Source organism: Pseudomonas sp. S1(2024) (genome assembly GCF_046557535.1).
The window spans coordinates 1-45,452 of record NZ_JBKGFP010000045.1 but is presented as its reverse complement, the minus strand read 5'-3'; the positions used below and the strand labels follow the sequence as shown (position 1 = coordinate 45,452).

The 45,452-nt window shown below is 64.1% G+C and carries 35 protein-coding genes; 17 read left to right on the top strand and 18 right to left on the bottom strand.

The genetic code is table 11. The annotated features are described in order from the left end of the window. The first annotated feature begins 174 nt into the window (after positions 1 to 174). On the top strand, positions 175 to 1,503 hold the full coding sequence (gene creD / locus ACLCGK_RS12700; RefSeq protein ID WP_410952117.1) for a cell envelope integrity protein CreD: 1,329 nt from the start codon (positions 175 to 177) through the stop codon (positions 1,501 to 1,503). A 164-nt stretch (positions 1,504 to 1,667) separates the two neighbouring features. On the opposite strand, the gene ACLCGK_RS12695 is transcribed toward creD, so the two are convergent. From ACLCGK_RS12695 to aceE, 5 genes are all read right to left on the bottom strand, one after another. After that, entirely contained in the window at positions 1,668 to 2,291 is a 624-nt protein-coding gene (locus tag ACLCGK_RS12695) for a glutathione S-transferase (RefSeq protein ID WP_013970531.1), read from the bottom strand. 3 nt (positions 2,292 to 2,294) lie between these two features. Then, the gene (msrA, locus tag ACLCGK_RS12690) at positions 2,295 to 2,963 is read right to left on the bottom strand and encodes a peptide-methionine (S)-S-oxide reductase MsrA (RefSeq protein ID WP_169774664.1); all 669 of its coding nucleotides are present in this window, start codon (positions 2,961 to 2,963) and stop codon (positions 2,295 to 2,297) included. A gap of 213 nt (positions 2,964 to 3,176) precedes the next feature. Beyond that, positions 3,177 to 5,867, bottom strand: a complete 2,691-nt coding sequence (locus tag ACLCGK_RS12685) for a putative bifunctional diguanylate cyclase/phosphodiesterase (RefSeq protein ID WP_410952116.1) — start codon at positions 5,865 to 5,867, stop codon at positions 3,177 to 3,179. 360 nt (positions 5,868 to 6,227) lie between these two features. After that, positions 6,228 to 7,868: a dihydrolipoyllysine-residue acetyltransferase gene (gene aceF / locus ACLCGK_RS12680; RefSeq protein WP_015268676.1), complete on the bottom strand. Its 1,641-nt coding sequence runs from the start codon at positions 7,866 to 7,868 to the stop codon at positions 6,228 to 6,230. Between the two features lie 13 nt (positions 7,869 to 7,881). Beyond that, positions 7,882 to 10,527: a pyruvate dehydrogenase (acetyl-transferring), homodimeric type gene (gene aceE / locus ACLCGK_RS12675; protein ID WP_003258640.1), complete on the bottom strand. Its 2,646-nt coding sequence runs from the start codon at positions 10,525 to 10,527 to the stop codon at positions 7,882 to 7,884. 383 nt (positions 10,528 to 10,910) lie between these two features. Between aceE and glnE the strand changes: the two genes are divergently transcribed. From glnE to ACLCGK_RS12635, 8 genes are all read left to right on the top strand, one after another. Next, positions 10,911 to 13,844, top strand: a complete 2,934-nt coding sequence (gene glnE, locus ACLCGK_RS12670; RefSeq protein WP_410952115.1) for a bifunctional [glutamate--ammonia ligase]-adenylyl-L-tyrosine phosphorylase/[glutamate--ammonia-ligase] adenylyltransferase — start codon at positions 10,911 to 10,913, stop codon at positions 13,842 to 13,844. 203 nt (positions 13,845 to 14,047) lie between these two features. Then, the gene (waaF, locus tag ACLCGK_RS12665; protein ID WP_013970536.1) at positions 14,048 to 15,097 is read left to right on the top strand and encodes a lipopolysaccharide heptosyltransferase II; all 1,050 of its coding nucleotides are present in this window, start codon (positions 14,048 to 14,050) and stop codon (positions 15,095 to 15,097) included. Next, positions 15,098 to 16,156, top strand: a complete 1,059-nt coding sequence (waaC, locus tag ACLCGK_RS12660) for a lipopolysaccharide heptosyltransferase I (protein ID WP_015268679.1) — start codon at positions 15,098 to 15,100, stop codon at positions 16,154 to 16,156. Continuing rightward, positions 16,156 to 17,280, top strand: a complete 1,125-nt coding sequence (locus tag ACLCGK_RS12655; protein ID WP_289805326.1) for a glycosyltransferase family 4 protein — start codon at positions 16,156 to 16,158, stop codon at positions 17,278 to 17,280. The genes waaC and ACLCGK_RS12655 overlap by 1 nt, the downstream gene beginning before the upstream one ends. Further along, on the top strand, positions 17,277 to 18,083 hold the full coding sequence (rfaP, locus tag ACLCGK_RS12650; RefSeq protein ID WP_013970539.1) for a lipopolysaccharide core heptose(I) kinase RfaP: 807 nt from the start codon (positions 17,277 to 17,279) through the stop codon (positions 18,081 to 18,083). Before ACLCGK_RS12655 ends, rfaP begins: the two co-directional genes overlap by 4 nt. Continuing rightward, positions 18,083 to 18,817, top strand: a complete 735-nt coding sequence (locus ACLCGK_RS12645) for a lipopolysaccharide kinase InaA family protein (protein ID WP_169774663.1) — start codon at positions 18,083 to 18,085, stop codon at positions 18,815 to 18,817. The genes rfaP and ACLCGK_RS12645 overlap by 1 nt, the downstream gene beginning before the upstream one ends. After that, on the top strand, positions 18,814 to 19,566 hold the full coding sequence (locus ACLCGK_RS12640) for a lipopolysaccharide kinase InaA family protein (RefSeq protein WP_367244975.1): 753 nt from the start codon (positions 18,814 to 18,816) through the stop codon (positions 19,564 to 19,566). The genes ACLCGK_RS12645 and ACLCGK_RS12640 overlap by 4 nt, the downstream gene beginning before the upstream one ends. Then, a complete protein-coding gene (locus ACLCGK_RS12635) occupies positions 19,566 to 21,008 on the top strand; it encodes a lipopolysaccharide kinase InaA family protein (RefSeq protein WP_013970541.1) in 1,443 nt (480 codons plus the stop codon). The genes ACLCGK_RS12640 and ACLCGK_RS12635 overlap by 1 nt, the downstream gene beginning before the upstream one ends. Here ACLCGK_RS12635 and ACLCGK_RS12630 read toward each other — a convergent pair. From ACLCGK_RS12630 to ACLCGK_RS12595, 8 genes are all read right to left on the bottom strand, one after another. Next, positions 20,969 to 23,788 (bottom strand): dermonecrotic toxin domain-containing protein, encoded by a 2,820-nt coding sequence (locus tag ACLCGK_RS12630; protein ID WP_208209588.1) that lies wholly within the window; start codon positions 23,786 to 23,788, stop codon positions 20,969 to 20,971. The genes ACLCGK_RS12635 and ACLCGK_RS12630 overlap by 40 nt on opposite strands. A 66-nt stretch (positions 23,789 to 23,854) precedes the next feature. After that, positions 23,855 to 24,040 carry a hypothetical protein gene (locus tag ACLCGK_RS12625; RefSeq protein ID WP_410952114.1) on the bottom strand — a complete coding sequence of 62 codons (186 nt, stop codon included), beginning with the start codon at positions 24,038 to 24,040 and terminating at the stop codon, positions 23,855 to 23,857. Then, positions 24,037 to 25,149: a PepSY-associated TM helix domain-containing protein gene (locus ACLCGK_RS12620; protein ID WP_410952113.1), complete on the bottom strand. Its 1,113-nt coding sequence runs from the start codon at positions 25,147 to 25,149 to the stop codon at positions 24,037 to 24,039. The genes ACLCGK_RS12625 and ACLCGK_RS12620 overlap by 4 nt, the downstream gene beginning before the upstream one ends. A 141-nt stretch (positions 25,150 to 25,290) precedes the next feature. Beyond that, positions 25,291 to 27,726: a TonB-dependent siderophore receptor gene (locus ACLCGK_RS12615; protein ID WP_410952112.1), complete on the bottom strand. Its 2,436-nt coding sequence runs from the start codon at positions 27,724 to 27,726 to the stop codon at positions 25,291 to 25,293. A gap of 220 nt (positions 27,727 to 27,946) precedes the next feature. Beyond that, positions 27,947 to 28,903: a FecR domain-containing protein gene (locus tag ACLCGK_RS12610; protein WP_410952111.1), complete on the bottom strand. Its 957-nt coding sequence runs from the start codon at positions 28,901 to 28,903 to the stop codon at positions 27,947 to 27,949. Next, positions 28,900 to 29,418 carry an RNA polymerase sigma factor gene (locus tag ACLCGK_RS12605; protein ID WP_015268687.1) on the bottom strand — a complete coding sequence of 173 codons (519 nt, stop codon included), beginning with the start codon at positions 29,416 to 29,418 and terminating at the stop codon, positions 28,900 to 28,902. The genes ACLCGK_RS12610 and ACLCGK_RS12605 overlap by 4 nt, the downstream gene beginning before the upstream one ends. A 227-nt stretch (positions 29,419 to 29,645) precedes the next feature. Further along, positions 29,646 to 30,356: a PolC-type DNA polymerase III gene (locus ACLCGK_RS12600; RefSeq protein ID WP_039613220.1), complete on the bottom strand. Its 711-nt coding sequence runs from the start codon at positions 30,354 to 30,356 to the stop codon at positions 29,646 to 29,648. Beyond that, a complete protein-coding gene (locus ACLCGK_RS12595; RefSeq protein ID WP_410952110.1) occupies positions 30,353 to 32,290 on the bottom strand; it encodes a DUF294 nucleotidyltransferase-like domain-containing protein in 1,938 nt (645 codons plus the stop codon). The genes ACLCGK_RS12600 and ACLCGK_RS12595 overlap by 4 nt, the downstream gene beginning before the upstream one ends. A 116-nt stretch (positions 32,291 to 32,406) precedes the next feature. Here ACLCGK_RS12595 and ACLCGK_RS12590 point away from each other — a divergent pair, with 116 nt between their 5' ends. Further along, the gene (locus ACLCGK_RS12590; protein WP_309672049.1) at positions 32,407 to 32,946 is read left to right on the top strand and encodes a response regulator; all 540 of its coding nucleotides are present in this window, start codon (positions 32,407 to 32,409) and stop codon (positions 32,944 to 32,946) included. 139 nt (positions 32,947 to 33,085) lie between these two features. On the opposite strand, the gene ACLCGK_RS12585 is transcribed toward ACLCGK_RS12590, so the two are convergent. Next, on the bottom strand, positions 33,086 to 35,263 hold the full coding sequence (locus ACLCGK_RS12585) for a malate synthase G (RefSeq protein ID WP_015268691.1): 2,178 nt from the start codon (positions 35,261 to 35,263) through the stop codon (positions 33,086 to 33,088). 451 nt (positions 35,264 to 35,714) lie between these two features. Here ACLCGK_RS12585 and ACLCGK_RS12580 point away from each other — a divergent pair, with 451 nt between their 5' ends. Further along, positions 35,715 to 36,233: a glycine cleavage system protein R gene (locus ACLCGK_RS12580; RefSeq protein WP_410952109.1), complete on the top strand. Its 519-nt coding sequence runs from the start codon at positions 35,715 to 35,717 to the stop codon at positions 36,231 to 36,233. Positions 36,234 to 36,565: 332 nt separating this feature from the next. On the opposite strand, the gene rarD is transcribed toward ACLCGK_RS12580, so the two are convergent. The 4 genes from rarD to ACLCGK_RS12560 form a co-directional block, all read right to left on the bottom strand. Then, positions 36,566 to 37,453, bottom strand: a complete 888-nt coding sequence (gene rarD / locus ACLCGK_RS12575) for an EamA family transporter RarD (protein WP_410952108.1) — start codon at positions 37,451 to 37,453, stop codon at positions 36,566 to 36,568. 64 nt (positions 37,454 to 37,517) lie between these two features. Next, on the bottom strand, positions 37,518 to 38,492 hold the full coding sequence (locus ACLCGK_RS12570) for a serine/threonine protein kinase (protein ID WP_410952107.1): 975 nt from the start codon (positions 38,490 to 38,492) through the stop codon (positions 37,518 to 37,520). 101 nt (positions 38,493 to 38,593) lie between these two features. Next, on the bottom strand, positions 38,594 to 39,358 hold the full coding sequence (locus ACLCGK_RS12565) for a TOBE domain-containing protein (RefSeq protein ID WP_410952106.1): 765 nt from the start codon (positions 39,356 to 39,358) through the stop codon (positions 38,594 to 38,596). A gap of 173 nt (positions 39,359 to 39,531) precedes the next feature. After that, the gene (locus ACLCGK_RS12560) at positions 39,532 to 40,263 is read right to left on the bottom strand and encodes a ComF family protein (RefSeq protein WP_410952105.1); all 732 of its coding nucleotides are present in this window, start codon (positions 40,261 to 40,263) and stop codon (positions 39,532 to 39,534) included. 89 nt (positions 40,264 to 40,352) lie between these two features. Here ACLCGK_RS12560 and bioB point away from each other — a divergent pair, with 89 nt between their 5' ends. The 6 genes from bioB to ACLCGK_RS12530 all read left to right on the top strand — a co-directional run bounded on the left by bioB (position 40,353) and on the right by ACLCGK_RS12530 (position 45,338). Further along, entirely contained in the window at positions 40,353 to 41,411 is a 1,059-nt protein-coding gene (gene bioB, locus ACLCGK_RS12555) for a biotin synthase BioB (protein WP_013970556.1), read from the top strand. Between the two features lies 1 nt (position 41,412). Further along, positions 41,413 to 42,585, top strand: coding sequence for an 8-amino-7-oxononanoate synthase (gene bioF / locus ACLCGK_RS12550; RefSeq protein ID WP_410952104.1), 1,173 nt, complete (start codon positions 41,413 to 41,415; stop codon positions 42,583 to 42,585). Next, positions 42,578 to 43,309: an alpha/beta fold hydrolase gene (locus tag ACLCGK_RS12545; protein WP_015268698.1), complete on the top strand. Its 732-nt coding sequence runs from the start codon at positions 42,578 to 42,580 to the stop codon at positions 43,307 to 43,309. Before bioF ends, ACLCGK_RS12545 begins: the two co-directional genes overlap by 8 nt. Continuing rightward, positions 43,302 to 44,120, top strand: coding sequence for a malonyl-ACP O-methyltransferase BioC (bioC, locus tag ACLCGK_RS12540; RefSeq protein ID WP_410952103.1), 819 nt, complete (start codon positions 43,302 to 43,304; stop codon positions 44,118 to 44,120). The genes ACLCGK_RS12545 and bioC overlap by 8 nt, the downstream gene beginning before the upstream one ends. A 10-nt stretch (positions 44,121 to 44,130) precedes the next feature. Next, positions 44,131 to 44,811: a dethiobiotin synthase gene (gene bioD, locus ACLCGK_RS12535; RefSeq protein WP_024086137.1), complete on the top strand. Its 681-nt coding sequence runs from the start codon at positions 44,131 to 44,133 to the stop codon at positions 44,809 to 44,811. Positions 44,812 to 45,041: 230 nt separating this feature from the next. After that, the gene (locus tag ACLCGK_RS12530) at positions 45,042 to 45,338 is read left to right on the top strand and encodes a hypothetical protein (RefSeq protein WP_003258614.1); all 297 of its coding nucleotides are present in this window, start codon (positions 45,042 to 45,044) and stop codon (positions 45,336 to 45,338) included. The last annotated feature ends 114 nt before the right edge of the window (positions 45,339 to 45,452 follow it).

Below are 45,452 nucleotides of genomic sequence, written 5' to 3'. Positions count from 1 at the left end.
GCGAAGCCAGGCGAAACAAGAGTCCTTCCGGAAAGGCGTGGGTTTCTTTTTGGGGGGGCGGCCTTGTGTCGCGATGGGCCGCAAAGCGGCCCCAAAAACACACAATCTCCACACCATCTCCCCGAGGCCTCCACGCAAGGCGCAGACACTGCGCCCACTGCCACAGGAGGCCCCATGAACAAGACCCTCGGTTTCAAACTCGGCATGATCGCCGTATTGATCTTGCTGCTGCTCGTCCCGCTACTGCTGATCAGCGGCCTGATCGGTGAACGCCAGGCCCTGCGCGACAGTGTGCTGCGCGATATCGCCCAGAGCGCCAGCTTCGATCAGCAACTCAGTGGCCCGCTGCTGGTGGTGCCCTACCGCAAGTACCAGCGCCGCTGGATCGAAAAGGACGGCGAGCGCACCCAGGAAACCAGCACCATTGCCGGCCACCTGTACTTCCTGCCGGAAACCTTCGCCGCCGACCTGGGCGTGGACACCGAACTGCGCGCCCGTGGCATCTACCAGGCCCGGCTGTTCCACGCCAAGGGCCGTATCAGTGGCCGCTTCAAGCTCCCGGAACGCTGGGGCATCGACAAGGATTTCGACGACTACCGCTTCGACAAGCCGTTCCTGGTGGTGGGTATCAGCGATATCCGCGGCATCGAGAACGGCCTTGAGCTGAGCATCGGCGAGCAGAAAGTACCGTTCGAAGCCGGTACCCGGCTCGACTGGATGCGCGGCGGCGTGCACGCCAGCCTGCCGGGGCTGGACGGCCTGCAGGCGCGTGAATTCAGCTATGGTTTCGATCTCGCACTGCAAGGCACCGGCCAGCTGCACATAGTGCCGGTGGGCCGCACCAGTGCCGTGGACCTGCGTGCCAACTGGCCGCACCCGAGCTTCGTCGGCAACTACCTGCCCAGTCGCCGCGATATCGACGCCCAAGGCTTCAGTGCCCACTGGCAGACCTCGTTCTTTGCCACCAACCTCGAAGACGCCCTGCGCCAGTGCGCTACCGCCGGGCAGTGTGCGGACTTCAGCGAGCGCAGCTTCGGCGTCAGCTTCGTCGACCCGGTGGACCAGTACCTGAAGAGCGAGCGGGCGATCAAGTACGCCTTGCTGTTCATCGCCCTGACCTTCGCCGGCTTCTTCCTGTTCGAAGTGCTTAAGAACCTCAGCGTACACCCGGTGCAGTACATCCTGGTGGGGGTGGCGCTGGCTTTCTTCTACCTGCTGTTGCTGTCGTTGTCCGAGCACATCGGCTTTGGTTTGGCGTATGGGTTGTCAGCTTCGGCGTGTGTGCTGCTGATCGGCTTCTACCTGGGCCATGTGCTGCGCAGCCTGGGGCGTGGGGTGGGCTTTGCGGTGGGGTTGGCGACGTTGTATGCGCTGCTCTACGGGCTGCTGAGTGCCGAGGACTATTCGCTGTTGATGGGCTCGTTGCTGTGCTTTGGCCTGCTGGGGGTATTCATGGTGCTGACCCGGCGGCTGGATTGGGCCCGGGTGGGGAGGGTGGCATGAGGGAGGACAGAGAGATCGGGCGGTGGTTGGCTCTCAGAATCGGGCAGCTGTTTCCTTTGATACCGAGGTGAGGCCTTCGCGGGCACGCCCGCTCCCACAGGTACTGCACAGCTCGAAATACTGTGAGGATCCTGTGGGAGCGGGCGTGCCCGCGAAGAGGCCCTTCAGGCCACCGGAGAGGTTGCGACCATCGACGGCCGCTTGACCACCTCGGCATACCACGCAGCCAAGCCAGGCTGGTGCTCACGCCAGCCAAACTCGGGCTGGCGCAAATCCAGATACCCCAGCGCACAGGCCACGCCAATCGCTGCCAGGTCGAACCCGGACATCAACTCGGGCAAATGCTCCTGCTCCAGATTGGCCAGGCTACGGCGGATCTTGTCGCCCTGTGCCTGCAGCCAACCATCCCAGCGCTTGTCTACAGGGCGCAGGAAACTCTCGTAGCGGCTCGACACCGCCGCATCCATGATGGCATCGGCCTGCGACACCAGCGTCATGCGCCGCCAGCGTGCCGAGCCTTCGCGCGGCAGCAGCGGCAGGCCGACGTGCTGCAGGTCGAGGTACTCGCAGATCACCCGGCTGTCATGCAGCACGGTGCCGTCTTCCAGGCGCAGGGCCGGGATCTTGCCGATCGGGTTGTCCTGGTTGAGCTGTGGGTCGCCGCTGACCGGGCTGATGTTCACCGGCTGCAGCTGCACGCGCTCAAGTTGGCCGGTCTCGTGCAACACCACCATGACCTTGCGCACGAAAGGCGACAACGGCGAGTGGAACAGAGTCATCGTGCTCATGCTTCAGTTACCCTGCAGGCTCGGTGGCAGGCACACGCCGGTACCGCCGATACCGCAGTAGCCGTCCGGGTTCTTGGCCAGGTACTGCTGGTGGTATGCCTCGGCGAAGTACACGGTCGGTGCCTGGTCGATTTCGGTGGTGATCTCACCGAAGCCGGCCTTGTTCAGTTCGGCCTGGAAGGCGTCGCGGCTGGCCTTGGCCTGTTCCAGCTGCTCAGGGCTGGTGCAGTAGATGGCCGAGCGGTACTGGGTGCCGATGTCGTTGCCCTGGCGCATGCCCTGGGTCGGGTTGTGCAGTTCCCAGAACATCGCCAGCAACTCGCGGTAGCTGACTCTGTCCTTGTCGAACACCACCAGCACCACTTCGGTGTGGCCGGTCAGGCCCGAGCACACTTCCTCGTAGGTGGGGTGGGGGGTGAAGCCGCCTGCGTAGCCGACCACTGTGCTGACCACGCCTTCACGCTGCCAGAAGCGGCGCTCGGCGCCCCAGAAGCAACCCAGGCCGAAGATGGCGAAGTCGATGGCGCCTTCGAAGAATGGGCCGAGCAGCGGCGTGTCTTTGAACACGTAGTGGAACTCGGGCAGGCTCATTGGCGTTTCGCGGCCAGGCAGGGCCTGTTCCGCGGTTGGCATGACGTTTTTGTTCACCAGGATTTCCGAACGCAGGACCATGGCCGTTCCTCTGTATGTCAGGTAGATAGGTGCTTGGGCATTCGCGGGCATGCCCGCTCCCACAGGTACAACACAGGTTTCAAAGTTTGTGGTGACCACTGTGGGAGCCACAGGTACAACACCAGTTTCGAACGTTGTGGTGTCCCTGTGGGAGCTGGCTTGCCGGCGATAGGGCCCGAATGGGTTCTATAGTGCCCGAGGTTTGCGCGGCTGTCAGGCCGCTGGGCCACGCGGATAGCGCTTCAGCCGTTCAGCCAGCTCGCGCCCCGGAATCGGCCGGTCGAACAGGTAGCCCTGGCCCACGTCGCAGCGGTGCCGACGCAGGAACGCCAGCTGCTCCGGTGTCTCGATACCCTCGGCCACCACCTTCAGCTTGAGGTTGTGAGCCATGGCTACCACCGCCGAGGTGATTTCCATGTCGTCCTGGTTGTCCGGGATCTCGTTGATGAAGCTGCGGTCGATCTTGAGGATGTCGATCGGAAACTTCTTCAGGTAGCTCAGCGACGAATAACCGGTGCCGAAATCGTCCATGGCCAGGGTCAGGCCCAGGGCCTTCAGTTCATCCAGCTGGCGGTGGGTATCTTCTGTGGCTTCCAGCAGCAGGCCTTCGGTCAGCTCCAGCTCCAGCAGGTGCGGGGGCAGGGCTTCTTCCTCGAGGATCGTGCTGATCGATGCCACCAGGTCCGGGTCGGAGAACTGCTTGGGGGACAGGTTGATGGCCACATGCAGGTTGCCCATGCCGGCTTCGCGCAGTTGCTGGCTCATGCGGCACGACTGGCGCACCACCCATTTGCCGATGGGGATGATCAGGCCGGTTTCTTCCGCCACGCTGATGAACTGGTCCGGGCGGATCATCCCGCGCTCAGGGTGGTTCCAGCGCAGCAGCGCTTCCAGCCCCAACAGGCGGCCGCTGCGCAGGCACAGCTTGGGCTGGTAGAACACCTCCAGCTCGTTCTGGGTCAGGGCACGACGCAGGTTGTTCTCGACGAACAGCTTGTAGCTGGCTTCGGCATTGAGCACTTCGGTAAACACCTGCACCTGATGCTTGCCGTTGGCCTTGGCCTTGTGCAGCGCCAGGCCGGCGTTCTTCATCAGGCTGGCCGGGTCGGCGCCATGCAGTGGCGCGCAGGCCAGGCCCACCGAGGCGGTGACGTTGATCAGCTGGTTGTCGACGAACATCGGTTTGTCGAGTGTGCGCAGCAATTGCTGGGCGACACCCTGGCCATCTTCCAGGCTTGTATCGTCGAGCAGTACGGCGAACTCGTTACTGGCAAAGCGCGCCAGGATACCGCCCGAGTGCAGGCTGTTGCGCAGGCGCCGGGCCAGGCTGATCAGCAGCTTGTCGCCGGTCTGGTGGCCGAGGCTGTCGTTGATGCGCTTGAAGTTGTCGATGTCCACCAGCAGCAGGCACATCGAGTATTCGCCATCACGGGCAAAGCGCTCGTCCAGGCTGCGAATGAACGCCGGGCGGTTGCCCAGGTTGGTCAGGTTGTCGGTATAGGCCAGGCGCTCGATGCGCTGCTGGGCCAGCTTGGTCTGGGTGACGTCTTCGTAGATGCCGATGTAGTGGGTCAGCTCACGGTTGTCGCCATATACCTTGGAAATCGAAAGCTGGCCCCAGTAGGGTTCGAGGTTCTTGCGCCGGCTCTTGAACTCGCCCTGCCAGCTGTTACCCATGGCCAGGCTCGACGGAGAGTCGAACAGCAGCTCGCTCAGGTTCTCCAGCGCTGGCAGCTCGGCCAGGTGGCGGCCTTGCACTTCTTCGGTGCTGTACTGGGTGATGGCAGTAAAGCTGGGGTTGACGTATTCCACCACACCGTCGCGGTTGACCAGCAGGAAGGCGCTGGCGCTTTGCTCGACTGCGCGCTGGAACAGGTGCAGGGCGCTGGCGGCGGTGCGCCGGTTGTGGTTGGTGATGACCTGGGCGAACTGGTCGGCCAGTTCGCCGGCAAAAGCGATTTCGTCCGACTGCCAGGCCCGTGTCTGGCCGGTCTGCTCCAGGCACAGCACGCCGACAACCTGGCCATCGACACGGATACTGGCATCGAGCATGGCCTTGTTATCCGGGCACAGGCTTTGCGTCAGGGCGCGGGTCCGCGGGTCGTGGCTGGCATTGTGGGCGTCGATGGCGCGGCTGGCGTGCAACGCGTCAAGGTAGTCGGGGAAGCGGCTGGCATCGATGGCTTCGGGCTGGCGGTGTTCTTGCGCGTCCCGGTACCAGGCGATGATCGGCTCCAGGCGCTGGTCTTCAAGGTGCCAGATACTCGCAATATCGACCTTGTAGATTTCGCAGGCGCTCTGGGTAATCAGCTGGGCGGCTTCCCGCAGAGAGTTGCCTGCGCTGTAGCGCTGGCGGGCCAGGCGCAGGATCAGGTCTTGCTGGCCACGTACCCGCTCCAGGTGCTCGAGTTGTTCCTGCTGCGCGCGCTGGTTCAGTTGCAGTGCCAGTTGCAGGCGGTTGTTGCGCGATTCCAGGTCGCTGGCACCGGCCTCGCTGGTATCTTCGGCGAGGTCGTCGAGCACGCTCAGGTAGCCGCGCAACAGATGGCGGTTGTGCTGCTTGTAGGCTTCCCCAGCCTCCAGCAGGCGTAGCGAAGCAGTTGGCGTGTGCAAGGTGTAGCGCACGCGGTAGTAGCCGCGCTGGGCCAGTTGCAGCTGGATCTCGTCGTGCAGCCGGTAGCGGGCCTCGGGTTCCATCAGGCTGGCGTAGGGTGCGTCTACCAGGGCGCAGAGCTCGCCAGCGTGCAGGCCGAACTGGCGCTCGCAGGCCGGGTCGAGGTAAAGCATGGCCCAAGTGGCTTCGTTGAGCCTTTCGAAGCGCAGCATGCCGAGCCGCGAGGGCACGGGTAACTGCGTGACGACCTCGGCCGCCACACGGCTGGCGGCATCGGGTTGGCTTTTCATCGAAGACTCGCTTGAAGAGGAAACGCGGCCTTTGGGGGCGGCAGGTCTGGCAAGGTTGCATCATGTCCCGGGGGCTGGCAAGCAGCCATGCGTGATGCTGTGGACGGGTTATCGGCTGGTGGGTGGGAATCTGTAGTCTGGCTGATATATCCGGGGCCGCTTTGCGGCCCATCGCAGGCAAGCCAGCTCCCACAGGCGATCGCGGTACCTTGTGGGAGCGGCCTTGTGTCGCGATAGGAGGGCAAAGCCCTCCCGGCTTTCTCAAGGCAAAAAAAAGCCCCGCCAATCGACGGGGTTGAGGTACGAGCGTGGCAGCTCGAAAAGCATACTGCCCCTCGCAGGGAGGGGCAGCGGGCTGCCTTACAGCAGCATGGTGCGGATATCGCCCAGCACGTCGCCCAGGCGCTTGGTGAAGCGCGCGGCGGCAGCGCCGTTGATCACACGGTGATCGTAGGACAGCGACAGCGGCAGCATCAGCTTCGGCTGGAAGGCCTTGCCATCCCAGACTGGCTGCATGGTCGCCTTGGAGACGCCCAGGATCGCCACTTCCGGCGCGTTGACGATCGGCGTGAAGCCGGTGCCGCCAATGTGGCCGAGGCTGGAGATGGTGAAGCAGGCGCCTTGCATCTCGTCGGCCGACAGCTTCTTGGTGCGGGCTTTTTCGGCCAGCGCAGCCGCTTCGGCAGCCAGTTGCAGCAGGCTCTTCTGGTCGACGTTCTTGATCACAGGGACCAGCAGGCCGTCCGGGGTGTCCACGGCAAAGCCGATGTGCACGTACTTCTTGCGGATGATGGCCTTGCCGCTTGGCGCCAGCGAGCTGTTGAAGTCTGGCAGTTCCTTGAGCAGGAAGGCGCAGGCCTTGAGCAGCAGGGGCAGCACGGTCAGCTTAACGCCAGCCTTCTCGGCCACGGCCTTCTGCGCAACGCGGAAGGCTTCCAGCTCGGTGATGTCGGCGGAGTCGAACTGGGTCACGTGCGGCACGTTCAGCCAGCTGCGGTGCAGGTTGGCAGCACCGACCTGCATCAGGCGGGTCAGGGCCACTTCTTCCACTTCACCGAACTTGCTGAAGTCCACGGCAGGGATCGGCGGGATGCCGGCGCCACCGGTTGCGCCGGCGGCTGCCGGTGCCTCCTTGGCCTTCTGCATCATCGCCTTGACGTAGACCTGCACGTCTTCTTTCAGGATGCGGCCGTGCGGACCGGTCGCGGCAACCGCGCCCAGGTCGACGCCGAATTCACGGGCCAGCTGACGAACCGCCGGGCCTGCGTGAACCTTGGCGTTGCTACCGGCAGCCGGTGCGGTAGCAACCGGTGCAGGGGCAGCAGCCGGGGCAGCAGCGGCAGGTGCGGCGGCCGGAGCCGCTTCAGCCTTGGCCGGGGCAGCAGCGGCAGGTGCCGGAGCAGCAGCCGGGGCAGCACCCGCGACTTTCAGCTTGAAGATCAGGTCGCCAGTGCCGACTTCGTCTTCCAGCTTGCACAGGACTTCTTCGACCACGCCGGCAGCCGGCGACGGGATTTCCATGGAGGCCTTGTCGGACTCCAGGGTAATCAGCGACTGGTCGGCTTCGACGGTGTCGCCGACCTTGACCAGCACTTCGATGATCTTGGCCTTGCCCGACGAACCGATGTCCGGCACGTGGATGTCCTGCACGCTGGCGGCAGCCGGGGCTGCTGCCGGAGCTGGGGCAGGGGCGGCTTCGGCGGCCGGAGCCGGCGCAGCAGCCTGGGCCGGAGCGGCGGCCGGAGCCTCAGGGGCCGCTGCAGCGGCGCCCTCGGCTTCCAGGACCAGCAGCTCGTCGCCTTCTTTCAGGCGGTCGCCCAGCTTGACCTTCAGTTCCTTGATGACGCCGGCTTTCGGAGCCGGGATCTCCATGGAGGCCTTGTCGGACTCCAGGGTCAGCAGGCTCTGGTCAGCCTCGATACGATCACCGACCTTGACGAACAGCTCGATGATTTCACCTTCACCGCTGCCGATGTCAGGTACGCGAATGAGTTCGCTCACTTAAAAATACTCCTCAGCAGTCCAGTGGGTTGCGCTTGTCCGGGTCGATACCGAACTTGACGATAGCGTCTGCAACAACCTTTGGTTCGATCTCGCCGCGGTCAGCCAGGGCTTCCAGGGCAGCCAGCACCACGAAGTGGCGGTCGACTTCGAAGAAGTGACGCAGCTTCTTGCGGCTGTCGCTGCGACCGTAACCGTCGGTACCCAGGACCTTGAACTCTTTGCTCGGTACCCACTGGCGAATCTGCTCGGCGAACAGCTTCATGTAGTCGGTGGAGGCGATGACCGGGCCCTTGCGACCGTTCAGGCACTGCTCGACATAGGTCTGCTGTGGCTTCTGGCCAGGCTTCAGGCGGTTGGCGCGTTCCACGGCCAGGCCGTCGCGACGCAGTTCGTTGAAGCTGGTGACGCTCCACACGTCGGCACCGACGTTGAACTCTTCACGCAGGATTTTCGCTGCTTCGCGGACTTCGCGCAGGATGGTGCCGGAGCCCATCAGCTGTACGTGGTGCGCGGCTTCGCGGGTGTCTTCTTCCAGCAGGTACATACCTTTGATGATGCCTTCCTCGACACCGGCCGGCATGGCTGGCTGCTGGTAGGATTCGTTCATCACGGTGATGTAGTAGAAGATGTCCTGTTGCTCTTCGGTCATCTTCTTCATGCCGTCCTGGATGATCACCGCCAGCTCGTAGCCGTAGGTCGGATCATAGGTGCGGCAGTTCGGGATGGTACCCGCCATCATGTGGCTGTGACCGTCTTCGTGCTGCAGGCCTTCACCGTTCAGGGTGGTACGGCCGGCGGTACCGCCGATCAGGAAGCCACGGGTGCGGCTGTCGCCAGCGGCCCAGGCCAGGTCGCCAATACGCTGGAAGCCGAACATCGAGTAGAAGATGTAGAACGGCAGCATCGGCTGGTTGTGGCAGCTGTACGAGGTACCGGCAGCGATGAACGACGACATGGCGCCGGCTTCGTTGATGCCTTCCTCGAGGATCTGGCCCTTCTTGTCTTCGCGGTAGAACATCACCTGGTCTTTATCGACTGGCTCGTAGAGCTGGCCGACCGACGAGTAGATGCCCAGCTGGCGGAACATGCCTTCCATACCGAAGGTACGGGCTTCGTCCGGGATGATCGGGACGATGCGCTGGCCGATTTCCTTGTCCTTGACCAGCTGCGCCAGAATACGCACGAAGGCCATGGTGGTGGAGATTTCGCGGTCGCCCGAGCCGTCCAGGATCGCTTTCAGCGTTTCCAGTGGCGGGGTCGGTACGCTGAAGCTCTTGGCGCGGCGCTGTGGCACGAAACCGCCCAGGGCAGCACGGCGCTCGGCCAGGTACTTGGCTTCGGCAGAACCTTCTTCCGGCTTGAAGAACGGCAGGTTCTCCAGGTCGGCATCCTTGACCGGGATGTCGAAGCGGTCACGGAAGTGACGCAGGCTGTCGACATCGACCTTCTTGGTGTTGTGCGCGGTGTTCTTGGCTTCGCCGGCACCGGTACCGTAACCCTTGATGGTCTTGGCCAGGATGACGGTAGGCTGGTCCTTGTGGTTGACCGCCTGGTGGTACGCCGCGTAGACCTTGTACGGGTCGTGGCCGCCACGGTTGAGCTTCCAGATCTCTTCGTCGGACAGGTCTTCGACCATGGCCTTGAGCTCTGGGGTGTTGAAGAAGTTTTCACGAACGTACGCGCCGTCTTTGGCTTTGTAGTTCTGGTACTCGCCGTCGATGACTTCGTCCATGCGGCGCTGCAGGGCACCGTTGGTGTCCTTGGCGAACAGTGGGTCCCAGAAGCGGCCCCACACGACCTTGTTGACGTTCCAGCCACCGCCACGGAACACGCCTTCGAGTTCCTGGATGATCTTGCCGTTGCCGCGAACCGGGCCGTCGAGGCGCTGCAGGTTGCAGTTGATGACGAAGATCAGGTTGTCCAGCTTCTCGCGGCCGGCCAGGGCGATTGCGCCCAGGGATTCCGGCTCGTCGCACTCGCCGTCACCCATGAAGCACCAGACCTTCTGCTTGCCGGCCGGGATGAAGCCGCGGGCTTCCAGGTACTTCATGAAACGTGCCTGGTAGATGGCCTGGATCGGGCCCAGACCCATCGAAACGGTCGGGAACTGCCAGAAATCAGGCATCAACCATGGGTGCGGGTACGAAGACAGGCCGTTGCCGTCCACTTCCTGACGGAAGTTGTTCATCTGGTCTTCGCTGATGCGGCCTTCCATGAACGCACGGGCGTAGATGCCTGGCGAAGCATGGCCCTGGAAGAAGATCAGGTCGCCGCCGTGTTCTTCGGTCGGGGCCTGGAAGAAGTAGTTGAAGCCGATGTCGTACAGGGTGGCGCTGGAGGCGAAGCTGGAGATGTGTCCGCCCAGGTCCGAGTCTTTCAGGTTGGTACGCATGACCATGGCCAGGGCGTTCCAACGCACCATCGAGCGAATGCGGCGTTCCATGAACAGGTCGCCAGGCATGCGTGCTTCGTGGGTGACAGGGATGGTGTTGCGGTATGGCGTGGTGATCGCATACGGCAGCTGGGAGCCACTACGGGTGGCCAGCTCGCCCATACGGGTCATCAGGTAATGAGCGCGGTCTTCGCCTTCTTTGTCGAGGACCGACTCCAGGGCATCCAGCCATTCCTGGGTTTCGATTGGATCGAGGTCTTGCATGGCTTGCTCCAGGGCGGAAAGGCAACCAGAATCGATTGCCTGAGATTGCGACTGGCCTTATGGGCAGACGTCGTGAATTCTTGGATTACCGGGGTGTCCTCCGGCGCCGTGTAGTTTTACTACATTTGCTTTCGCATTTCATGCTTTTACATGACGCGAGTAGTAGTAAAACTACATTTGTGCGACGTTTCGTCGCATGCTGGCTTGTGAGGAAAAACGTTCATGTTGGTTGGCATTGTGTCGCGAACGGGTAATTTTTGATGTTTGTTGCCATTTTTTCGCTTCTTTCAGCTATTTCCAACTTTTGTACGACAGTCCAACCGTGGTCCGGCTTCCCCTTGGCCGCTTCTTCCCCTCTATTTCACGCCGATCAAGGATAGACCATGCGCCTACCTTTGCCGTCCGATCTGCCCGCTTCCCTGCAGCCACTGGTCGCTCGCAATCAGCAATTCATCAGCGATGCCGTGGCTGCCCACCCGGAACTCGACCCCCAGGCCTGGAGCACTCTGCACCGGCAACAGTTCGATCAGGTAGCCGCCGCCAGCGACTTCGTGCTCGGCCTGGTCCGACGCGAGCCAGCGATGCTGTTCGGCCTGCTGGCCAGTGGCGAGCTGGATCGGCGTTACGCCGCGGGTGAACTGCGCGGGCACATCGCTGCAGCCGCCCAGGCGGCGCAGAGCGAGGACGAGCTGGCGCGCAACCTGCGGCGCGAGCGCAACCGCCAACAGCTGCGCATCATCTGGCGCGACATCACCCGCCAGGCCGCGCTGGGCGAAACCTGCCGCGACCTGTCCGACCTGGCCGACGCCGCCATCGACGAAGCCTACCAATGGCTGTACCCGCGCCACTGCCAGCAGTTCGGCACGCCTGTCGGCAACCGCAGCGGCCAGCCGCAGCACATGGTGGTGCTGGGCATGGGCAAGCTGGGTGCAGTGGAGCTGAACCTGTCGTCGGACATCGACCTGATCTTCGCTTTCCCCGAAGGCGGTGAAACCGAGGGGGTGAAGCGCTCACTGGACAACCAGGAGTTCTTCACCCGCCTGGGCCAGCGCCTGATCAAGGCGCTGGACCCGGTCACCGTCGACGGTTTCGTTTTCCGCGTCGACATGCGCCTGCGCCCGTATGGTTCGGCCGGCGCGCTGGTGCTCAGCTTCAATGCCCTGGAGCAGTACTACCAGGACCAGGGCCGTGACTGGGAACGCTACGCGATGATCAAGGCGCGGGTTGTGGCCGGCGACCAGGCGACCGGGGCACAGTTGCAGGAGATGCTGCGGCCGTTCGTGTACCGCCGCTACCTGGATTTTTCCGCGATCGAAGCGCTGCGCACCATGAAGCAGCTGATCCAGCAGGAAGTGCGGCGCAAGGGCATGGCTGACAACATAAAGCTGGGTGCCGGGGGTATTCGTGAGGTGGAATTCATCGCTCAGGCTTTCCAGCTGATCCACGGCGGGCGCGACCTCAGTCTGCAACAGCGGCCGCTGCTTAAAGTGCTGGCCACCCTCGAGGGCCAGGGCTACCTACCGCCAGCCGTGGTCGCCGAGCTGCGCGAGGGTTATGAGTTCCTGCGTTATACCGAACACGCCATCCAGGCCATCGCCGACCGCCAGACGCAGATGCTGCCGGACAACGAGATCGATCAGGCGCGGGTGGCCTACATGCTTGGCTATGCCGACTGGCAAAGCTTCCATGACCAGCTGACGCACTGGCGTGGCCGTATTGACTGGCACTTCCGCCAAGTGATCGCCGACCCGGATGATGAAGACGGCGAGGGCGAGCTGGTGGTGGGGGGGGAATGGTCACCGCTGTGGGAGCAGGCACAGGATGAAGATGCGGCTGGCCGTCAGCTGCAAGAGGCCGGTTTCCAGCAGCCTGCCGAAGCCCTGCGGCGCCTGGCCGCGCTGCGCTCCAGCCCGCAGCTGCGTTCGATGCAGCGGATTGGCCGTGAGCGCCTGGACGCCTTTATCCCACGGTTGCTGGCCCAGGCTGTGGAGCATGACAACCCCGACCTGGTGCTCGAGCGCGTGCTGCCGCTGGTCGAGGCCGTGGCACGGCGTTCCGCCTACCTGGTGCTGCTCACCGAAAACCCCGGGGCCTTGCGCCGCTTGCTGACACTGTGCGCCGCCAGCCCGTGGATTGCCGAGCAGATTGCCCGCTACCCGCTGCTGCTCGACGAGCTACTTAACGAAGGCCGACTGTTCAGCCCGCCACTGGCGCCGGAGCTGGCCAGCGAACTGCGCGAACGCCTGACACGCATTCCCGAGGACGACCTGGAACAGCAAATGGAGGCGCTGCGCCACTTCAAGCTGGCCCACAGCCTGCGCGTGGCCGCTTCGGAAATCAGCGGCAACCTGCCGCTGATGAAAGTCAGCGACTACCTGACCTGGCTGGCCGAGGCCATCCTCGACCAGGTACTGGCCCTGGCCTGGCGCCAGACCGTGGCCCGCCACGGCCAGCCCAAGCGCAGCGACGGCAGCTTGTGCGACCCGGGCTTCATCATCATCGGCTACGGCAAGGTAGGTGGCCTGGAGCTGGGCCACGGCTCGGACCTGGACCTGGTATTCATCCATGATGGCGACCCGCAGGCGGAAACCGACGGCGCCAAGCCGATCGACAGTGCGCAGTTCTTCACGCGCCTCGGCCAGCGCATCATTCACCTGCTGACCACCCAGACCAACTCGGGCCAGCTGTATGACGTGGACATGCGCCTGCGCCCGTCGGGTGCCTCGGGTCTGCTGGTGAGCTCGCTGGGAGCGTTCGAGCGCTATCAGCAGAACGAGGCCTGGACCTGGGAGCACCAGGCCCTTGTGCGGGCCCGGGTGCTGGTGGGCTGCAAGCAGGTGGGCACGGCGTTCGAAGGTGTGCGCGCCAAGGTGTTGGGCCAGGCCCGCGACCTGGAAAAACTGCGCAGCGAAGTGAGCGAAATGCGCGCCAAGATGCGCGACAACCTTGGCACCAAGGCCACCGCTGCCGGTACCGCGGCCAACGCCTTCGAGGCCGGTGTACCGTTCGATATCAAGCAGGATGCCGGCGGTATCGTCGATATCGAATTTATGGTGCAATACGCCGCTTTGGCCTGGTCCCACGACCACCCGGCCATACTCCGATGGACCGATAACATCCGCATTCTGGAAGAGCTGGAGCAGGCGGGTTTGATGCCGGCCAGTGACGCGGTGCTGTTGCGTGAAGTGTACAAGGCGTTCCGCTCGGCCTCGCACCGCCAGGCCCTGCAGAAGCAGGCCGGGGTTATCGATGCGGCGCAGTTTGCCGATGAACGCCGCGAGGTACGGCGGATCTGGGGTGAATTGGGTTTGACCTGATACCGAGTTGGCTTCATTCGCGGGCATGCCCGCTCCCACAGGGAAAGCGCAGACCTAGAGGACCGTGCAATACCTGTGGGAGCGGGCGTGCCCGCGAATGGGCCATGTGAGTGGTACACTGTCCGCCACATAGCCTGAATATAAAGAGGGGAGGCCAGGCTGTACCGCAGCCTGTAGCCTCCCCGAGCGTTTCTGGACTAAGCATGAGAATACTGATCATTGGCCCCAGCTGGGTCGGCGACATGGTGATGGCGCAGACCCTGTTCCAGTGCCTGAAACAGCAGCATCCCGACTGCGTGATCGATGTGCTGGCCCCCGAGTGGAGCCGGCCGATCCTCGAACGCATGCCCGAGGTCCGTCAGGCCCTGAGCTTCCCGCTCGGCCACGGCGCACTGGAACTGGCCACGCGGCGACGCATCGGCAAGTCCTTGGCCGGCCAGTACGACCAGGCCATCCTGCTGCCCAACTCGCTGAAGTCGGCGCTGGTGCCGTTCTTTGCCGGTATCCCCAAGCGCACCGGCTGGCGCGGCGAAATGCGCTTCGGCCTGCTCAACGACGTGCGCAAGCTGGACAAGGCCCGTTACCCGCTGATGATCGAGCGCTTCATGGCCCTGGCCTACGCACCCGGCGCCGAGCTGCCGCAGCCGTACCCGCGCCCCAGCCTGCAGATCGAAGCGCAAAGCCGCGACGCCGCCCTGGCCAAGTTCGGCCTGGAGCTTGACCGCCCGGTGCTGGCGCTGTGCCCCGGTGCCGAGTTCGGCGAGGCCAAGCGCTGGCCGGCCGAGCACTACGCCACCGTGGCCGATGCGATGATCCGCCAGGGCTGGCAGGTGTGGCTGTTCGGCTCGAAGAACGATCACCCGGTCGGTGAGCAGATTCGCGATCGGCTGATCCCGGGCTTGCGTGAAGAGTCGTCCAACCTGGCCGGCGAAACCTCGCTGGCCGAGGCCATCGACCTGATGTCCTGCGCCCATGCCGTGGTGTCCAACGACTCGGGCCTGATGCACGTGGCCGCCGCGCTGAACCGCCCGCTGGTGGCGGTGTACGGTTCGACCTCGCCGGGCTTCACCCCGCCGCTGGCCGAGCACGTGGAAGTGGTGCGCACCGGCATCGAGTGCAGCCCGTGCTTCGACCGCACCTGCCGCTTCGGCCACTACAACTGCCTGCGCCTGCTGGAACCGGGCAAAGTCATCGCTGCCCTGCACAGCCTGACCGGGCCGGACCTGATCGATACCGTGGCCGAGGTCGACTAAGTGCGGGTACTGATCATCAAGACTTCGTCGCTGGGTGATGTGATTCACACCTTGCCGGCGCTTACCGATGCCGCCCACGCCATCCCGGGCATCCGCTTCGACTGGGTGGTGGAAGAAGGCTTCGCCGAAATCCCCAGCTGGCACCCGGCGGTCGACCAGGTGATCCCGGTGGCCATTCGCCGCTGGCGCAAGAACCTCTGGCAAACCATCAAGAGCGGTGAGTGGAAGGCATTCAAGCAGCGTGTACGCGAGCGCAAGTACGACCTGGTGATCGACGCCCAGGGCCTGGTCAAGTCGGCCTGGCTGACCCGCTATGTGAAGGCGCCTGTGGCTGGCCTGGACCGCTACTCGGCCCGGGAGGGCTGGGCCAGCCGCTTCTATGACCGGCGCCTGTCGGTTGCCACCGGCCAGCATGCGGTGGAGCGGGTGCGCCAGCTGTTCGCCATGGCCCTGGCCTACGACCTGCCGGAAGGCATCGGCAACTACGGCCTCGACCTCGAGCGCCTGCAACTGCCGCCGGCCGCCCCCTATGTGGTGTTCCTGCACGGTACCACCTGGGCGACCAAGCACTGGCCCGAAGCCTACTGGCGCGAACTGGCCGAGCGCATGGGCCGGCGCAAGCTGGAAGTGCGCCTGCCGTGGGGCAACCCGGCCGAGAAGGCGCGGGCCGAGCGCATCGCCCAGGGCTTGAACAACTGCCAGGTGCTCCCCAAATTGAACCTTGCCGGCGTCGCACGCGTGTTGGCGGCGGCAAAAGCCTGTGTGGCGGTCGATACCGGCCTCGGCCACCTGGCGGCGGCACTCGATGTGCCCACCATTTCGCTGTTCGGCCCGACCAACCCGGGCCTGACTGGCGCCTACGGACGGACCCAGATTCACCAGGCCAGTGACTGGCCCTGCGCGCCCTGCCTGCAGAAGAAGTGCACCTACAAACCGAGCGCCGACGACCTGCGCCGGTTCGATCTGAAACGCGAGTGGCCGCTGTGCTTCACTCGCCTGAATCCCGAGCATGTGGCGAGCCGCTTGAGCGCGTTGCTGCTGGCTGAGGATGTCCGTTGATGCAACTGGCTTTCGTGCTTTACAAATATTTCCCCTTCGGCGGGCTGCAGCGCGACTTCATGCGCATTGCCCTGGAATGCCAGAAGCGGGGCCACCAGATCCGTGTGTACACGCTGATCTGGGAGGGTGACATTCCGCCGGGCTTCGAAGTGCTGGTGGCGCCGGTGAAGGCGATTTTCAATCACCGCCGCAATGAGAAGCTCAGCGCCTGGATGGCCGCCGACCTGGCCAAGCGCCCGGTCGACCGCCTGATCGGCTTCAACAAGATGCCTGGGCTGGATGTGTACTACGCCGCCGACGGCTGCTTCGAGGACAAGGCGCAGACCCTGCGTGGCGGCCTGTACCGCCGCTGGGGTCGTTACCGGCACTTTGCCGAATACGAACGCGCGGTGTTCGCCAAGGACGCCCGTACCGAAGTGCTGATGATTTCCGAAGTGCAGCAGCCGCTGTTCATCAAGCACTACGGCACCCCGGTGGAGCGTTTCCACCTGCTGCCGCCGGGCATTTCCCAGGACCGCCGCGCGCCGGCCAATGCCGGCGAAATCCGCGCCGAGTTCCGCAAGGAATTCAACCTGGGCGATGACGACCTGCTGCTGGTGCAGATTGGCTCAGGCTTCAAGACCAAGGGCGTTGACCGCAGCCTCAAGGCCCTGGCCGCGCTGCCATCGGCCTTGCGCAAACGTACCAGGCTGATGGTGATAGGCCAGGATGACCCCAAGGTGTTCCAGCTGCAAAGCGCTACCTTGGGCCTGGGCGAGCAGGTGCAGTTCCTCAAGGGCCGCAGCGACATCCCGCGCTTTCTGCTTGGCGCCGACCTGCTGATCCACCCGGCGTACAACGAGAACACCGGCACGGTGCTGCTCGAGGCACTGGTGGCCGGCCTGCCGGTGCTGGTCTCCAAAGTATGCGGCTACGCCCACTATATCGCCGAGGCCGACAGTGGCCTGGTGCTGGACGAGCCGTTCGAGCAGGAACAGCTCAATGGCTACCTGCAGCGCATGCTCGAAGACCAGCAGGCCCGCGCCAGCTGGTCGCGCAACGGCCTGGCGTTTGCTGAAACCGCCGATCTGTACAGCATGCCGCAGCATGCCGCCGACGTGATCCTGGGGCAGGAGTCCGCATGAAGCTGATACTGGCCGAACCGTTCAAGCGCCTGTGGGCCGGGCGTGATGCCTTCGATGCCGTGGAGGCGCTGCAAGGCGAGGTCTATCGCGAACTGGAAGGGCGCCGCACGCTGCGCACCGAAGTCGCTGGCGAGGGCTTCTTCGTCAAGATCCACCGCGGCATCGGCTGGGGCGAGATCTTCAAGAACCTGCTTACCGCCAAGCTGCCGGTACTCGGCGCCGGCCAGGAATGGCAGGCCATCCAGCGCCTGCACCAGGTTGGCGTGCCGACCATGACTGCCGTCGCCTATGGCGAGCGTGGCAGCAACCCGGCCGCGCAGCACTCGTTCATCATCACCGAAGAGCTGGCGCCGACCATCAGCCTGGAAGACTTCAGCATCGACTGGGTCAGGCAGCCGCCCGAGCCGCGCCTGAAGCGCGCGCTGATCGCCGAAGTGGCGAAGATGACCGGCGGCATGCACCGCGCCGGGGTCAACCACCGCGACTGCTACATCTGCCACTTCCTGCTGCACACCGACCGCCCGGTGACGGCGGAAGACTTCAAACTGTCGGTAATCGACCTGCACCGCGCGCAGACCCGGGCGAAAATCAGCCGCCGCTGGCGCGACAAGGACCTGGCCGCGCTGTACTTCTCGGCGCTGGACATCGGCCTGACCCAGCGCGACAAGCTGCGTTTCCTGCGCGGTTACTTTCAGCGCCCGCTGCGGCAGGTCCTTAAGGATGAAGCCGCGCTGCTCGCCTGGCTGGAGCGCAAGGCGCAGAAACTCTATGACCGCAAGCAACGTTATGGGGATGCACTCTGATGGCGGGGTGGACACTGGCGCCAGGCTACCAACACCTGGCGGCGGACTTCGGCAGCCTGGAAGCGGTATTTGCCCTGCAAGGCGAGCGCCTGACCCGCGACCCGCTCAGTGAGGTGGTGCGTATCACGCGTGACGGGGTCAATTATTACGTCAAGCGCTACACCGGGGCCGGCAAGCACATGCGCCGTTACCTGGGCCGGCCGCGGATCAAGGCCGAATGGCAGAACCTCAAGCAGTTCGCCAAGTGGGGCATCCCCACTGCCGAAGTGGTGGCGTGGGGCCTGGAGCGCAATGGCCTGGCCTTTGGCCGGGGGGCCATGATCACCCGCGAACTGCCGCGTACCGAAGACTTGTCGGCGCTGGCCGAGCGCAACGATGCACGCCTGGCCGATCGCGCCTGGGTCGGGCATGTCAGCAGCCAGCTGGCGCGCCACACCCGGGTCATGCACCAGCACCACTTCGCCCATAACGACCTGAAATGGCGCAACTTGCTGGTCGACGACCAGGGCACGCTATTCTTCATCGACTGCCCCACCGGCGATTTCTGGCGCGGCTTCATGTGGCGGCACCGGATGATCAAGGACCTGGCATGCCTGGACAAAGTGGCCAAATACCACCTGTCGGCGACCCAGCGCCTGCGTTTCTACCTGCAATATCGTGGCCGCGACCGGCTGAATGTGCGTGACAAGAAGCGCATTCGCCAGGTGGTGAGCTTTTTCGAGGGAAGGGAATGACCGATTACCTGGCCAGCGCGGACCTCGCGCTGCTCAAGCGCCATGGCCTGGACGACTTCGAGGCACTGTGGGCGCTGCAACTGGATGCCGTGGACGAACCGAACACCGGCCGCGGTGGCTGGAGCAGCGTGTACCGCCTGGAGCTCGAGGGCAAGGGCTACTACCTCAAGCGCCAGAGCGACTACCTGACCCGTACCCTGCACCGGCCATTCGGCGAGCCGACCTTCGCCCGCGAATTCCGCAACATCAGCCGTTACCAGAAACTGCAGATTCCGGCCTTGCAGGCGGTGTTCTACGGCGAGCGCAAGAAAGGCGGCACGCACCGGGCGATCCTGATGACTCGTGCTCTGGACGAATGGGCCGACCTCGACAGCTTGCTGGCCCGGTGGCCACAACTGAGCGATGCTGAACGCAATGGCGTCCTGCAGGCCTGCGGCCAGCTGGCGCGCACCCTGCACAGCGCCGGCCAGGTGCATGGTTGCTTCTACCCCAAGCACATCTTCCTGCGCCAGCGCCGCGAAGGCTGGGACGCGCAACTGATCGACCTGGAGAAGACCCGACCCCTGCTGTTCGGCATGCGTGACCGCCTCAAGGACCTGGAGCCGTTGCTGCGCCGCGCACCGGTCTGGGGCGAGCGCGATGTACGTACCCTGCTGGCCAGCTACCTGGCGCAGCCTGCCGATGGCACGCTGGTCGATACCTGGCTGCAACGCCTGACGCAACGCCGTCGTGAAAAAGAGGCCCGCTGATGCGTTTGTCTGAATTGAAAGAGGCCGGGCGCAGCCCCTCGTTGCCCCTGAGCATCACCCTGGCCGATGCCGCCGGCACGGCCGACCTGCAATTGCTCAGCCTGCTGCGCGTGCTGCCGGGCCAGCGCTATGTGGGTGCCGGCGTGTGGCGCGGTACCCCCGTGCTGGCCAAGCTGCTGGTCGGTGGTAACGCTGCACGGCATTTCCAGCGCGAACTGCAAGGCGTGAAACTGCTGGCCGAGCAGGGCCTGACCACGCCGAAGCTGCTGGCTGACGGCCTCAAGGAAGGCGAGGGCGGCTGGCTGCTGTTCGAATTCCTCGACGGCGCCGAGAGCCTGGCCGATGCCTGGGCGGCAGTGGAGAGTTTGCCGGTGTTGGCAGACGAGCAGCATCTGGTGCTGGGCGAGGCGCTCACTGCAGTGGCGCACATGCACGCCCGGGGTTTATGGCAGGAAGACCTGCACCTGGACAACCTGCTGCGCCACGGCGGCAAGCTGTACCTGATCGACGGCGCCGGCATCAAGGCCGAAACGCCTGGCCAGCAGCTGTCACGCCCGCGTGTGCTGGAAAACCTGGGGGTGTTCTTCGCTCAGCTCCCCAAGCGCCTGGAGCCTTTCATCGAAGAACTGCTGGTGCACTACCTGCTGGCCAACGCCGAGCATGCGCTGCCGCTGGAAGCCTTGCAGAAGCAGGTGGACAAGGTGCGCAGCTGGCGCCAGAAGGATTACCTGGAAAAGGCTGGTCGTGAATGCAGCCTGTTCAGTGTCGAGCGCAGCCTTTCGGGCTTGCGGGCAATCCGCCGCGACGAGGTCGAAGCCATGCTGCCGGTACTGGAGCAGGCTGACGCGTTGATCGACCAGGGTCACCTGTACAAGACCGGGGGTGCGGCCAGTGTGGCGCGCATCGAGGTTGGCGGCCGCACGCTGGTGCTCAAGCGCTACAACATCAAGAACACCGCACACTGGTTCAAGCGCTTCTGGCGCCCGAGCCGGGCCTGGCATTCCTGGATTGAAGGCCATCGCCTGGAATTCCTCGACATTGCCACGCCGCGTCCACTCGCGGTGCTGGAGCAACGGGTGATGGGGCTGCGAAGCCGTGCCTACCTGGTCACCGAGTATATCGATGGCCCAGACCTGGCCGAATGCTTCGCGCCCTACGTGGATAACGGCGATGCGCCCGAGGAGCAGGTGGATGCCCTGGTGCATGTGATGCAGCAGCTGATTCGCGAGCGTATCAGCCATGGTGACTTCAAGGGCCACAACCTGTTCTGGCACAACGGCCAATGGTCGCTGATCGACCTTGACGCCATGTGCCAGCACGCCACCCAGCTCAGCTTCGCCCCGGCCTACGCCCGTGATCGGGCGCGGCTGCTGCGCAACTGGCCGAGTGGCAGTGCCTTGCATCAGCGGCTGGACCGGCTGCTGCCCAAGCTGGCCGAGTAATCCGCCGGCAGTGCCAGCCAGTCGCTGCTGCGGCCTGGCTGGCGCACGCGAATGCGCCATTGGCCGCCCTGTTGGCGCAATACTGCCCAGGCGTGGACTGCGCCCAGCGCCTTCTCGGGCAGCAGCAAATGGTATTGCCCGGCAAGCAGGTGCCGTCGAACCGGCAACTGATGGTTACCCAACTGCAAATAGAGTTGCCCCCCATCGTCGTGCAGGTCGGCGTCCCCTGCCACCGGTTCGCCCGCTAATGGTTGTTGCAGGCGTACCTCTTCCAACAGGTGGGCTATGTCAGGCAACCCGTCATGCCAAAGCACGATGGAATCGACCACCCAATTGCCGTTGCGCAGCCGTTTGATCGGCAGTTGCGCGTAGGCATCCGGCTGCCTGGGGTCGAGTACCCGCCAGCGATAGCCGTCGAAGTGGACGTTGTACAACCGCCCCTGGCTGTCCTTGACGAAGTACCGGTCCGGACCTGGCACGCTGTTGATCTGTTCGTACACTTCCTCGCCATGAACGCCGTCGATCCGGTAGCGCAGCTTGCTCACATCCACGGCCGCTTCGTGGGTATTCGGCAGTGGGCGCGGAGGTTGCGGTGGCAGGCCGCGCATCGCCCTGCGCATGAGGGGTGAGCCAGCGAAACTGGACAACCCGTCGGCGCTGTGGCTCAAAGCGGCCATGGCGTGGTGGAAGGTTGCTGCGTAATCCTCTTTTTCCAGGGCTTCGAAGCCGTCCCACAGCGAAATCGACATACGGCCGAAGGCCAGGGCTGACATTGTCGGGGCCGGTAGCACGAGGCTGATCATGTCGAGAACCAGGCGCAGCGTCGACAGCCCGTACTCGCCGAGCAGCTCGCGGTTGCTGCGGCTGTTGGTATCGGCCTCGGCGATCATGGCGTGGACCTGGGCCTTGTAAAGGGCATCGAAGAGGTTGCCGTTGATCATTGGTCTTTGCACATATGGCCCGAGGCGGCCTTTGCGCACCAACTTGTCGAGCCGCTTGCCATCAGCCAGAGGCGCGCGCTGGATCAGGTACTTTCGCAAGGAAGGCGTGCTGCGAAGGGTTCTGAGCAGCGCCCGGGTATCGGGGTATTCACGCCATGCGCGCCGGTCGGGAGCGTCCGGTGTATACAGCACCAGCGACGGCTGGTTGTCGCTCTCGGCATTGAGCAGCAGTACCCCTTGCAGCGTGTGCCCGTCGATGATCAGTTGGCGCACCGCGATACGATGCTCGTCGATGGTAGGGCGCCAATTGTTGTCGGGGTGGTCGGTGACGGCCTTGACCCAGCGATAGCCCCGCTCGTGGGTATCGTTCAGAAAGTGCCTGGCATAGCGGGCCTTGGCAGCCTCGGCGCGCATGCGGGCGCGGTTCATGTTGCCGTGGCATTGCATGCGCCAGCGCGCACCTGGAGACTCCAGCAGGTGGGTTCGCAGGTAGCGGATGTAGCCACTGCCGGCGTCCAGCTCACGCACCAGGCGCTTTACCCCTTCAGCGGATATTGATTCCAGCGTGGAACCGTCTTCGTGGTGTATTCGGGCAGTCAGCCAGTAATCGACGTCGAACCAGCCGATGTTCAGCAGGGCCAGCTCGTCCAGGCGGTAGGTGGTGGTTACCAGTTCGATGGTGCCACCGACATGGCGACGGTTGGCAACGGCCACGTAACCCGAAGGTGCCAGCGGGTTGATCAGCGGGCCGGTGCGGTGTGCAAGCGTGACGGTTATGCAGACTTTTTCGGCAGGCAATTCGATGGAGAATTCGCGCCGCAGCGCCTTGCCAAGGCGTTCGCGCACCCATGCCAGCAGGTGGTGGCGATTGCCGAACGCCTCCAGGGTCAAAAGGCCGGGTGCAGCAGCCTGGGTGATGGCCCCGGCGAGCTCCTGGATCGTTTGCATGATGTGCGTCAGGCTTTGCGTGGAGCTCTGGCGCAGCCAGGCGGGCAGGTGTTTTTCCAGCAGCAGCGCATAACGGGTGGACAACGCATATTGGCTGCCCATGAGATCGGTCAGTGACTGCTGTTTGGCCAGGGTGCTTTTCAGTGCCGGTAGATTCGGGTTCTGGTCAAGCGCCCAGGCGGCGTGCCAGGCTATGGTAAGCCGTTGATGCTGCGCGTCGATCACGTCAGTGGCCTGTTGTTCGACCAGGTCGCCAGTAAACCACTCGTAGCGCAGCCGGTCGGCACACCGGACCAGTTGCTGGTCCTGCAGGCGGGGGAGCAGTTGCAGCATTGGCCGGCTTTGCATGGGGTCGTCCAGGCGCTCGCACAGCTCCCTATGCAGTTCAGCCAGGTTGGCGAAGCCTTCAACGCCATGAGAAACGCTGCACAGCAGTGCCTGGCCTGTGGCTGTTGCAGGCTCGGCAACGGCCCCTTCCGGTGCGTCTGCCACCAATACCAGCACGCCGGGTAACGGCAACCGGCCATGGGGGCTTGAACGGTTGAATACCGGCCGATAAACCTGGGCCCGGTGGGTGTCTGGCAGGTGGTTGCGCTGCCAGGGTAGCGGCAGCTCCAGGGAGGTGCGCAGCAGGCTGATGTGGCTGTAGTCCAGGGTCTGGTCGGCGAGGCGCAGTTCCAGTTCGGCCAGAAGTTGCTCATGACGCAGTTCGCGCAGTTGCCGGACGCGGCTGTGGCCTGTTTCGACAGGGTCGTTCCAGAACGCTGCCAGGTCACCAAAAAAACGCTGGCGCAGGGCGGCCGGTTCCGTTTCGCTCGCCAGTTCGGGTTTGCCTTGCTCAAGGGCGATGAGTTGTTGATCGAGCGCTTCGAGGCGCTGCAAAGGTGTCATGGTAAAGCTCCAGGGAAGATGGCAGCCAACCATGTCGCAGCAGAAGAGGGTGCGTGTATTACCCGATTACTGCCGTGAACGAGGGTAGAAACCTTGCAGGCCCAGAGCAGCCGACACTCCCAGGCCGAGCCAGGCGAGGCTGTCCCATGCCCCGTCCCCCAGCAAGGCGGCAAACAGCCCCACGGCAGTGAGCAAGGCCACGACCATCGGCCAGATGAAGATGCGCCAGGTCGGCTGTGATTTGTGGCTCATGCCCGCGCCTCCCGCTTCGTGCGCTGTTTGCCCCACCACAGATACAAGCCGCTGCAGAGTACGATGATGGTCAGCACATCGAGTAACGCCCACAGGATTTGCATTGGCCGGCCACCGTAGTCACCGAAGTGCAGCGGTTGCGACAGGCCCATGGCATCCATGTACCAGGGGCGTTCGCCGACGGCGGTTACTGTCAGTGTTCGCGCATCGATCAGCACGGGCGTGAGCAGGTGCGAGGTCAGGTGCGTGGCGCCCTTCATGAACACCGCATAGTGGTGCTCGCTGGAAAAGCGTGTGCCCGGGAAGGCGATGAAGTCCGGACGCATGCCGGGGGCGGCCTGTTCGGCGATGGTCAGCAGGTGGGTTGCCGGGGCGCGTTCGGTGAGCGGAGGGGCATCACGGTATGGGGCAACCATGGCGGCCAGGCTGTCGTTGCGCCAGGCGGCGATGACCAGGTCCGACAGCGCGCTGATGACACCGGTCACGCCTACCGTCAGTGCCCAGGCCAAGGTGACCACGCCGATCAGGTTGTGCAGGTCGAGCCAGCGCAGGCGACGGGATTTGCCGTGGCGCACCGTGCCGAAGTCCAGGCGACGCATGAATGGTGCATAGAGCACTGTGCCGGAGATGATCGCCACGACGAAGAGCACGCCCATGAAGGCGAGCAGCAGCTTGCCGGGCAGGCCGGCGAACATGTCAACGTGCAGGCGCAGCATGGTCATCATGAAGCCGCCGTTGGCGGCCGGCATGGCCACGGCTTCACCGGTGCGTGCGTCGAGCATGAAGGTGTGCGACGAATTGGGTTCGGTGCCGGCGGTGGCGGCGGTGATGGCCACTACGCCGTTGGCTTCGTCCTCGTCGTAGCCGAAGTACTGCATGACCTCGCCGGGGCGGTGCTGCTCGGCCTTGATCACCAACTGCTGCAGGTCGAGGTGTGGCGTATCGGCCGGCATTTCCCGCAGTTCGGGGGCGTCGCCGAGCAGGTGTTCGAGTTCGTGGTGGAAGATCAGCGGCAGGCCGGTGACTGCCAGCAGCAGCAGGAACAGGGTGCAGACCAGGCTGCTCCAGGTGTGGATCACCGACCAGCGGCGGATGGTTGGGCTTTTCATCACGGTACCGATTTTTGCCTGTTGGAAGCTGGGGCAGCTGCGCAGCCCTTTCGCGACACAAGGCCGCTCCTACAGGTGAGCACGTTTTCCTGTAGGAGCGGCCTTGTGTCGCGAAAGGGCCGCAAAGCGGCCCCCGTTCACTCAGAACTTGTAATTGACACTGGCCACCACGTTGCGCTCGTCGCCGTAGTAGCAGTAGTACCCGTCACAGGTAGACAAGTAGTCCTTGTTGAACAAGTTCTTCGCATCCACGGCTACGGTCACTCCCTTGAGAGTGCTGTTCAGGCGGCCCAGGTCGTAGTGCACCGATGCGTCGTAGACGGTGTAGGACCCCACATGCCCCCAATCGGTGTTAGTGGTATTACCGTAGGTATCGCCCACGTAGCGCACGCCAACGCCGACCCCAAACCCATCCAGTGGTCCGCTGTGCCAGGTGTAGTCAGCCCAGGCAGTGGCCTGGTTGCGCGGCACCTGCGCCATGCGCTTGCCTTTCTCGTCACTGGTGCCTTTGATGATTTCGCTGTCGTTGTAGGTGTACGAGCCCACCAGTTTGAGGTTCTCGGTCACATCCGAGGTAGCCTCCAGCTCCAGGCCTTTGACACGCACTTCGCCAACCTGGCGGGTTACACCACCCTCGGTCACCGACATGTTCTCCTGCGTCAGGTCGAACACAGCAGCGGTGAACAGGCTATTGCTGCCTGGAGGCTGGTACTTGATGCCCAGTTCGTATTGCTTGCCTTCGGTCGGTTCGAAGGCATCGGTGCTGTTGACGGTGGAACCGGTGGCAGCCTGGAACGACTCGGCATAGGAGATGTAAGGGGTCAGGCCGTTATCGAATACATAGCTGAGTGCTGCGTTACCACTGAATTTCTTGTCGCGTTGGGTGTTGGTGGCATCGCCTTGGTTGTGGAAGGTAGTGCCGGTGTGCACCCAGTCCTCACGGCCTCCAAGGGTCAGGCGCCAGTTGTCCAGGGCCATCTGGTCCTGGATATACAGGCCGGTCTGCTGGGTTTTCTGGTCGTAGTCGTACATGTCGAAGTACTGAACGTTCGAGAAATCCTGACCGTAGATTGGGTTGTGGATATTGCTCGGTGGCACACCAGCCGAGCCCCAGCGCCAGCGGGCATTGCTGTCCGAGCGCTGGTGGTCGAGACCCAACAGCAGGGTATGGGCAACCTGGCCGGTCTGGAAGTCGGCCTGGAAGTTGTTGTCCAAGGCGAACTGGGAGATGTCCTCCTCGACGATACCGGCGGTGCGTTGCACGGTGCCATCTGCGCTGACAGCTTCGTCCGGTCCGGCTGGCCAGATCGAACCACCGGCGGTAATGCCCTTGAAGTCCAGTTCGTTACGCGCGTAGCGCAGGTTCTGACGGAACTGCCAGGTATCGTTCAGACGGGTCTCGAACGCATAGCCCAGGTGGTAGTAGGTGCGGTCGTAGGATTCCCAATCCGGGTCGCCCAGGTTCTTGTGGTGCGAAATCTTGCCTGCGGGGCTATCCAGCTTGGTGCCTTGCAGTGGCAGGAACTGGCCGGTGATGCCGGTGTCATCGCGGGTGTACTGGCTGATGAAAGTCAGCTTGGTGTCGTCGTTGATGTTCCAGGTCAGACTGGGCGCGATGTTGTAGCGCTTGTCCGGGATGTGGTCTACCGGCGAACCGCTGTCACGCACGGTGCCGCTCACTCGGTACAGGAACTGGCCTGCATCGTCGAGCTTGCCAGTGCTGTCGAAGTTGATCTGCTTGTGGTTGTTGCTGCCAACCTGGGCTTCGACTTCGTGGCTGCTTTCCAATTGCGGCCGACGGCTGGTCATGTCAAGCAGGCCACCTGGTGGAGTCTGGCCGTAGACCGAAGAGGCCGGGCCACGCAGCACGGCGATGCGCTCCAGGTTCCAGGGCTCGATCTTGGGGGTGGCGTAGTTGCCCTTGGGCAATGGCAGGCCATCGAGGAACTGGGTAGGCACAAAACCCCGTACCAGCAACCAGTCGCTGCGCGAGTCGGATCCATAGCCGCTGCTCTGCACGCCAGCGGTGTAGCGAAGGGCGTCGTTCAGGCTGAGCACCGGCCGGTCTTCCATCTGCTGGCGGGTGATCACGCTTACCGAGCGGGGAAGTTCGGCGATGGCGGTGTCGGTCTTGGTGCCAGCTGCTGTCCGGGTCGCGGTGTAACCCTCTACCGGTCCCCAGGCGCTTTCATAGCTGGAAGTCGCATTGATCGCAGTCTCCGGCAACGCCAGTGTCCCTTCCGGCGTAGCCACCAGGCTGTAGCTGCCCACGCTGCTTTGCTGCAGTTGCAGGCCGGTGCCGCGCAGGGCTGCCTGCAGGGCACCAAGGCCATCGTACTGCCCGCTCACCGGGGCCGAGGTGCGGCCGCTTACCAATGCCGGGTCGATGGCCAGGGTGATGCCGGCCTGGCTGGCGATCTGGTTGAGAGTGGTGGCCAGCGGGGCGCTGGGCAGGTCGTAGGCGCGCTGAGCGGATTGCTCGGCGGCGAACAGGGCAGGGCTGGCCAATGGTGCGGTCACGGCGATGGCCAGGGCCATCAGGCTGGGGCGCAGGATACGATCAACAGCACGGGACATGCAGAGGCTCCTCGACGGATAAGTGCTTTCTGCTTCCTTGCCGAGCGAGATTTGAAAAGTGACAGGGCGAATCTGAAAAAAATTGAGAATTATTTGAAGTTGGTTTTTGCCTGTACCGGCCCTTTCGCGGGCTTGCCCGCTCCCACAGGTACCACACAGGTTTCAAGCACGGTGGGGTACTTGTGGGAGCGGGCGAGCCCGCGAAGAGGCCGGTACAGGTTTATTGGGGACCGACGGTCACCCACCACGGCGTATGCCGCTCGACCTTCACCGGCAGTGCCGGCACCAGCGACGACAGCGCCAGGTCGGTATCGGTCAGCGGGAAGCTGCCGGTCACCCGCAGGTCGGCGACCTGGTCGTCTACCCCGAGGTAACCGCTGCGGTACTGGCCAAGCGTGGCCAGCAGGTCAGCCAGGCGCACGTTGTCCACCACCAGCATGCCGCGGGTCCAGGCGTCGGCACCGGCTGGCACCGTGCCGATCCGGCCAAGGCCGTTGGCGTTCATCAGAACCTGCTGGCCTTCGCGCAGCACCTGTTCGTCGCCGCTGTTCAGCGGCATGGCAGCGACCGAGGCTTGCAGTACTTCCAGGCGCGTGCCGTCGTCCTCGCGGCGCACCAGGAAGCGTGTGCCCAACGGGCGCAGGCGGCCATCGTCGGTGCGCACCAGCAGCGGGCGCCGGTCCTGATGGCCGGTTTCGACCGAAATCTCGCCTTGGTGCAGCACAATCACCCGTTGCTTGCCGGCGTAGTCGATATCCACGGCCGTGTGGCTGTTCAGGCTCAACAAGGTGCCGTCTTCCAGGCGCAGGGTACGCAGTTCGCCGGTGGCGGTACGCTGATCGGCCAGCCAGTAGCTCGGTGCCAGCGATGGTGCGCCGACCCAGGCCAGTAGCGAGCTCAGCAGAAACATGCCGGCCAGCCCGCCGCCGACCTTGCCGATACGTCGGCGCAGCCCGGCGCGCGATTGCAGCAGGGCCTGGCGTGCCGGGCCGGCAGCGGCGCTCACGCGCTGGTCCATGGCACCGAGTTGGCGCCAGGCGCGGGCATGCTCCTCGCTGGCGGCATGCCAGCGCATGAATTCGCTGCGCTCGTCAGGTGTGCCGCTGCCGTTGTCGAGGCTGAGCTTCCAGGCAATGGCGGCTTCCAGCACCCGGGACGAAACCGGTGAACTGCTCACGTCGGCTCCCCGTACAGGGCCACGTAGCACTGGCGCATGCCCTGGGCGATGTACTGGCGCACCCGCGAAACCGAAACCCCCATGCGCTCGGCGATTTCGGCATGGCTCATACCGTCCAGGCGATTGTGCAGGAATGCTGCGCGGGCCTTGCTCGACAGCTTGCCTAGCAGGCGGTCGATGGCCTTGAGGTCCTCGAGGATCAGGTGTTGCACTTCCGGGGAAGGTTGTTCGGCTTCCGGCATCAGGGCCAGTTCGGCCAGGTAGGCTTGTTCTAGCGCGGCGCGGCGGAAGTGGTCGAACATCAGGCCCTTGGCCACGGCGGCCAGGAACGCGCGGGGTTCGCGGGGCGTATCCAGTTGCGCACGGCCGAGCAGGCGCACGAAGGTGTCCTGGCTCAGGTCTTCGGCACGTTGGCGGCAGGCCATGCTGCGTTGCAGCCAGGCGAGCAGCCAGCCGCGATGGTCGCGGTACAGCGCACCGACCAGATCGGCGTGTGGGCTCTGTGCAGAAGACAAGCAGCGTCCCCCCGGAACGAATGCATTAACTAACGATAATTATTCGCGATTGTTGCAGAGGGGAGGGGGTGGGTGCAATGGACGCTTATCGGATGGCCATCATGGAAAGGGCAGGTGGCCCATCCCCGGCAAGCCAGCTCCCACAGGAAACGCGTTGATTCTGGAACTTGTGCAGTACCTGTGGGAGCTGGCTTGCCGGCGATTGGCCCTGTCAGGTCAATACAAATCTACAGGCCGTGGTTGTGCACCTTGCGCCTGCGCCACCCGCGCAAGCGCTGCTCCAACTGCAGCGGGCTGTCCAGCTGCTGGCGCCGGGCCTGGCTGAACAGGATCAGCGCCAGCTCGGCGGTGACCAGGGCATCGGCGCTGGCATGATGGCGCTCCTCTACCTGCAGGCCAAACCGCGCCACCCAGTCATCCAGCCCGGCCTCGCGCAGCACTGTGTCGGGGTTGAGCATCGGCGCCAGCTCGGCAACATCCAGGAAAGGTGACTGCAAGCGATAGCCCAGGCTTTCCTTCAGCGCGCGGGCGAGCATGCGCTGGTCGAACGGCGCATGGAATGCCAACACCGGGCTGTTGCCAATGAAGTCGAGCAGGTCGAGCAAGGCCTCGGCCGGGTCGCAACCGGCAGCCAGGGCACTCGGGCCCAGGCCATGGATCAGCACGCTGGCGTTGGTCTTCTGCAAAGGCCGGTGCAAGGTGCGTTCGAATTGCTGGGCAAAGTCGATGGCGCCGTCTTCGATGGCGACGGCACCAACCGATAACACCTGGTCACGGTTGGTGTTCAGGCCACTGGTCTCCAGGTCAAGCACCACCCAGCGCTGCTCGCGCAGGGTACACACCCCCAATGGCGCTGGCTTGGGCAGCCGGGCCAGGCGCTGGCGCGTGGCGTGGTCCAGTTCCGGCGCACTGGGGCGCAGCCAGGCGAACAGGCTCATAGCTGGTACCGCAAGGCCAGGCTGCTTTGCAGGCGCTGGGCCTGGCGCAGGGACTCGCGCAGGATGCGCCGGTCCAGGTGGTTGAGGCTGTCCGGGTCCAGGCGGTTGGAATAGGGCAGGTTGTCGCGGGTCTGGCGCTGGTGCTGCTGCATGCGCGTTTGCTGGATGAAGTGGTAGGCCTCTTCATACGCTGCGCCATCCAGTACCTCGATCACGCCCTTGGCCACGAGCTGGCGAAGGCGCTCCAGGGTATTGCAGGCACCGATGCCGTTGGCCAGGGCCAGCAGCCGCGCAGCATCGACGAAGGGCGTCAGGCCCTGGACCTTGAGGTCGAGGGTGGCGGCCTTGTCGTTGCCCTGGCGGGTCAGAACGAACTCACGCAGGCGGCCCACCGGCGGGCGCTGACGCAGGGCGTTGTCAGCCATCATGCGCTGGAAAATGCGGTTATCGGCCACCTGCTCCAGCAGGCCCTGGCGCAGCTGCTCGCAACCTTGCTCGTCGCCCCACACCACGCGCAGGTCGAAATAGATGCTCGAGCCCAGCAGGTTCTCCGGGCTGGCTTCGCGGACAAAACCGGCAAAACGCCGCGCCCATTCACTGCGCGACAGGCACAGCTCGGGGTTGCCGGCCATGACGTTGCCCTTGCACAGGGTGAAGCCGCACTGGGCCAGGCACTGGTTGATGTATTGCGCCAGCGGCAGCAGGCGTGCGCGGATGGCGTCGGCTTCGGCGCCGTCGGCGGCTTCGAAGAGGATGCCGTTGTCCTGGTCGGTGTGCAGGGTTTGTTCACGTCGCCCTTCGCTGCCAAAGCACAGCCAGCTGAACGGCACGCCCGGGTCACCGCGCTCGGCCAGCGCCAGTTCGATCACCCGGCACACGGTGTGGTCGTTGAGCAGGGTGATGATCTGGGTGATCTGCGTGGATGACGCGCCATGGGCCAGCATGCGCTCGACCAGTTGGCTGATTTCGCCGCGCAGCGAGACCAGGGTATCCAGGCGTGGCGCATGGCGGATGGTGCGTGCCAGGTGCACCAGGTCGACCCGTTGCAGGGAGAACAGGTCGCGCTCCGAAACCACACCGCACAGGCGTCGGTTTTCCACCAGGCATACGTGGGCGATATGCCGCTCGGTCATGGCCATGGCTGCGTCGAAGGCGCTGGCCTGGGGGCTGAGGTAGAACGGCTGGGCGGTCATATGCCGCGCGATGGGCGCGCCCAGGTCGGCATCGGCCGCCGCCACCACCTGGCGCAGGTCGCGCAGGGTGAAGATACCGGTGGGGTAGCGCTGCGGGTCGACCACCACGATGCTGCCAACCTGCTGCTCGTGCATCAGTCGCACGGCGTCTCGCAGAGGCGTTTCGGGGCTGCACACCACCGGGTGGCGCATGGCCAGTTCACCCAGTGGCGTGTTCAGCGAATACTGGGTGCCAAGGGTTTCCACCGCGCGCTGGCGTACCTGCTGGTTGACCTGGTCGAGCAGGCTGCTGACCCCGCGCAGGGCAAAATCCCGAAACACTTCCGACATCGAGAACACGCGGATGAACGCGGCCTTGTTCAGCTGCAGGCAGAAGGTGTCCTCACCTGCCAGATGCTCGGTGCGTGTCGCCCGCTCGCCGAGCAGGGCAGCCAGCGGGAAGCATTCGCCACTGGTGATCTCGAAGGTAGTCTCCACACCAGGTTTGACCAGATGCTGGCGTTCGCCGACCACGCGGCCCTGCTTGACGATGTAGAAGTGCTCGACCGGCCCGTCGGCAGGTTTGACGATGCTTTCGCCGCTGGCATAGAAGCGCAGCTGGCACTGTTCGACCAGGTAGGCCAGGTGGCTGTGTTCCATCTGGTTGAACGGCGGAAAACGCTGCAGGAACTGCAAGGTGCCCTGGATGTTCTGCAGCACTGCTGTCCTGCCCGCCTGGGTGTAGGCGTCCTTTTTGCTCATGAAACTGACCGTATCGCTATGCCGAACTATATATCTATATATATAGGTGCCGGCCATGTTGTTCTCTGCCTCCATGGTCGGCTTGCGGCGGGATGGTGCCCATTGGACGTAAGTCTATGAGCGCCCCTGTCAAAGACCCGACGAAAGGCCAACCGGGTTACGCAAGTTCTGCGGTCCTAATGCTGAAGCGGAATTTTTTTGACGAGATGAGCATGCCTGAGCAACACGACATCCTGAGTGACGCCGAGCGCGAGGCATTGGCCCTCGTAAGTGCGCCCGTGGTTGCCAAGCCCTTGGTGCTGGTGGTGGATGACAATGCGGTGAATCGTGAGGCCCTGATCCTGTACCTGAAAAGCCGGGGGATTGACTGTGTCGGGGCGGATGGGGCCGAGGAGGCCAGGCTGTACCTGCACTACCAGCAAAGAATCGGCTTGATGATCACGGATTTGCGCATGCAGCCCGAGGATGGCCTGGACCTGATCCGGCAGATTCGCGAGTCGGAACGGGCGGCGTTGTCGATCATCGTGGTGTCGGGAGATACCGACGTCAAAGAGGCGGTGGACGTTATGCACCTGGGGGTGGTGGATTTTTTGCTGAAGCCGGTCGATCTGGACAGGCTGCTGGAGCTGGTGAAGAAAGAACTGCAGATCGGTTAGCTGAGGAGCCTGTTCCGGCCTCATCGCCGGCAAGCCAGCTCCCACAGGGACCGCACAGCGTTTGGGGCCTGTGCAGTCCCTGTGGGAGCTGGCTTGCCGGCGATTGGGCCGCAAAGCGGCCCCCTGTCGCAGATGTCGCTTACAGCCCGTTACGCGCCTTGAACTCGCGGCGACGGCGGTGCAGTACCGGCTCGGTATAGCCGTTCGGCTGCTTGCCACCTTCCACCACCAGTTCTACCGCCGCCTGGAACGCGACGTTGTCGTCGAAGTTCGGTGCCATCGGGCGGTACAGAGGGTCGCTGGCGTTCTGCTGGTCCACCACCACGGCCATGCGCTTGAGGCTTTCCAGCACCTGCTCCTGGCTGACCACGCCATGGCGCAGCCAGTTGGCCAGCAGCTGGGCCGAGATGCGCAGGGTGGCGCGGTCTTCCATCAGGCCGACGTTGTTGATGTCCGGCACCTTCGAGCAACCTACGCCCTGGTCGATCCAGCGCACCACGTAGCCGAGGATGCCCTGAGCGTTGTTGTCCAGTTCGTTGCGGATCTCTTCGGCCGACCAGTTGGTGTCGGCGGCCAGCGGGATGGTGAGGATGTCATCCACCGACGCGGGTGTGCGCGAAGCCAGTTCACGCTGACGCGCCTGTACGTCCACCTTGTGGTAGTGCAGGGCATGCAGGGTGGCTGCAGTCGGCGACGGCACCCAGGCGGTGTTGGCACCGGCCAGGGGGTGGGCGATCTTCTGCTCGAGCATGGCTGCCATCAGGTCGGGCATGGCCCACATGCCTTTGCCGATCTGCGCACGGCCTTGCAGGCCGGTGGCCAGGCCAACGTCGACGTTGTTGTTCTCGTAGGCACCGATCCACTTCTCGTTTTTCATGGCGCCCTTGCGCACCACGGCGCCGGCTTCCATCGAGGTGTGGATTTCATCGCCGGTGCGATCGAGGAAGCCGGTGTTGATGAACACCACGCGCTCGGCTGCGGCCTTGATGCACGACTTGAGGTTGACCGTGGTACGGCGCTCCTCGTCCATGATGCCGACCTTGACGGTATTGCGCTTCATGCCCAGCAGGTCTTCGACCTGGCTGAAGATTTCGGCGGCGAAGGCTACTTCCTCCGGGCCGTGCATCTTCGGCTTGACGATGTACACGCTGCCGGTGCGGGTGTTCTTGCGGCTGGTGTTGCCATTGAGGTTGTGCAGGGCGATCAGGTTGGTGAACAGGCCGTCCTGGATGCCTTCGGGGATTTCGTTGCCCTGGGCGTCGAGGATCGCCGGGTTGGTCATCAGGTGGCCAACGTTGCGCACGAACAGCAGCGAACGGCCGTGCAGGGTCACGCTGCCGCCGTTGGGCGCGGCGTACTCGCGGTCCGGGTTCATGGTGCGGGTGAAGGTCTTGCCACCCTTGCTCACGCTTTCGGCCAGGTCGCCTTTCATCAGGCCCAGCCAGTTGCGGTAGACGATCACCTTGTCGTCGGCGTCGACGGCGGCAACCGAGTCTTCGCAGTCCATGATGGTGGTCAGCGCCGATTCCATCAGGATGTCTTTCACGCCGGCGGCGTCGGTGCTGCCGACCGGGGTGCTGGCGTCTACCTGGATTTCGAAGTGCAGGCCGTTGTGCTTGAGCAGCACGGCAGTCGGCGCGGCGGCATCGCCATGGAAGCCGATCAGTTGGGCATCGTCACGCAGGCCGCTGTTGCTGCCGCCTTTCAGGGCAACTACCAGCTTGCCGCCTTCGATGCGGTAGCCGGTGGAGTCGACGTGCGAGCCGGCCGCCAGTGGCGCGGCCTCGTCGAGGAAGGCGCGGGCGAAGGCGATGACCTTGTCGCCACGTACCTTGTTGTAGCCTTGGCCTTTCTCGGCGCCGCCTTCATCGCTGATGGCATCGGTGCCATACAGCGCGTCGTACAGCGAACCCCAACGGGCGTTGGCGGCGTTCAGGGCGAAGCGGGCGTTCATCACCGGTACGACCAGCTGTGGGCCGGCCATGTGGGCGATTTCTTCGTCCACGTTCTGGGTGGTGGCCTGGAAATCGTCGGCTTGTGGCAGCAGGTAGCCGATTTCCTGGAGGAATGCTTTGTAGGCTACGGCGTCGTGGGCCTGGCCTTTGCGTGCCTGGTGCCAGGCGTCGATCTTGGCTTGCAGCTCGTCGCGCTTGGCGAGCAGGGCTTTGTTCTTTGGAGCGAGGTCATTGATGATCTTCTCTGCACCGGCCCAGAACTGCTCGGCGACGATGCCGGTCCCTGGGATGGCTTCGTTGTTCACGAAGTCGTACAGGACCTTGGCGACCTGAAGGCCACCGACTTGAACGTATCCAGTCATTGCTTGCCTCACTCTGCTCAGCTATTTCGCTCTTCTGTATTAAGCCTGTAGCGCTTCTCTAAACACGGCACCAGTGCATGCCCCCGAGTAAAGCCCCGAGCGGGGCTGGGTGCGGCCTGCCAGACCGGCTGGCAGACAGTGTGCGTATTTTCACAGGCGCCTTGGCAGACATCCAAACGACGTTTTGTAGTCCGCGCCACGGGATACTACATGAAGCAGTAGGCGGGGCAAAATCAGACTAAAAGCGCCGTTATGCGACCCGTTGGTCGCGTATGGTCACGCTGGGAGTGAGTATGTTCGCAAAAAACAGGTGGATTGTTCCAGATAAATCTTGAAACAGTACACGATTCGTTGTGCGGATTGCCCTGCGGCAGGTTGCCGCGCCTTGCCTATACTGAGTCGATCCCCCGATTTTCTGCCGCACGGCGCGGTCCGACACGAGGAAGGGCTTGTGGATCATCTTGTACTGACTGTGATTGCCCCTGACAAGGCCGGCCAGGTCGAGCGCATTGCCCAGTGCATCGCCGACCACAGTGGCAACTGGCTGGAGAGCCGCATGTCGCGCATGGCCGGGCAGTTTGCCGGCATCCTGCGGGTGGCGGTGCCGGCGGAAAACTACGACGAACTGGTGGCTTCGCTGCAGGGGTTGGCCCGATATGACATTCGTGTGCTGATCGCCGAGAGCGGCATCGAGCCGTCGTGCACCTGGAAGCCGATTGCCATGGAGCTGGTAGGGAATGACCGGCCGGGGATCGTGCGTGATATCACCCGCTTGCTGGCTGAATTGCAGGTGAACGTCGAGCGGTTTTCAACAGAAGTGCGGCCGGCGCCGATGAGCAGCGAGCCGTTGTTTCATGCAGATGCGTTGTTGGCTTTGCCGTTGACTCTACCGCTCGAAGAACTGCAGCAGCGACTGGAGAGCCTGGCGGATGACTTGATGGTGGAGTTGAAGCTGCGGCCGGAGGATTGATCCGAGATTGCCGGGGCCGCTTCGCGGCCCATCGCAACAAAAGTCCGCTCCCACAGGGTTTACTCTTTCCCTGGGAGGGGTGTCTTTGTTTCCCGATGGGCTGCAAAGCAGCCCCCTGCGGTTATCCCGATATCACGGGGAAGGCCCTGTGGATAACCTGGGGGTTCCCCTCTCCAGCCCAGGCCTCGCGCGCCTTGCACGGCCTTGATCAAAAAACACCCAAAAATCAGCAGCTTGTGCACAAAGCACGGGGACGAGGGTGTGGATAACCTTTGGAGATGTCTCTGCAGGCCACGAATCACAAGGCCTGCAGAGTTGTGATCATTTTCTGATCAACTACGCTTGCGCAAACTGACCCACGCATCGACGCTGTAAATCGCCAAACCTGCCCAGATGAACATGAACGCCACCAAGTTGCTCGACGACAAGTGCTCATCAAACAGCAGCACCGCCTGCAGCAGCACCAAGGTCGGCGCCAAGTACTGCAGGAAGCTCAGCGTGGTGTACGGCAAGTGCCGCGCGGCAGCGTTGAAGCACACCAGCGGCACCAGTGTCACCGGACCCGCAGCCATCAACCACAACGCTTCGCTGCTGGTGTAGAACGCGCCCTGGGCACTTGTCGCCGCCGGATGCAGTAACAGCCAACCAAGGGCCAGCGGTACCAGCATCCAGGTTTCCACCACCAGGCCCGGCAGCGCCGCTACCGGTGCCTGTTTGCGAATCAGCCCATAGAAGCCGAAGCTCAGCGCCAGTACCAGCGACACCCACGGCAGGCTGCCCACCTGCCACACCTGCTGAGCCACACCCACGGCGGCCATGGCCACGGCCAGCCATTGCAGCCGACGCAGGCGCTCGCCAAGGATCAGCATGCCCAGCAGCACATTGATCAGCGGGTTGATGTAGTAACCCAGGCTGGCCTCAAGCATGCGCCCGTTGTTCACCGACCATACGTAGGTCAGCCAGTTGCCGGCGATCAGCGCCCCGCTCAGGGCCAGGATGCCCAGCCGGCGCGGGTTGTCACGCAGTTCACGCCACCAGCCTGGGTGTTTCCATACCAGTAGCAGCAACGAGCCGAACAAAGCCGACCAGAGCACCCGGTGGACAATGATCTCCACCGCCGGAACGCTCTGGATTGCCTTGAAGTACAGGGGGAAAAGACCCCAGATGATGTAGGCGCTGAGGCCTAGTAGGTACCCGCGACGCGGGTTTGCGGCGTGCATGCAGAATCCTTGCTTAGGTAGCTAAATAAAGCGACGCCTATTGTAGACAGAGGCGGGCGTGCTTCTAGAACAATTTCAGCGGCGCTTCATCCAGTGCGGCCATTTGCTCGCGCAGGGCGAGAATCTGGTCTCCCCAGTAGCGTGGCAGGCCGAACCAGGGGAAGCTCGGCGGGAATGCCGGGTCGTCCCAGCGCCGCGCCAGCCAGGCGCTGTAGTGCAGCTGGCGCAGGGCGCGCAGGGGCTCGATCAGGGCCAGCTCGCGTGGGTCGAAGTCGTGGAACTCGTTGTAGCCGTCGATCAGTTCGGCCAGTTGCCCCAGGCGCTCCTCGCGGCTGCCTGCCAGCATCATCCACAGGTCCTGTACCGCCGGGCCCATGCGGCAGTCGTCGAGGTCGACCACGTGGTACACCTCGTCGCGGTGCATCAGGTTGCCGGGGTGCAGGTCGCCATGCAGGCGGATGAGCTTGTGCGGGGTGCGGGCATAGATGTCCTCCACTCGCTTGAGCAGGTCGCGGGCCACCGATTCGAACGCCGGCAGCAGTTCGCGAGGGACGAAATCGCCTTCCAGCAGGGTATTCAGCGAGGCGTGGCCGAAGTTGTCCACAGCCAGCGCTTCGCGGTGCTCGAACGGTTTGCTGGCACCCACGGCATGCAGGCGGCCGAGCAACTGGCCAAGACGGTAGAGCTGGTCGAGGTTACCCGGCTCTGGCGCGTGGCCGCCGCGGCGGGGGAACAGGGTGAAGCGGAAGCCCTGGTGTTCGAACAGGGTGCGGCCGTCGTGCTGCAGCGGGGCGACCACCGGCACTTCGCAGTCGGCCAGTTCGGCGGTGAAGCTGTGTTCTTCGAGGATGGCCGCGTCGCTCCAGCGGCCTGGGCGGTAGAACTTGGCGATCAGCGGTTGCGCGCCCTCGATGCCCACCTGGTAGACGCGGTTTTCGTAGCTGTTCAGCGCCAGCACCCGGGCATCGCTGAGAAAGCCCAGGCTTTCCACGGCGTCCAGGACCAGGTCGGGGGTGAGGGTATCGAAAGGGTGGGACATGGTGGCTCCGGGGGTAGGCGGCGTGGGGGCCATGGTAGCGCGTTATGCCTGTACTGGCCTCTTCGCGGGTAAACCCGCGAACCGCGCAAAGCGCGGCCAGGCTATGCAGGAATCCCAAGCAATACATAAGAGGGATGAAATTGAACCCGCACCGAACTGCCTGCTGCCACCCGCTGCCCAGCCAACCAATCCGTCTCGGCAAACGCACACAACGTCTGCCCATTCCCCAACGCCAACCGGACCTCACCAGGCCCATCAGCCTCCGCCAGCACCTCCTCCACCGTCGCCCGTAGGCAATTGCTATCCGCTTCGGCCTGTTCCTCGTCGGCCAGCAACCTCACCCACCCCGCCTTGAGCAGCGCCACTACCGTCGTCCCCAGCGTCAGTTCTAGCCGTGCGGTGCTGTCGTGGGTGATCAACGCTTCGACCTCCAACCCTCCACCCAACGCCAGGCTGACGCGATCATGCCGTCCTTCGCGGCGCAGGCCGCTGACCTGGCCCTGCAACTGGTTGCGCGCGCTGGTACGCAGCATCAGCCGGCCGAGCAGGTCGAGGTCGCTGGACTCCTCGGCCGCTTCGAGGATTTGCGCCTGAAGGGCCTGCAGCCTCTGGTACAGGCGCAGCACCCGCTGGCCTTCCGGCGACAGACGGGCACCACCGCCACCACGCCCGCCGGTACTGCGCTCGACGAGGGGCTGGCTGGCCAGGTTGTTGAGTTCGTCGATGGCGTCCCAGGCGGCCTTGTAGCTGATGCCCGCAGCCTTGGCGGCGCGGGTGATCGAACCTTCTTCGGCAATGTGCTGCAGCAGCGCGATGCGCTGGGGGCGGCGGGCGATGTGCTGGGTGAGGTGGGGGGGCAGGGGCATGGGCATTTGGTCTTGTGGGGGCCTGAGGATGGATAGTGTGTAGGAGCGGCCTTGTGTCGCGAAAGGGGCGCGAAGCGGCCCCACGGATTCATGCCTTGGCAAATATCGCTGGGGCTGCTGCGCAGCCCGATCGCGACACAAGGCCGCTCCTACACCGGGCGATCCGCGCTTGCTCATACATACCCCGGCTTGGCCGTACGCGCCAGGCAATACACATCCACCCGCCGCGCACCGGCCTTGCGCAGCACTTCGGCAACCGCTTGCGCGGTCGCACCGGTGGTCAACACGTCATCGATAATGGCGACATGCTCGCCCGTCAGCTTGCCCCTGACGGTAAACGCCTGGCGCAAGTTGCGTCGCCTGGCCTTGGCGTCCAGTTGTTGCTGCGCAGGTGTCTCCCGTGTGCGCAGTAGCAACCGCTCGTCGCAACGTACCCCCACGTGCGACGACAGCCAGCGCCCGAGCATCCCCGCCTGGTTGAACCCCCGCTCCCGTAGTCGACGTTTGGCCAAGGGTACAGGCAACAACAGGTCGGGGCGCGGTAGCCCTTCGGTAAAGCGGTGCAGCAGCCCATGCGCGAGCAATTCGGCCATCAGGCGCCCCAAGGGCCACTGGCGGTTGTGCTTGAAACGGCTGATCAGCGTGTCCACCGGAAAGCCGAAATGCCACAGTGCAAGCACCTGCTCGAAGGCCGGTGCGCGGCGCTGGCATTGAGCGCAAGTCAGGCCGGCTATCGGCAATGGCAGGGCGCAGCGCAGGCAATGATCGCCCAGCCAGGGCAGTTCCTGCTCGCAGGCGACGCACAGCGGGTAGGCCTGCTCGGCAGGTTCATCGCACAGCAAACACGATTGGTTAATAAGTGAGCACTTGTAAACCAGCCTTTTCCAGTATGGTTGACAGTTCATAGGCCTTCCATGACTATGCGAGCTATCCGTGATGCGCTGGCGGGCTTTCCTGTCCCGGCGCCTGCTTCAGCCTAAACAAGGAAACGCCAATGAGCGCCAGCACAACTGCAACAACACGTCACGACTGGTCCCTGGCCGAGGTCAAGGCGCTGTTCCAGCAACCGTTCAATGACCTGCTGTTCCAGGCGCAGACCGTGCACCGCGCGCATTTCGACCCGAACCGCGTGCAGGTTTCGACCCTGTTGTCGATCAAGACCGGCGCCTGCCCGGAAGATTGCAAATATTGTCCACAGTCCGGCCACTACAACACCGGGCTGGAAAAACAGAAGCTGATGGAAGTGCAGAAGGTGCTGGAAGAAGCCGCCCGCGCCAAAGCCATCGGTTCTACACGCTTCTGCATGGGCGCGGCGTGGAAGCACCCGTCGGCCAAAGACATGCCCTACGTGCTGGAGATGGTCAAAGGCGTGAAGGCCATGGGCCTGGAAACCTGCATGACCCTCGGCAAGCTCGACCAGGAGCAGACCAAGGCCCTGGCCCAGGCCGGCCTGGACTATTACAACCACAACCTCGACACCTCGCCTGAGTTCTACGGCAGCATCATCACCACCCGCACCTACAGCGAGCGCCTGCAGACCCTGGCCTACGTGCGCGATGCCGGGATGAAGATCTGCTCCGGCGGTATCCTCGGCATGGGCGAGTCGCTGGACGACCGCGCCGGCCTGCTGATCCAGCTGGCCAACCTGCCCGAGCACCCGGAGTCGGTACCGATCAACATGCTGGTCAAGGTGGCCGGTACGCCGCTGGCCGAGGAAGAAGACGTCGACCCGTTCGACTTCATCCGCATGCTGGCCGTGGCCCGTATCCTCATGCCCAAGTCGCACGTGCGCCTGTCCGCCGGCCGCGAGCAGATGAACGAGCAGATGCAGGCCCTGGCCTTCATGGCTGGTGCCAACTCGATCTTCTACGGCGAAAAACTGCTGACCACCGCCAACCCGCAGGCCGACAAGGACATGCAGCTGTTCGCACGCCTGGGCATCAAGCCCGAAGCGCGTGAAGAGCACGCCGACGAAGTGCACCAGGCGGCCATCGAGCAGGCGCTGGTCGAGCAGCGCAGCAGCGAGATGTTCTACAACGCCGCGACAGCCTGAAATGGCCTTCGACTTGGCAGCGCGCCTGGCCGAACGGCGCGCCGCAGACCTGTATCGGCAGCGGCCACTGCTGGAAAGCCCGCAGGGGCCGGAAGTGGTGGTCGATGGCCAGTGTTTGCTGGCCTTCTGCAGCAATGACTACCTGGGCTTGGCCAACCACCCCGAGGTGATTGCCGCCTGGCAGGCCGGCGCCGAGCGCTGGGGTGTCGGTGGCGGTGCCTCGCACCTGGTGATCGGCCACAGTACGCCGCACCACCAGGTGGAAGAGGCCCTGGCCGAACTCACCGGGCGCCCGCGCGCGCTGCTGTTCTCCAACGGCTACATGGCCAACCTGGGCGCCATCACCGCGCTGGTGGGGCAGGGCGACACGGTGCTGCAGGACCGCCTGAACCACGCTTCGCTGCTGGATGGCGGGTTGCTCAGTGGTGCCCGTTTCAACCGCTACCTGCACAACGACCCGGCCAGCCTGGCCAGCCGCCTGGACAAGGCCGTAGGCAATACCCTGGTAGTGACCGATGGCGTGTTCAGCATGGACGGCGACCTTGCCGACCTGCCGGCGCTGGCCGATGTCGCCCGCGCTCGCGGTGCCTGGCTGATGGTTGACGATGCCCATGGCTTGGGCACCCTCGGCACCCGGGGCGGCGGTATCGTCGAGCACTTCGGCCTGGGCGTTGAGGATGTGCCGGTGTTGATCGGTACGCTGGGCAAGGCTTGTGGTACCGCCGGTGCCTTTGTGGCCGGCAGCGAAGAGCTGATCGAGGCGCTGGTGCAGTTCGCCCGCCCGTACATCTATACAACCAGCCAGCCACCGGCGCTGGCCTGCGCCACCCTCAAGAGCCTGGAATTGCTGCGCCGCGAAACCTGGCGCCGCGAGCACCTGGCCGCGCTGATCCGCCAGTTCCGTGAAGGTGCGCAGCAGATCGGCCTGGAATTGATGGACAGTCCGACGCCGATCCAGCCCATCGTCATCGGCGACAGCGCAAAGGCCCTGCGCCTGTCACGCATGCTGCGCGAGCGCGGTTTGCTGGTGACGGCCATCCGCCCGCCCACCGTGCCAGCGGGCAGCGCACGCCTGCGGGTGACATTGAGCGCCGCGCACAGCGGGGCGCAGGTGCAGCTATTGTTGAATGCATTGGCCGAGTGTTATCCACAGTTGGAGAGCGCCGATGCGTAATCGACTTGTTCTGTTGCCTGGCTGGGGCTTGGGCACTGCTTCCCTGGAGCCGCTGGCCGCCAGCCTGCGTGCCCAGGACGCCCGCCTGCAGGTAGAGCTGATGCCCTTGCCGGAACTGGCCCATAGCGATGTGCAGGCCTGGGTCGACCACCTCGACCGCAAGCTGCCGAGCGATGTCTGGCTGGGTGGCTGGTCGTTAGGCGGCATGCTGGCCAGCGCGCTGGCGCACAAGCGCGGCGACCATTGCTGCGGCCTGCTGACTCTGGCCAGCAACCCCAGTTTCGTGGCTCGCCCCGACTGGCCCCACGGCATGGCCGAAGACACTTTCGGCACCTTCCTCGACGGCTGCCGCAGCCATACCCAGGTCACCCTGAAGCGCTTCCGTACCTTGTGCAGCGACGGTGCCCTGCAACCGCGCACCCTGCTGCGTCAGCTGGGTGTCGGCGTGCCGGACACCGACCCGTTGTACCTGGCCACGGGCCTTGAGGTGCTGGCCAAGCTGGATACCCGCGAAGCACTGCAGGCCTATGGTGGCCCGCAGCTGCACCTGTTCGCCGGCAGCGATGCGCTGGTGCCGGCAGAGGCGGCAAAAGCGCTGAGCGAGCTGCTGCCCGATGTAGAAGTGGGCCTGGTCGAAGAAAGCTCCCACGCGTTCCTGCTGGAATACCCGCAGGAACTGGCGGCGGGCATCAAGAGTTTCCTGCATGAGAGTGGCGATGACTGACCTTTCCCGTCCGACCCTGCCCGGCGCGCTGCCCGACAAGCGCCAGGTAGCGGCCTCGTTCTCCCGCGCCGCAGCCAGCTACGACAGCGTGGCAGCCTTGCAGCGTGCGGTGGGTTCGAGCTTGCTGGAGCAGTTGCCGGAAGGCCTGCAGCCGTCACGCTGGCTGGACCTGGGCAGCGGCACCGGTCATTTCAGCAGGGCGTTGGCCGAGCGGTTCACCCAGGCCAGCGGCGTTGCGGTGGATATCGCCGAAGGCATGTTGTGCCATGCCCGCAACGAACAGGGCGGGGCGCTCTATCACGTGGCCGGTGACGCCGAGCGTTTGCCGCTGCGTGATGCCAGCGTCGACCTGGTGTTCACCAGCCTGGCCGTGCAGTGGTGCGACCAGTTCGCCAGCGTGCTGGCAGAAGCGCTGCGAGTGCTGCGCCCGGGCGGCGTGCTGGCCTTCAGCAGCCTGTGTGTGGGTACCCTTGATGAACTGCGCGCCAGTTGGCAGGCGGTGGATGGCCTGGTGCATGTGAACCGCTTCCGCCGTTTCGAGGACTATCAGCGCCTGTGCGCAGCCAGCGGCTTCGAACAGCTTGGGCTGCAGCGCTGCCCGCACGTGCTGCACTACCCGGATGTACGCAGCCTGACCCATGAGCTCAAGGCACTCGGTGCCCACAACCTGAACCCTGGCCGGCCTTCCGGGCTTACCGGCCGGGCCCGCATGCAGGGCCTGCTGCAGGCTTATGAGGCATTTCGCCAGCCCGAGGGGCTGCCAGCCACCTACCAGGTGGTCTATGGTGTGTTGCGCAAGCCACAGGCTTAAGGGGAGCGAGATGAGCCAGGCCTATTTTATTGCCGGTACCGATACCGATGTTGGCAAGACCACCATCGCAGCCGGCCTGTTGCATGCGGCACGGTTGCAGGGCATGAGCACGCTGGGGGCCAAGCCGGTGGCCTCCGGTTGCACGATGACGCCCAAAGGCTTGCGCAACAGCGACGCACAGGCGCTGATCGATGAAAGCACGATCAAGCTGCCCTACGAGCAGGTCAACCCGTTTGCCTTCGAACCGGCCATCGCACCCCATGTGGCAGCGCGCGAGGCGGGAGTAACGCTTGCCGTGCCGGAACTGTTGGCGGCGATGCGCAATGTGCTGCAACAAAATGCCGATTTCACCCTGATCGAGGGGGCCGGTGGCTGGCGCGTGCCGTTGTCGGGGCTGGAAAATCTGTCCGACCTTGCGGTGGCCCTGCGGTTGCCGGTGATTCTGGTGGTCGGTGTGCGGCTCGGCTGTATCAGCCATGCCTTGCTAAGCGCTGAGGCAATCGAGCGCGACGGGCTGCAATTGGCCGGATGGGTGGCGAACATCATCGAGCCGCGTACTTCGCGCCTGGAAGAGAACCTGGCCAGCCTGGCCGAGCGTTTGCCGGCGCCATGCCTGGGGCGGGTGCCCAAATTGAAGCAGGCCAGTGCCGACATGGTGGCTGAACACCTGCAGCTGGATCTGCTGGATTAGCCGTTTCCAGGCCCGGCCCTTTCGCGGGCTTGCCCGCTCCCACAGGTACAGCGCAGGGTCCAGATATTGTGCGGACCCTGTGGGAGCGGGCAAGCCCGCGAAGAGGCCGGTACAGGAATATCCAAGGCCTATCAAATGGCACCAGGCCATTAGGGATTTAAACGGGCCTTTTCACCCCTGGCCTGCTTTAATTGGGCCTGTTCGTCATCCAGCGTCAATGGAGTCCTGACATGGAAATCACCGGTAGCTCCGCCTATTACGCGGGCCTGAGCGCAATCCAGACCGGCCAGAACCGCGTCGATCAGGCTGCCAGCCAGATCGCCAGCACCACCGCCGAGCGTAGCGCCACCAGCCAGTCCAGCGATTTTCAGGCCGAACGCCTGCGCGCGGTCGACCGCAGCCAGCAGATGGACCTGGCCACCAGCACCGTGCAGCTGGCCGTGGGCAAACTCGAAGTCGAGCTTGGCGCAAAGGTCGCCAAGGCATCCGACGAAATGCTCGGCCGGATCATCGACACCTACGCCTGACAGGGCGCTCACCCGATTTACACGCAGCCCCTGTGGGAGCGGGGGGGGGGGGGGGGGGGGGGGGGGGGAGGGGGGGGGGCCGCCTGCTCGGACCTTTCTACTAGTCACCCCGAT

Bases quoted from the DNA above. Each gene is read 5' to 3' on its own strand.
- bioD (WP_024086137.1), top strand. From the start codon at position 44,131: ATGAGCCAGGCCTATTTTATTGCCGGTACCGATACCGATGTTGGCAAG.
- ACLCGK_RS12645 (WP_169774663.1), top strand. From the start codon at position 18,083: ATGGCGGGGTGGACACTGGCGCCAGGCTACCAACACCTGGCGGCGGAC.
- ACLCGK_RS12620 (WP_410952113.1), bottom strand. From the start codon at position 25,149: ATGAAAAGCCCAACCATCCGCCGCTGGTCGGTGATCCACACCTGGAGC.
- ACLCGK_RS12565 (WP_410952106.1), bottom strand. From the start codon at position 39,358: ATGCCCCTGCCCCCCCACCTCACCCAGCACATCGCCCGCCGCCCCCAG.
- ACLCGK_RS12600 (WP_039613220.1), bottom strand. From the start codon at position 30,356: ATGAGCCTGTTCGCCTGGCTGCGCCCCAGTGCGCCGGAACTGGACCAC.
- ACLCGK_RS12530 (WP_003258614.1), top strand. From the start codon at position 45,042: ATGGAAATCACCGGTAGCTCCGCCTATTACGCGGGCCTGAGCGCAATC.
- ACLCGK_RS12615 (WP_410952112.1), bottom strand. From the start codon at position 27,726: ATGTCCCGTGCTGTTGATCGTATCCTGCGCCCCAGCCTGATGGCCCTG.
- ACLCGK_RS12630 (WP_208209588.1), bottom strand. From the start codon at position 23,788: ATGACACCTTTGCAGCGCCTCGAAGCGCTCGATCAACAACTCATCGCC.
- ACLCGK_RS12560 (WP_410952105.1), bottom strand. From the start codon at position 40,263: ATGAACTGTCAACCATACTGGAAAAGGCTGGTTTACAAGTGCTCACTT.
- bioB (WP_013970556.1), top strand. From the start codon at position 40,353: ATGAGCGCCAGCACAACTGCAACAACACGTCACGACTGGTCCCTGGCC.
- ACLCGK_RS12625 (WP_410952114.1), bottom strand. From the start codon at position 24,040: ATGAGCCACAAATCACAGCCGACCTGGCGCATCTTCATCTGGCCGATG.
- ACLCGK_RS12585 (WP_015268691.1), bottom strand. From the start codon at position 35,263: ATGACTGGATACGTTCAAGTCGGTGGCCTTCAGGTCGCCAAGGTCCTG.
- ACLCGK_RS12640 (WP_367244975.1), top strand. From the start codon at position 18,814: ATGACCGATTACCTGGCCAGCGCGGACCTCGCGCTGCTCAAGCGCCAT.
- ACLCGK_RS12655 (WP_289805326.1), top strand. From the start codon at position 16,156: ATGCAACTGGCTTTCGTGCTTTACAAATATTTCCCCTTCGGCGGGCTG.
- ACLCGK_RS12695 (WP_013970531.1), bottom strand. From the start codon at position 2,291: ATGAGCACGATGACTCTGTTCCACTCGCCGTTGTCGCCTTTCGTGCGC.
- glnE (WP_410952115.1), top strand. From the start codon at position 10,911: ATGCGCCTACCTTTGCCGTCCGATCTGCCCGCTTCCCTGCAGCCACTG.
- msrA (WP_169774664.1), bottom strand. From the start codon at position 2,963: ATGGTCCTGCGTTCGGAAATCCTGGTGAACAAAAACGTCATGCCAACC.
- ACLCGK_RS12635 (WP_013970541.1), top strand. From the start codon at position 19,566: ATGCGTTTGTCTGAATTGAAAGAGGCCGGGCGCAGCCCCTCGTTGCCC.
- waaF (WP_013970536.1), top strand. From the start codon at position 14,048: ATGAGAATACTGATCATTGGCCCCAGCTGGGTCGGCGACATGGTGATG.
- creD (WP_410952117.1), top strand. From the start codon at position 175: ATGAACAAGACCCTCGGTTTCAAACTCGGCATGATCGCCGTATTGATC.
- rfaP (WP_013970539.1), top strand. From the start codon at position 17,277: ATGAAGCTGATACTGGCCGAACCGTTCAAGCGCCTGTGGGCCGGGCGT.
- aceE (WP_003258640.1), bottom strand. From the start codon at position 10,527: ATGCAAGACCTCGATCCAATCGAAACCCAGGAATGGCTGGATGCCCTG.
- rarD (WP_410952108.1), bottom strand. From the start codon at position 37,453: ATGCACGCCGCAAACCCGCGTCGCGGGTACCTACTAGGCCTCAGCGCC.
- ACLCGK_RS12595 (WP_410952110.1), bottom strand. From the start codon at position 32,290: ATGAGCAAAAAGGACGCCTACACCCAGGCGGGCAGGACAGCAGTGCTG.
- ACLCGK_RS12685 (WP_410952116.1), bottom strand. From the start codon at position 5,867: ATGAAAAGCCAACCCGATGCCGCCAGCCGTGTGGCGGCCGAGGTCGTC.
- bioF (WP_410952104.1), top strand. From the start codon at position 41,413: ATGGCCTTCGACTTGGCAGCGCGCCTGGCCGAACGGCGCGCCGCAGAC.
- ACLCGK_RS12545 (WP_015268698.1), top strand. From the start codon at position 42,578: ATGCGTAATCGACTTGTTCTGTTGCCTGGCTGGGGCTTGGGCACTGCT.
- bioC (WP_410952103.1), top strand. From the start codon at position 43,302: ATGACTGACCTTTCCCGTCCGACCCTGCCCGGCGCGCTGCCCGACAAG.
- ACLCGK_RS12570 (WP_410952107.1), bottom strand. From the start codon at position 38,492: ATGTCCCACCCTTTCGATACCCTCACCCCCGACCTGGTCCTGGACGCC.
- ACLCGK_RS12590 (WP_309672049.1), top strand. From the start codon at position 32,407: ATGAGCGCCCCTGTCAAAGACCCGACGAAAGGCCAACCGGGTTACGCA.